This is a genomic window from Aliiroseovarius zhejiangensis (assembly GCF_014656375.1).
In the GTDB taxonomy this organism is placed as follows: Bacteria; Pseudomonadota; Alphaproteobacteria; order Rhodobacterales; family Rhodobacteraceae; genus Aliiroseovarius; species Aliiroseovarius zhejiangensis.
The window spans coordinates 57672-115342 of record NZ_BNCH01000006.1; the positions used below are offsets into that span (position 1 = coordinate 57672).

A 57671-nucleotide genomic window follows, 5' to 3' on the forward strand; every position below is an offset into this window, starting at 1 on the left:
AGGGAAGTCGTCGTATGAATATGGATCGGTAATATCTTAAGTTCGTTGCTGTCATTTATTTCGTTCCTTGCCTCAACACTATCACGTTTGGACATATGAACGCGTTATGTGATTGAGGTTCGTAGTATGTTTTTTTACTTCTATCGAAGCTAACCCGTTTTCTTGCTCTGAGTGTCGACCCGCCGCCCCGCGCGCAAGAACAACGGGCGGGTCAGGTCATCTTGTCGTTCGTTCACATCCCTCTCCCCGCCTGCTTCGTCGTCCATCACATTGCTGGCAAAGAACACGCCGTCCTCCAGCACGCTTCGTACGGATTTCACCGATACACGCTTGTGGTTGCTGCTCCAGGCATACAGCAAGGACAGTTCGCACAGCTGATTGACCAGACGCGGGATGCCCTTGGTGGCGGTAAAGACCTCGGCGCACGCCAGTGGCGTGATTTCGCGCCCTGACCCACCGGCCACCTTCAGACGGTGTTTGATATAGGCCCGCACGGTCGGCTCATCCATCCCCTCAAGGTGAAAACTGGCCGCCACCCGCTGTGCCAACTGGCGCATACCGGGGCTGAGCACGATGCCTTTGAGTTCTGGCTGACCGACCAGAATCAGCTGGATCAGTTCATCCTTGTTGGCGTTGATGTTGGTCAACATCCGCATCTCTTCCAGCCCTTCGCTGGACAGGTTCTGCGCCTCGTCGATGATCAGGACGACCCGGCGGCCTTCGGCATATTCCTTGACGATGCTTTCCTGAAATCGCTGAAACAGCGTCACATAGCTTTCCGACGGTTCAAACGGAATGGACAGCGCGTTCATCACCCATTGCAACAACTCGCCCCGGTCGCCCTGCACATTCGACAACAAGCCAACGCGCACGCTGTCGTCCATCTGGCTCAGCAGTTTCTGCACAAGAGTCGTCTTGCCCGATCCGATTTCGCCGGTAATCAGTGTGATCGGTGCACGCGACAGCACGCCAAACTCCAGCACGGCATACGCACGCTTGTGCTGCTTGGACCAGAACAGAAAGCTCGGGTCGGGCACCAGTGTAAAGGGCCGTTCGGTCAACCCGAAATGCCCAGTATAGAGTTCGTTGGAATCCATATTCCTATCTGACTTTCCGGTCCAATATCATAAAGGCTAATGCGAAGTTGTGGCTAAAAAATGTCAGTGCTTGATGGCTTTCTTGCATATCCTGGGTCGCACTACAAACTTCAAGCGGCACAATGTCTGCTTTTGGCGTGTTTCGACCTCAGATGCCCGCCAGGGTTCGGGAAAAAGAGAATCAAAGGCCCCGATCCAGCGCAGAGTCGGTGAAATGATGGAAGTGACAGATCAATAAAAAAGAAAAGCATTCGTCATTGGGCGCTCAGACGAAACAATATTCCGCCCAGCGAAAGGAAGAGAATGCTTGTAAAATTGTAAGTTACCAAATACTTAAAGGATGAATCCGCAAGGTAGGCGGAAATGTGCTACAAATTGGGCAACAATGTGTTAATGTTTCTGCGGGGTAAATTAAGCCGAAAGGCAATTTAAGCTAATCGGCGGATTCGCAAGCTGCTAGGCCTGCTAGACATAGAGAGTATTTCATCTCGTGGGTTTCCCGTGTCAGGCTGCTGCATTTTTTGAGGTGTAAGGAAAAATGACGACTCATTTTAAGGACTTTTCAAGTGCCGACACCAAGTTGGTGAAGCGCCAAACCTTCCACGTAGCTGATTCTTCCGTTCGTCCGTATCGTGATCGGTTCAAGCGCCTGTTTGACATTGCCTTTGTCATTGCTGCGGCACCGATTGCCATTCCGCTTATCGGGATCATGCTGCTTCTGGCGGCGCTTGATGGCGGCAAACCGTTTTATCGCCAGCGCCGCGTCGGCAAGAATGGTCGCATCTACAAGATGGTCAAGATCCGCACCATGGTCATGAATGCAGACCAGAGGCTTGAGGCTTATCTGGAAAGCAATCCCGAGGCCCGCGCCGAATGGGACAGCACCCAGAAACTGAAAAACGACCCGCGGATCACAAACATCGGTCGGTTCCTGCGCAAATCGTCGATGGACGAACTGCCGCAACTTTGGAATGTGCTGATGGGTGAAATGTCGATCGTCGGCCCGCGCCCGATGATGGAAGACCAGAAAAGCCTGTATCCGGGTGCTGCCTACTATGCGATGCGTCCCGGCATCACAGGACCCTGGCAGGTGTCGGATCGCAACGAGACAACCTTCGCCCAACGCGCAACCTTCGACACCAAGTATTACTATGATCTGACGTTTAAGAAAGACATCGAAATCCTGGGGAAGACCGTGGGTGTCGTACTGCGTTGCACGGGATACTGAAGCTCTCTGCTGATTCGCACAGACAGCGCCGGACCTTTCGAGTCTGGCGCTTTTTCTTTGTTTTCCTGATCCGTCCGGCTATCCGATGCAGCCCCGAAACGGCTCGATTTTGTTGCTTTGACCGCAAGTGCCACAATTGGGGTGCATATTCGCGACATATCCGTCTGAAGGCAGGACAATCGGTTTTTACCGTTTGATTACAAACCGGACCGGGTTATTCTTTAATTCGCCTTTTCGTCGCTAGGGGATTTACGATGCTAAAACAAATTTTGACGCTTCTTGCTGCTGTATGCGCGTTCGGCCTTGTCACGGCGAACGGTGCATTGGCTCAGAATGGGTATAAAATCCGCTCAGGCGATACTCTGAACATTGAGGTGGTCGAGGATGCAAATCTGAACCGCTCGGTCCTGGTGCTGCCTGATGGCTCGATCAGCTTTCCGTTCGCCGATGGAGTGCGCGCCGCTGGTCGGACAACCGGGCAAGTTGCCAGCGCTCTGGCCAATGCGATGGCATCCAACTTCGCCTCCACGCCTAATGTTTATGTTTCCGTCGGCCAATTGGCGGAACGCACGATCGCCGCTCCAGCCGCTATTGCAACATATGATATCTATGTCGCGGGTGAAGTTAACAATCCGGGCAAGCTGGATGGCACCCGCGGCATGACGGTGCTGCAAGCCATTGCACAAGGGGGTGGTCTGACCCGCTTTGCCGCCGCGAAACGTATACAGGTGCGTCGTGGCAGCGCGATTTATGGCTATAACTATCACACCAACGCAGGCAACATCCGCCTGCAAGAAGGCGACGTGATCATCGTGCCGCAGCGCAAACTTTTCGAGTAAGCGCGCCGGCCTAAAACGAGCAGAGGAAAACAGGTGGGACACAAAAAAAAGATAGCCACCCTCCTGGCTGGAACCAGCCTTGTTGCAACCGGGTTGGTTCCCGCCACAGGTCAGGATGCTGGCGCCGACGCGGCGGCCCAAGGCTTTGCATTGACCCTTGGGATCGAATCCACTCTTCGGGTCAATGACAATCTCAGTTTCAGCGATCCATCCCCGGGCACGTCAACCCTATGGGACAACACCGTGAGGTTCGGGCTGCTGAGCGAGACGGGTGTTGCGCGGTTCAGTGCTGATCTGGCTGGAACCATCCGGACCGCTGCATTTCCCGGACAATCGACCGACACAACCTTTGACGATCCGTCCATCGTACTTGGGTATCAGTTGGAAAGCGCCGACAGCCTGCTTGAAGCCGAACTGAGCTACCGACAGGTGTCGCTGCAATTCGAAGATCCGTTGGCAGGTATTGATGAACTGATTGAAGACGGGCTTGAGCCTGACGATCTCGTTCCCTCAGACGGTGTGCGCGGTAACTACGGCGCGTTGGTTTCTTTCGAAACGGGGCGCACTGCTCCTTTCGGATTCGGTACAGTTCTGGAATACGACAAAACCGAATACTGGGATACGACGGATCCGGGCAACTATGACGATGAAACCACGGCGGCTGAAATCTTCGCCCGTTTGCAGTTTTCGCCCGTGATGGAGGGCCGCATTGCGCTGGACTGGGAACAGTATGACGCAATGAACGCGGTCCGCACCTCGCGCCGTACTGTTGGGGCCACCGCCAGCTTGACTTACGAGATCGACCCGATCACTCGTGTGACCGCAAGTCTGGGCTATTCCGAGATCGAGGAAACGAACCTAATTGGAACGACACTGCAAGACGGCGTGACCGGCGGTCTTTCCGTGACACGCGATTTTCCTCGTGGAAACATCACCGCAGAATACACAACTGACATCAGCACCACCGGTCGTCGTGACACAATCGAAGTGCAGGGTGAACTTGAAACACCAGGCGGATCAATCACCGCAGGTGTCGGAGCGACACGGTCGAATGCCGGCGATGTAAACTGGATCGGAAGTCTGGGTTATAACAACGAACTGGCTTTCGGTATAGTCAATGCCTCGCTCGAACGCAGCTATGACACCTCGGACGGCGGGGTCGAAAACCGCTCGACCACCGCGTCGCTCGGTTTTGACACAGATGTCTCGCCCAATGCCTCTTTGGGGTTTGAATTGGACTATGCAGAAGTGACAAATGTCGCAACCGGTGCCACCACATCCGTATCTGGTTTCCGCGCCACCTATAATCGTGACCTGACGGCAAATTGGGATATGATCGCAGGCTACGAGTATCGCAAGCGTCGGCAACCGGGTGACACTGACCGTGAAAGCAACGAGTTGTTCGTCACGTTGGAACGCGAATTTAGCATTCGCTGATCCGCCCCTGTCGCGCAATTCCCGCTTGGTGACATATTCACAAAGGAGAACCCACCCGGGCGCCATCGCCGGGTGGGTTTTTTGAACACGCGCCCGATGGGCGCGGACGCTGTCAGTTGGTCACTGAGCTGGCTGACTTCACCTCGACCACGGTCTCTTCCTCAACCTCACCGACCTGGCTTCCCGCCCCCAAAGCGATGTTCAGGCGCACATAGTTGCGGGCCAGAAGGCGCAGGTTGTCGGCAAGGGCGGTGTCGGCATCAGCGATCCGTTCCTCGGCGCTGATCAGGTCGCGGATGGTGGCGCCTTCGCGTGTCAGAAGCTCTTGCGTCAGGTCGCGGGCTTCGCGGTTCAGACGCACGCGGCGTTGTGATTCCACAACGGCGTTTCGGCTGCCCTGATAGGCGGCAAGGGCGCTCTCGACCTCGCTCACCGAGCGCAGGACGGCGGATTGCCAACCAGCATAGGCCTGACGGGCGACGGATTGTCGAGCAGCGACACGCGATTTGTCCGCTTTCATCGGCAAGGACGGCAGATTCAAGGTAGGCCCGATGGAATATTCCAGCCCATCCGCCCCGCTGGTCGCGCCATAGCCAATCATGCCGCTCAGCGACAGCGACGGGTACATATCGGCCCGCGCAATGCCGACATTCGTGACGGCTTCGTAATAACTGCGTTCGGCGATTTTCATATCAGGCCGATTGCGCAGAATGTCCGCGGGAACGCCGGTTTTCAGGGTTTTCGACGGGCGGGGCTGACTGGCATTGCCATCCAGACTGACACCCAGCCGACCGGGGGCGACACCGGTCAGAACCGCGATCTCGGCCTTGCCCGCGCGGATGGCGGCAATCAGGGCCGGGATCTGCGTCTGGGTTTCGGCGACCAGGGCTTCGGTCTGGACCACATCAAGCTTGGTGGCTGCACGCTGGTCGAACAACTGCTTGGTCTGCGTGACAGCATTGCGGCGCGAGGCAAGCTGCTGGCGCCGCAAATTCAGCAATCGCTGATTATAGCGCAGGTCCACATAGGCATTGGCCAGGTTCAGCAACACGGTCAGACGGGCGGCGTCCTCTTCGGCATCCGCAATGTCAATCCGCGCACCGGCGGCCTGAACCTGCTGACGGCGCAACCCATAGGGGTCAAGCAGCCAGTCCAGGTTCAGTCGTGCGTTGCTGCTGTGGCGCGCCGTGCCGCCGGGAGGTTGCGCATAACGATGCGTCGCCGTGGGTGTTGCGGTCAGCAAACCGGGGATCGTGTCGCGGTTTGCGCGTGCCTCGACCACTTTTTCGCGGGCGATCTCAAGGTCGTAATTCCCGGCCAGCGCCCGTTCGACCAATGTGTTCAGGACCGGATCCTTGAACCCCATCCACCAAGTGTCATCCGCCAAAGGCACCGGAACCGCCTGCGACGAAACACTGGAATAGGATTTGGCGAACTTGAAGAAGGGGAGTTTGTACGGTTCATCGGTCGCACACCCGGACAGCCCCATCGTGGCCACCAGAACGCACCCCAGGACCGGCGCTTTACGCCTGCTCATTTGTTTCATTTTGCTACCCGTCTGCCTCGTCAGTCGTCTGTGCGACTGTTGTATTTACGGTTGTTATTGGAGGCAGACTGGCACAGAACCCTGTTTTCACCAAGAAATACTGCGTTTTTCGCCAAACTGCGAGTGAGACATGACCAAAAAACCACAACCAGCGAGGCGGCGCTTTCGCCTATCCTTCCCGGAAAGCGCGTCTTAACTGCTGTAGCAGCGGCTCGGCCAGATAGGTCAGAACCGACCGTTCGCCGGTTTGCAGGAACGCCTCGACCGGCATGCCGGGGATCAGTTCGACATCGCCCAGGCGGGTGATTTCCTCGGCGGGCAGGGTCAGGTCGATGCGGAAATAGGATTGCCCGGTCTGCGGATCTTCGACCGATGTGGGCGATATCCCCGCCACCGTCCCGAAGAGTTCAGGCGTGGTGCGCTGGTTGAACGCCGGAAAAATCACCTTTGCGACCTGCCCGACAAACACCTGATCAATCGAGCGCGGATCGACCTGCAGTTTGAACTCGACCCCGTCAGACAGCGGCACGATCTGGGTGATCGTCGCCTCGGGCGCCACCACGCCCCCTTCGGTCGTGGCCTGCAATTCATGCACGATCCCGTCGGTCGGGGCCAGAATGTCGATCCGCTCCAACTGCTTCTGGACGGTTACGATCTGCAGGGTCAGCTCTTCCCGTTCGGCGGTCGTGTCGCGCAATTCGGTCACCACCTGTTCCTTGAACTCGCGATCGGCTTGCAGGATCTCAAGTTCGGTATCGCGGATCGAGTTGTGTATCCGCGCCAGTTCCGACTGGTGTTCGGCAATCTGCCCCAAAAGCGAGGATTCGCGCCCCTGCAATTCCAGCAATTCACTTTCGCGCACCAGCCCCTGTTCGCTCAGCCCCTGTTTGGTTTCGCGTTCCTGACTGACATAGGCCAACTGTTCCTGCTTGGCACTGATCAGCGCCTCGACACCCGAGATCTGGTTGCCGAACTGCTTGATCCGCTCGGCCAGTTGCTCCTTGCGGCCGCTCAGCACTTCGCGCCGGGCCACGAAAATCTCGCGCTGGCCTTTGAAATGCTGGGTCAGGTCGATGCCATCCAGATAGGGGCTGTCGATATTGAAGACGGGGGCGTCAAGTTCCTGATACTCGGCATCCAGACGCGCCTCGCGGGTGATGACCTCGGACAGGCGGTTGCGATAGATTTCAAGGTTGATCTGTAACAGGCTGGGGTCCAGCCTGAGCAGCACATCGCCCTTGCGCACCACATCACCATCCCGGACCAGAATTTCCTGCACCACGCCGCCATCCAGGCTTTGCACCTTCTTGGGCAGCCCCCGCACAACCACCTTGCCCGGCGCAATCACCGCCCCGGTGATCAGCGTCGTGGACATCCAGACAAAGACTGACACCAGCAGCGCCAGCGAGGCCAGCGCACCCAGATAGGCGGGGGCGGCCAGCCCGGTCTTGATCGGGCTTTGGAGATCGGATGCAGGTTTCGCCATCGCTTATACCTCGAACACGGAACTGGGGGCGGCGGTTGGACGGGGGGGTGCTGCATGTTGCAACACTTCTTCCTTCATTCCGAAACGGCCCACCCGGCCTTCGTGCAGGATCAGGATCTTGTTCACCGCCTGAATGACGCTGGGGCGATGCGCCATCACCAGAACGGTGCACCCCTTCCGGCGCATCCCGATCACCGCATTGGCCAGTGCCTCGTCGCCCTTGGCATCAAGGTTCGAGTTCGGCTCGTCCAGAACCAACAGGCGTGGGCTGCCATAAAGGGCGCGCGCCAGACCCAACCGCTGTGTCTGCCCGCCGGACAGGGGCTGTTCCGTGGTGCCCACATAGGTCGCATAGCCCTGCGGCATTTTCAGGATCATGTCATGAACGCCCGCAATCTGCGCGGCTTCGATCACATCTTCGTCGCGGGCGGCAGGGTCGAAGCGGGCGATGTTTTCGGCAATCGTGCCTGGCAGCATCTCGACCCGTTGCGGCAGGTATCCGATATGGCGCCCCAGATCCTTGTTCTGCCACTGGTTTAGGGTCGCGCCGTCCAGACGCACCTCGCCATGGTCCGGTTGCCACAGCCCCACAAGCAGGCGGGCCAGGCTGGACTTGCCCGCCGCGCTGCTGCCGACCACACCCAGCCCGTCGCCCGGCTCCAGCTCGAAACTGACGCGTTCCAGAATGCGGGGCCGGTCGCTGACCAGAGAGTTCTTGGGCGTCAGCTTGGTGACATTCTTCACCACCAGATGCCCCTTGGGGTCAGGCAGGTCAAATCCGGCTTGCGGATCGGGAATGTAATCCATCGCCTCTTTCAACCGCCGATGCGCGTCACCTGCCCGCCCGATGCTGCGCCAATGACCGATCACCTGATCAACGGGCGCCAACGCGCGCCCCGCCACGATCGAGGTCGCAATGATCATCCCCGGCGAGATTTCCTGACGAAGCGCTAGAAAAGCCCCGACGGTCAGCAATGTGGACTGCAACAGCAGGCGAAAGGATTTCGAGAAGGCCGCGACCACCTCGGACCGGTCGCCGCCGGTTTGGGAATGACCCAGACTTGTTTGATGCAGCCCGCGCCAACGATCCGTGACCTTGTCCAACATACCAAGTGCCATCACCGCTTCGGCGTTGCGGCGCGCGCGTTCCACAAAGGACCGTTCGACCCCTTCGCTTGTGCCCGCATTCTTGATCGGCCCCCGCGAGGCGAAACGGTTGATCACCGCCGCGATGATCACGATCAGCGCCCCGCCCACCGTCAGCCACCCCAACCAGGGATGGATGAAGAACACCACCGCCAGGAAAATCGGGATCCACGGCAGATCGAACAGGCCCAGAATCGCCGGGCTGGCCAGAAACGCACGGATCACACCCAGATCCTGCACCGGGTTGTAATGTTCCTTGTTGTCGACGAAGCCCGAGCGCAGCCAGAAGCCGAACGTATCCGCGCCCACCGCCTGATCCATCCGGTAACTGGCCCGCGACAACAGGCGCGCGCGCAGAAACTCATAGACGCCCAGAAAGGCGTAAAGGATTACGACAATCACAAACAGGCCCTGCAACGTGGCCACCGACCCGCTGGACAAGACGCGGTCATAGACTTGCAGCATGTAAAGCGGCCCGGTCAGCATCAACAGGTTGATTGCGGCGCTGAACAGACCGACCGTCAGAAACGCCCGACGCAGGCGCGAAAGCTCTTTCTTATAGGGGTTTTTCTTGGGTTTCGCAGAAAACTGTTCTGACAATCACTTATCCCCATGGGTGCCTGCATCGAATATGCGCTTAGTTTGTGCAGATGTGGATGCTGATGCAAGGACCGAAGGCGCATCGGGCCAATTTAGTCCGCGCGCGACGCAAAACCGCGCCACGATGCATCCGGGCGCGGGTCAGCAGGTCAGAGAGGTTTCGATCAGGTGCTTCCGGTCAGCCTTGCGGCTCCTCCGGGTCGGTCAGGATGTGATCGCGGATCAGGCGCAACATGGCGATGCTGACAAGGGCCGAGAATGTGCCAACCGAGCTATAAAACCAAAGCGCCATCCAGATCGAATAGCCGTTCAGCAGCGCGACGATCGCCGTGCCAAGCCCGACAAGCATTCCAAGACCAAGAACACCGATTACCATTTCCATCTCCCGTCCGTGCGATCACGCAGGGTTTCAGTTCTACGGCTCCGCCACCACCACCCTGTGGTAGATTCGTGGCACAAGTAAGGCGCGAGCGCGCCATTATTCAGGGTTGTAAAACACGTCTCGCGATCGTTGGGGCAACGATGCGCGAGACGACGTTCCGGCCTGAGTGGTGGGGCCAATATACACAAAATCAACCTGCGCGGGAGTCCCGCAAAGCATAAATGTTTAAGCAGGCAAGACATTGCCAAGGCGGCGGCGCATGAAACTACCCCAAAGAATAGGCAGCTCTACGCCTTGTGATTGTTTCCGCAGCCCTTTTTGAGACCGTGCATCGGCGGCGCCCGGATGGGGGAAACCTGCCGTTTTGCGGGTTTTCGTTGCTCTTCGGCCACAAGCCGGATCGGCGGTCCGCGATCCCTGCCAATCGGACCCAAGATTAAGACCGAATCAGTCTGGACGGCCAACGCCGGCGCCGGACCCTGCCAAAACAGGCGCTTTCACCAGACAAATCCAACATTCACGCCGGGTTCACGCTGTGATTACGGGCGCGGCCTAGTGTGGCTTCAGGGTGAACATCCTGGGGGAACGGACTATTGTTGTCAGAGCATTTTTTGCAAGAAATGCCGAGTTTGGGTAGTATTTCGAAACAATCTTTTGCGCTGGCCGCACAGGTTTCCGAAGGAACGCCAATGGACGCTGATCATTCCCGTCAACACGACCTGGATATCTTCCTGTTCGGCCCACTGGCCGTGCAGGACAGTGCGGGCAACCAGTTCACACCCAAGAACCAGAAATCCAAGGCGGTTCTGGCGATGCTGGCCCTTGCCCCGCGCGGGTCGCGGTCACGTGTCTGGCTGCGCGACAAATTGTGGAGCGACCGCGGCGAGGATCAGGCCTCTGCCAGTCTGCGGCAGGCGCTTCTGGACATTCGAAAATGCTTCGGTGCCGATCTGAAAGACATCCTCAGCGCCGACAAATACTCGGTCTCGCTGGACCTGTCGCGCATCCATGTCGACGCGATCGAACTGATGGGCAAGGTCGAACGCGGCGAGGTTTCGCCCCCTGCCGGGCTGGACACGGTGTCCGAGCATTTTCTGGAAGGGTTCGACATTTGCGACCCTGAATTTGAAAGCTGGCTGACCCTGGAACGCCAGATCTGGGAACAGCGGCTGGTGGATCATGGCACCGAGGACGCCGCAGATGCCCCGCCTGAAATGTCCCCGGATGCCCTGGGGCTATCGCGCGGGCCCACGAATCCCGACCCCCTCATCAGTGCGCAAATGAATGTATCAGAGCCTGTCCGGCCAGTACGGGCCGCCACATGGGCCATCGGGATGCAAAGCGGCATGTCGGGGGATACCCATGCCGGGCTTCTGATCGACAAGCTGACCCGAAACCTGCGCGAAATGGGCCGGGTGCCCAGCGTACGCACCTTTGAAAACCAACCGCTGTCGCAGATGCGCAGCGAATTTGGCCGGGTCGAAATACCGCTTGTGCTCAGGGTGACAGAACTCACCCAAGGTCCGTCTGTGCGCCTGTCGGTCGAGCTTCTGACCGGCAAGGATGGTGTGACCGTCTGGTCGTCAAGCCAGGCATTCACCCCTGATGATTTCGCCCAACCCGCCTGCCCCGCCCTGAACGGTCTGGTGTCGCACGCGGTGATCCAGATCGGGCGCCACCTGCAGATACACGCCACCAGCCCGCAGATGGCCGGGGCCGGGCAGTTGATCGAATGCATCTATCAGATGTTCGGCCTGTCGGTGAACGAACTGACCAGCGCCGAGGACAAGCTCATGCATCTTCTGAAGGTCCAGCCCAACGCGCAAACCTATGCGTGGATGGCCTTTGCCAAGTCGTTCCAGGTCGGCCAACGGTTCACGCCCGATGCCGCCGCGCAGATTTCAGAGGCGCAATATTACGCGACCCGCGCGCTGGAGGAAGACGAATTCGACCCGCTGGTCCTGTCCTTGGCGGCACATATTCACTCCTATCTGTTCAGCGAATTCGACATGGCCGCGTCCCTGTTCGAACGGGCGTTGAAAATAGACCCCGAACAAGCGATCGGTTGGGATCTTTACGCCACGATGAACGCCTATGCCGGCGATACGAAGAAATCGCTGGCGATGGCGTCCTGGGCGCAGCATTTGGGCTCTAACACGCCGATCAGTTACTATTTTGACACCACGAAATGCATTGCCGCCGCACTGGCCGGCGATCACGCCGCAGCCATCGAAGCCGGGGAAAAGGCCTTGGTGCAGCGGCCGAAATTCAACTCGATCCTGCGCTATCTGATCTCAAGCCACGCCCATCTGGGCAATGTGCAGATGGTGGAAAGCCTGTCCCGCAAACTGGCCGAGATCGAGCCGGATTTCTCGACCGAGGTGCTGCGCGGGTCCGGCTATCCAGGTCTTGCGACCGAGGGCGGGCGGCAATTCCTGCTGGGGCTGCGCAAGGCCGGGTTCGACCATACTTAACAATGATTAATGGGGGGGTGAGATGATGAAGGAACGGGACGGATCAGTCCATCACTGCGAGACCATCGCCGGATTTCTGGGACATGCCCGGATCACCGTTGGCCGCACCGGACTGCAATTCGATGATGCCACCGATGGCACCACGGAACTGACGATGGAACGCCGGACAGGTGCCCAAGGCGCAGGAGGCGTCAGCGCGGTCAGAATGGTTCTGAACAAATCCGCGTTCAACAAATCGGTGCTGAACAAAAACAAGAACAAGAACAAGAATAAAAACAAGAACAAGAATAAACTTCAGGCCCCCAGCGCCCAGGGCAGCAGCGGCGCCTTGATGCCAACCGAGGCGATGTTGCGCCTGCACCGTGCAGGGGCGGCCAATCTGGGCGCGCGTCTGCCCGAAGAATGGACAAACATCGTGCTGCCCCCTCCGCCCGGACCCGATCACAGCCGGTTAGAGACACAGCTTCTGATGGCCATGCAGCGCAATATCGACGAGCGTAAGCTGCGTATTCCCGACATCCTGCAAGAGGCGTCGCTGGACCTGACCGCCTTCACCCGCCCCCTTGGCATTGACGGGCTGGCCGGTTTTGAAAACACCGAGGCCCTGTTTCTGGAGCTTCTGACCGTCACCGAATATATTGGCCTCTATTACAAGGGCCTGTTTGGGCGGCTCAGACCCAACCAGGTCGAACCACGCCTGCGCCCCGTCCTGCCCAACCCGGCGCACGAGGCCTATCCCAGCAACCATTCCTTCCAGTGTCACACTATGGCATATGCGTTCAACACGATTCTGCCCGAACATCCAGCGACACAGGTCTTGTCGACTTCGGCGCTGAACGTGGCGCAGAACCGGGAATGGGCGGGGCTGCATTATCCCAGCGACACCGCGGCGGGTCAGCTTTTGGCGAAACGATTTGCACCCTTGTTCGCGGAAGCCTTTGCCGCGCGCTACCAGGCCGTGCAGCAGGAATGGATCTAGGGGGCACAAGATGAACGAAGCAACCGCAAAATGCATCGAACCCGATCAGGTGGACGAGGCGAATTACTACTACCTGTGGCACCTTGTGTCACTGGGAATACTGACTCCCGACAAGGCGCAGACGGGGTTTTCCGACACGTTATGGGACGTGCTGGACACCAAACCCAAAGCGACGGCCTCGACCGTTGTCCTGATCGACGTGGGGTGCAGCTTTGCCCATCCGAACCTGAAAGGCCGGGTCGATGTCGCCCGATCGCTGGACTTTACCAGCACCGCCTATGGGGCGCGACTGGCAACCGGGTCGGACGGCACGCAGAAGAACTTTGACGGACTGTCGGTCGAGGGTCTGCATCTGGATGGGCTGGACGCCGATGAACGGACCATGTTTGACGAGGTCGCCCAGCATCTGGCCGAAAGCACCGGCGAGTTGCGCCGCTACGGCGACCCCGAGGCCCGGTTCGCCTCGCACGGGACCGCCGTCAGCGGGCTGATTGTCGGGGGGCCGGAAGACTGCTGCCAGCAACACGCCCCCTCCCCCGGTGTGATCCCCTATTTCGGAGCCGATCCGTTTTCGAACCTGATCTCTCTGCGTACGGGGTTCGACAATGACCCGCTGCAATTCATCGCCGCCCTGCTTTATGCCTGGCACCAGAAGGCGGATGTAATCGTCATGCCGCGCGGGCTACCCGACCCGGATGCCTCGGTCGTGACGCCAAAGAACGACCACATGGCCGAGTTGCAAAGCTGGGCCAACCACGAGGCCGCCGACCTTCTGCACCGGATCAAGGTGCTGAACGACAGCGCATCACCCCTTGATCCGACCGCGCCGCAGGTGTCGGAAACCGGGCGTCACCTGTGGCGCGTGGTGCGGGCGCTGTTCATCGCGATCAGCAAGCATATTCCCATCGTCTGCGCCGCCGGAAATGAAGGTGAAAGCCAGCTTCTTTTCCCTGCCAGCCTGGCCAATCGTGAAAACGGCATCATCGCCGTGGGTGCGGTGTCGGGCCAGGGCTATCGCTCGGGCTATTCCAATTATGGCGAAGGGCTGACGCTTGTTGCCCCGTCTGACGACATGCAGGTGTTCAATCGCCACCAAATGCGCCAAACGCCCAAGCAGTTGCCAAAGATCGAATACCTGAAACCCGACACGGCGATGGCGGTGCCGTACAGCCGCAAAGCGTTGCTGAGCACCGACATCCCTGGCCATTTCGGATATGACGGAGACACGGACGATCCCGACCAAGACCTGACGGCAGGCAAGGCGACAAACGGGTTCTACACACAGTTCGGGGGCACATCCGGCGCAAGCGCGCTGGTCGGCGGAGTGATCGCCCTTGTGCGCCGGGCGGAACGCGCATCGGCCAGCGGCAAACCCCTGCGCGACGGGTGCGACCTGAAGGCGCTGCTGGTCGCCACCGCCCGCCGCGACATGCCAATGATGGGCGACCCCCTGAAGCTGAAAACCGACTGTATGAATGTGCCAAACGAAGATGCCGACGCGCGTCAGACATTTTTCGGCGCAGGTTTGATCGACGCCAAGGCCGCGGTGGCCGCCGCGCTCGAATGAAGCGAGGCACATGACAGATGCCGTCGGGTCTGATCCGGCGGCGTTTTGTTGCGCGCCTAAGGCGATTTTCACGCAGTTCCATCGAAAACACCGCGTTAATGACGATAAATTCACGCAGCCTTTTCGCAGCGTTTATGCCCTTGCGTCATAGTGTAAGGGCGTTCTGAGGAACCGATCTGGTGCAAGACATTTCATCACCAGTTCCTTTCCAGGCCCAGGCCGGTTTCTCGGTTCGCACCAGAGACATGAACCCAAGACCCAAGATGACGACCCGTCACCCAACCTGCTGACAAAAGGTGCGACCATGGAAAAACTCGACCCGAAACTGAAAGACCGGATGGACAGCATGGTCCTGCACTCGCATCCGGTGCAGATTGCCTTTAACGATGACGGGGTGCACCTGATGGATCACCTGAACAAGCACGGCGTCATGGTTGATGACAACATGGCTGAAATCCAGCTTCTGTTCGCCGACCTGACATCGCGCCAGATCGAGGATCTGCTTCGCCATGAAACAGTCTCCAAGATCGCGCTGGACGACGATGCAAGCGTGATTCAGTAACCTGTGTGGCGGGGGCGTCTCCGGCAGGGCCGGTGCCGGTGGGCCGCCAGACGCAGGATGCTGAACACAAGAAACGGGTCGGTTTCTCCCACCGACCCGTTTTCATGTCTGGTCACGGCGTTTCCGCGTTGAAGGATGCCGAAACCCTTGTCAAGAAACGCCTCTTCTGCCGTGCGGGAATGGACCGGAATGGCGTCCACATCCCCGCCATCAGGGCGGCAACCATGACCAGCAAAAAACGTTTCATTCGACAATTTCTCCAATCAGAAAGGCCAGGCCAGCCTTTGCCGCACGCCCCCCGACAGGAACGGCGCGGGGCGGTCGAGCATATCAGCAAGCCCAACCTGTGCGGCACCGCGCCCGAAACCTCGCCTTGAGGTTTAAAAAAACGACACGAGGGTGATTTTCTGTATGTTTTCCGTGGGCTTACTCGGCCAGCCCAAGACGCGGCTTCAGCGCCTCCAGGCCGTCGGTCAACGCATCTATCGCCCCCGCTTTGCGCATATGGGCGCGCAGGGTGGCGTTCAAACCGCCTTCGGTCGCCAGACTGTCCAGCAGGTCGGTGAAGGATGTTTCCGGGTTCTCGGTCATGCTGCGCAGAAAGCCCGCAAAGACCGTGGCGACATACTGTTCGGAGGCGGTTTCATCCCCTGTCTGCGCCGCCAGCCACGCCGCCCCCGCGCGCATCTGATCCAGGATCGGTGAGGCCAGCGCCGTGGCCGCAAAATGCGCGTTCAAAGCCGCTTCGGCACCTGTGGGGAGGATCAGATCGGTGTCACCAAACAGGGTCCGCAGCGCCGCACTGTCGGGAAACACCGGAAGGGCCGAGCCGCCCACGGCAATCGAAGGCAAGGGAATGATAATCGAAATCTCGGTGGCCGGGGCGCACAGCAGCTTCAGATCGGCCAGTGGCACATCGACCATCACCGAAATCACCCGCTGATCGGCGCGAAAGGCCAGATCGGGCAGCACATCACGCGCCACATCCGCCAAAAGGCACAGGAAGATGATGTCGCTGTCGGCGACCACCTGTTCATTCGGCGCGATGGCCACATCGGTGAACTGTGCGGCCAAGGCCGCCGCGATGGCCGCGTTGCGGTCGGACACGGTGATCTGATGGCCCCGCCCGGTCAGCCCTGTGACCATGGCGGCCGCAATCTCGCCCGTGCCGATGAACCCGATGCGCTCCATGACGTGATCCTTCAAGCCTGTCTAAGCCTGCGCGATCATGCGCGCCACGTCCAGCATTCGATGCGAAAAGCCCCATTCATTGTCATACCATCCAAAAACCCTGAGCAACCCGCCCTGCGACACCGAGGTTTCCGGCCCCGACAGCACAAGGCTTTCCGGTCGCATCCGCAGGTCGCTGGACACTAGCGGCTCTTCCGTCCAGCCCAGCACATGCCCATTTGCGGCGTCTTTCAGGATCGCGCGCGCCTCGTCCACCGACACGTCGCGCCCGGTGCGTACCGTCAGGTCGATGGCCGAGACACTGGCGGTCGGCACCCGGATTGCGCGGGCTTCGATCCGGCGGGCCATTTGGGGCAGGACCTCGCCCACCAACTCATGCGCGCTGGTGGTGGTGGGCACCATCGACAAGGCAGCAGCACGCGACCGGGCCGGGTTGGCGCGCGGTTTGTCCACGGTCGGCTGGCTGCCGGTGTAACAATGAACGGTGGTCATATGACCGCCGATCACGCCCAGCTCCCGGTCCAGCACCTTCAAAAGCGGCGCCAGGGCGTTGGTTGTGCAAGACGCGTTCGACACGATCTTCTGCCCCGACAGCTTTTCTTCGTTCGCACCCAGCACGATGGTCACGTCCGCCTCGTTCGACGGGCCAGAAATCAGCACGTTGCGCGCGCCCGCTTGCAGACCCCGCTCGGCTACAGCACGCTTGCCCGCCATGCCGGTGCATTCCAGCACCACATCCACATCCGACAAATCCATTGTGCTGATGTCATGAAGCCCATGAAACGGGATCACCGTGCCGTTGATCGACAAACCGTTTTCCACCGCCTCGACCTGGCCTGCAAACGGGCCAAACACGCTGTCGTATTTGAACAGATAGGCGCAGGTGTCCAGGGACTCGATATCATTGATAAACGCCACTTCGAAATCTGAAGGCGCGGCAGACAGGATGCGCAGGATCGACCGTCCGATGCGGCCAAAACCATTCAAACCAATGCGCGTCTTGTGCGGGGAAGAGCGGGACATCTGAACCTCGTCGTCTGGGTGATAGGTCCACAGAACGCGAAAGCCGGGTCGGGTGCAAGGGGGCGCGTGACATCCGCAACCACTGACAATCGCTCACGTTTTCGTTTGCCCGATGGACGAAGGCCGCACATCCGGGCCAAATGGCGCAAAACATGAGTGCACACGGAACGGGATAACGAAGGGGCCGTCAATGCTGGACGCTTACGCACGCAAACTGATTGACCCGCCGCTGAACGTGGCCGGGCGCGGTTTGGCGCGCCATGGCATTGGCGCAAACGCGGTGACGCTGGCGGGGCTGGGCCTTGGTCTGGCAGCGGCGGGCGCGGTGGCGATGGGCGCTTTTGCGGTGGGTTTGTGCCTTGTTCTGGCCTCGCGCCTTGCAGATGGGCTGGACGGCGCGGTGGCGCGGGCGACACAGCGCACCGACTTTGGCGGCTATCTGGATATCGCATCCGATTTCCTGTTCTACGGCGCCGTGCCCTTCGGGTTCGTCCTGTTTGACCCAACGGCAAATGCCGTCGCCGGGGCCTTCCTGCTGCTGTCCTTCTATGTCAACGGCGCCAGTTTTCTGGGCTATGCAATCCTGGCCGAAAAGCACCGCCTGACAACCCGTGCTCAAGGCGTCAAATCGCTTTATTACTCCAACGGACTGCTGGAAGGGACCGAGACCATCGCCTTCTTCGTCCTGTTCTGCCTTCTGCCCACATATTTCGCGCCGCTCGCTTATCTGTTCGGCGCGCTTTGCTTTGCCACCGCCACCCTGCGCGTCTGGGGCGCGTATCAGGCGTTTGGCCATATCTCATTCGACCGACAGGAGACCCCATGAAACACCTCGCCCTTGCCGCCGCTCTGCTGTTCGGCGCGCTGGCTTACCCGGCCCTATCAGACCCTAATCCAGCCGAATGGGAGGCAGTCGAGGCCGAAGCCCACGGCCAGACCGTCTTTTGGCACGCATGGGGCGGGTCGCCCACCACAAACGCGTTTATCGAGTGGGTCGGCGATCAGGTCAGCGGGCGGTTCGGGGTAACGCTTGAGCATGTGAAGCTGACCGACACCGCCGACGCCGTCACCCGCGTCTTGTCGGAAAAGCAGGCGGGCAAGGACACGGATGGCGCGGTCGACCTGATCTGGATCAACGGCGCCAATTTCGCGTCCATGAAAGAAAACAGCCTGCTGTTCGGCCCCTTCGCGGAGGACCTGCCCAACTGGCAATATGTCGATGTCGAGGGCAAAACCGTGCGCACCGACTTCACCGTCCCGGTGGAAGGGTATGAGGCCCCATGGGCGATGGCGCAGGTCGTGTTCATGTATGATACGGCGGATATTCCGACCCCCCTGCCCTCGGCCGCTGAAATCCTTGACTGGTCCAAAGCCAATCCCGGTCGCTTCACCTATCCCCAGCCGCCCGATTTTCTGGGCACCACGTTTTTGAAGCAAATGCTGGTCGAACTGGTGGACGACCCCGAGGTACTCTCGCGCCCCGTGTCCGACACCAATTATGCCGACGTGACCGCGCCGCTGTGGGATTTCCTCGAAGACATCACACCCACGCTGTGGCGCCAGGGCCGCGCCTATCCCGCCAACGGCCCGCGCCAGATTCAGCTGATGAATGATGATGAGATCGACCTGGCGATCAGCTTCTCACCGTCCGAGGCGTCGACCGCCATCGCGAACTACGAACTGCCCGCCACCGTGCGCACCTTCGTGCTGGACAAGGGCACCATCGGCAACGCGTCTTTCGTGGCGATCCCGTATAATTCCAGCGCCAAGGCCGGCGCGATGGTGGTGGCCAATTTCTTGATGTCGCCCAAAGCACAGGCCCACGCGCAAGACCCCGAGGTGCTGGGCTATGGCACTGTGCTGCATGTCGAATCCCTGCCGCCCGAAGATCGCGCACGGTTTGACGCGCTGGACCTTGGCATCGCGACACTTAGCCCGCAGATGCTGGGCGATGTGCAGGACGAACCGCATCCCAGTTGGATGACCCGCATTGCCGAGGATTGGCAGGTCCGATACGGCGTGCAATAGACCCTGTTATGGCCCAATCCCGCAGATTTTACCGACTGGCGCTATTTCCGGCGCTCACCGTTCTGGTGCTGTTGGGGCCTGTTGCGGCGGGGCTGTGGGGCACCGTTCTGCCCGCCTTCGGGCATTTTCCGGCGGCAGGGGTGTCGGGCCCGTCACTTGATGCGTTCCGCGATCTGTTCAACTGGCCAGGGTTCGGCCCCGCGATGCGGCTGTCCGTGACAACAGGGCTGGCCGCCGCAATCCTGTCGCTGACGATCACAGCTCTGATCCTTGCGGGTTGGTCCGGCACGCGCGGCTTTCGCATCCTTGAACGCCTGCTCTCGCCCTTCCTGTCCGTCCCGCACGCCGCCGCGGCCTTCGGGCTGGCCTTTCTGATCGCGCCGTCAGGCTGGATTGCGCGCCTGTTTTCCCCGTGGCTCACCGGCTGGGACCGCCCCCCCGACCTTCTGATCCTGAACGACCCGTGGGGCATTGTCCTGACCCTTGGCATGGTGATGAAAGAGATGCCGTTCCTGCTGCTCATGTCCATCGCCGCTTTGGGCCAGATCGACGGACGCCGCCGTATGGCGTTAAGCCAAAGCATGGGCTACGGGCGCATGTCCGCATGGATGTTCGCGGTGTTTCCGGCCGTCTATGCCCGCATCCGCCTGCCCGTCCTGGTGGTGCTGACATGGTCCATGTCGGTGGTGGATGTGGCAGTGATCCTTGGCCCGTCCACGCCCCCCACCCTGTCGGTGCAGATCGTGCGCTGGATGTCGGACCCCGACCTTGCCTTCCGCCTGCAAGCCGCCGCTGCCGCGCTGGTGCAACTGGCGCTGGTCATCGGTGCCGTGGGCCTGTGGTTTCTGGGCGAAAAGCTGGTCGCGCGCCTTGCCTGTCTGCGGATCGAAGCGGGTCATCGCGGCCACCACGACCGCCCCTTGCGGCTTGCAGGCTTCGCCACCGGCACCGCGATCTCGCTCGCGCTTCTTCTCGGGCTGCTGAGCCTCGCCATCTGGTCCGTCGCGGGGTTTTGGAGCTTCCCGGACTTGGTCCCCGACCAACTCACCGCGCGCAACTGGGTGCGTCACTATTCCAGCAGTCAGGATGCTTTTTTCGAGACCATGCTGATCGCCATCACCGCCGTTGCTATCGGCCTGATCCTGACAATCGGCTGTCTGGAAACCGAGCATCGCCGCAATCTGCGCCTGACCCAACGCGGCATGTGGCTGATCTATCTGCCGCTGATCGTGCCGCAAACCGCGTTTCTGCCGGGGCTTCAGACCCTGTTATTGGGCTTTGGGCTGGATATGGGCCGCGCGCCGGTGGTGACGGCGCATCTGGTCTTTGTGCTGCCCTATCTGCGCCTGTCTCTGGATGGGCCGTGGCAGGCATGGGACACGCGCCAAGCCACCGTCGCCGCAGCCCTCGGGGCAAGCCATGACCGCGTGTTGTGGCGCATCCGCCTGCCGATGCTGCTCGCGCCCCTTCTGACCGCCATCGCAGTGGGGCTTGCTGTGTCTGTCGGCCAATACCTGCCCACGCTTCTTGTCGGCGGCGGACGCATCGAGACCCTGACGACCGAGGCCATCGCGCTGGCTGCTGGCGGGGATCGCCGCGCCATTGGCGTCTTTGGGCTGATGCAAACCGCAGCCGCCTTGCTGCCCTTCGCGCTGGCGCTGCCTGCCTTGGTCTGGCGCAATCGAAAGGGGCTTTTGCATGGATAAGGGCTTGTACGTGAACAAGGTCAAAATCACCCATGCCGGCCGCCCCCTGCTGGCCATCGACACACATGTCACCCCCGGCGAGGTCGTGACCATTATGGGCCCGTCAGGCGTGGGAAAATCCACCCTGCTATCGGCCATAACAGGCACTCTTTCACCGGACTTCTCGCTTTCAGGCCAAATCCGGCTGAACGGGCGCGACCTGACCGGATTGCCGCCGGACAAACGCGGCATCGGCATCCTGTTTCAAGACGCGCTGTTGTTTCCGCACCTGTCTGTCGGCGCAAACCTTGCCTTCGGGCTGAAACGCGGTGGCACGAAAGCCGAACGCCGGGCACGGATAGAGGCGACCCTGGCCGAAGTGGGCCTGGGCGGGTTTGCCCCCCGCGACCCTGCCACCCTGTCCGGCGGGCAGCGCGCGCGGGTCGCCCTGATGCGGATGCTGCTGTCCGAACCGCATGCCTTGTTGCTGGATGAACCGTTTTCCGGTCTGGACGCCGAGCTGCGGGAACAGGTGCGAAAACTGGTCTTTGACCATGCAAAGGCGCGCGGCTTGCCGGTGCTGCTGGTCACCCATGACGAGGCCGATGCAATCGCGGCAGGTGGGCGTGTCGTTCGGCTGAAATAGAGTCTAAACCCGCGTCAGTACCCGGTTTTCCAGCCGATACCCGCCCGGTGCGATCGCGGCCCGGAACTCAGGGTCGTGGCTGACCAGCAGGATCGCCTGCTCCAACCCTTTCAGGATCGCCACCAACCGCGCGTAATTGTCCGGGTCCAGCGCGTTTGTCGGTTCGTCCAGAATCAGGACCTCGGGTTCCATCGCCAGCACCGTCGCCAGCGTCACCAGCCGCTTTTCACCCCCCGACAGCTTGTGGGTCACGCGGTCGCGCAGATGCGTCAGACCCAGACGTGCAAGAATGTCATCGACAATTGCCACAGCCTCGTCCCGCGTCTTACCCAGGTTCAGCGGCCCGAAGGCGATGTCTTCGGCCACGGTGGGGCAGAACAACTGATCATCGGCATCCTGAAAGACGAAGCCGATCCGGCGGCGTACCTCGTGGAAGTCAACCTCGTCCTTTCGGGGTTTGTCGAAGGCGGTGATCGTTCCCTGCGCGGGAGGCAGAAGCCCCATGACGATCTTCAGAAGCGTGGTTTTTCCTGCCCCGTTCGGCCCGATCAGCGACAGCCGTTCGCCCGGATCCAACCGCATCGAGGCGCCCTCCAGCACCGGATCAAGGCCGGGATAGGCAAAGTGGATGCCGGACAGCTCAAGCAGCGGCATAGACAACCTCGGCCCAGACAAGGGCAGCCATAGCAAGACACAGCGCCGCCGCGAAGGCCAGGTCGGTGCGGGTCAGGCGAAATTCGTCCAGCAGCACGATCCGGCCGGAAAAGCCCCGGCATTTCATCGCCGCCAGAATACGTTCCGACCGTTCAATTGCACGCACCAGCATCATCCCCACCAGATAGCCATAGCTGCGATAGGTGTGCCAGTTGGTACCGGGCCGAAACGCGCGCAGTTTCATCGAGGTGCGCAGGCGCTGATATTCCTCGCGCAAGACGTCGATATAGCGGATCGTGAACATCATCAGATGCACCAGACGTTCGGGGGTTTTCAGGGCAAACAGGGCATGGCCCATGGTGACAGGCTCCATCGAGCCGACCATGGTCATCACCGCCAGAATGACCGCGTTGGCGGTCAGGCCTATCTCGACCGCGCGCCACAGACCTTCCCAGCTGGCCGAAACTCCCCAAACCGTGAAGATCGGCGTGCCGGGCATGGTGAAGGGCAACAGAACCAGCATGAAGATGATGAACGTGTCCATCATCGCCATCCGCTTCAGGGTCTTTTGGAACGGCAGCCCGGAAATGGCCAGCAGCCACATGGACAGCACCATCGCGCCCGACAGCACCCGCAGATCGGACAGACCCACCACGGTGATGGCATACAGCACCGTGACCACCACCCGCATCCGCGGATCCAGCGAAGTGATCGCAGACCGAAACCCGCCAAACCCGGAAATTGCCTTGTCGTCGCCCGTCAGAACATAGGTCATGTCTTGCCCCCCAGCTTGCGTCGCGCCGCAATATAGAAGCCCAGCCCGAACAGGCCGAAAATATAGCCTATTCCACCCAAAACGGACTGAAAGTCCGACTTGTTCTTGTAAGCTGACAGCTCCTGCCGGATCGGGCGCAGCTCATCGCGCAGCATCTTGGCAAGCTCGGCGCGGGTGTCATCGGACAGGCCCGGCATTTGGGGCGCCATCGACCCTATCGTCCCCGCCAGAACCGATGCGCCCGCGCTGTCAGCGGCGGCGGTTTCACCCAGAATGCCTGCGACTTCGGCGGCGGGCATGATGGCTTCGGCCACATGGCCTGCGCCAAGATTGCCGCGAAAGATATGGGTAATCGGTTGGCTGGGCGTGAACAGGAAAAACCCGTCTGCATCGGTGCGTGTTTCGCCCAGCTTGTTGCCATTGTTGTCAAACACCTCGATGACCAGATCAGCGGCCATATCACCGCTGGAAAAACCAACCTCGCCCTCGATCGCATCGCCGGACGGAAAAACCGAAGCAATCACGTTGTGGGCCAAGGCAGGCAATGGGGCCAGAACAGTGACCAACAGAAGCAATATCCGGATCATGCCCAGCCCCCCTTGGCGTCCAGAAACAATTCGGGCTTTACCCGACGCGCCAGGTATATGGCCGCGCCGGTCAACAACGCCTCGACCGCCATCACGGGAATATGCGCCACGAACACCAGCTTGGCGGCGGCGGCAAATTCGTCGCCGGACAGCATCAGTGAAAACGCCACGGCAAGCGTGGTGACAGCGATGGCGACCCCGCCACCAATCCCGCCCCAGATCGCACCATGCAAGGGCGAGCCGCGCGACACCATGGGGCGGAACAGCAGCCCGGCCAACACCGCGGGCAGCGCGATGTTCACCGCGTTCACGCCCAGCACGGTCAACCCGCCGAAACCGAAGAACACTGCTTGCAGCAGAAGCCCGACAAACAGCGCCGGAAACGCCGCCCAGCCCAGCACCAGCCCCGCCAGCCCGTTCAGGATCAAATGGACCGAGCTTGGGCCGATCGGCACGTGGATCAGCGAGGCGACGAAGAAGCTGGCCGACAGCACCCCTGCCGCCGGAATGCGTTCCAGTGGCAGGTGTTTCAAACCCATCGCGATGCCACCGACGGCGACAACCGCACCGCCGATGACCACCGGGTTGGACAGCGCGCCGTCTACGATATGCATGAGCGCGCCCTCACTTCATGTCCTCGGCACGGATCCAGATGACGGCGTCTTGCGACAGGTCTTTGCCCTCGTGTTCTGTCACGGGACCAGAGCCTAGTGCAGCGAAACCCCAGTATCCCGCCTTGGGAATGCCGAAGGTGAACACGCCGTTCTGGTCGGCGATCACCACCACCGACCCGCCCGGCATGGGCTGTGCGGTTGGTTTGGTGGTCGCGAATGCCTCAAGATCCGGCTCGGCGGCCATGTATTCGACCTCGATCTCGGCCCCCGGCACCGGCTCACCCTCGGCCAGCACCTGGCCCGAAAAGGTGGACCCCACGATCACGTTATATGGCTTGTTCAGCGGCAGGATTTCCGTCGGCAACCCGACCGGCTGGTCCCAATCCGTGGGCAGCGTGTTGCGGTTCAGCACGACTTTGGTGATCTGCTGGATGAACAGATCTTCACTTTCCTCGTAATAAGGCGCGGGGACGGTGACGACGACATAATCGCCCGACCGTTTCACCGGAACGGTGGCGCGATAGGCGGCGGCCTCGTTCGCAGCGCCTGTGAAGGATGCAGGCTCCAACCGATCCGACAGATCAACCTTTTCGCCATTATGCACCATGAAGAATTCCTGCGGCACGCCCATATCCATCACATGGCCGTTTTCAAACGGGTGCCAGAAGATCAGGCCCATCGGCACATCGCCGGGGCGGTCGATCATCGCGTCTTCGGTGTAGTTCAGCTGGAAATGCGCCACAGCGGTGGCGGGAAGCAAAGCGGCCAAAGCGGTGGCCAGTAGACAAGTTTTCATGTCGTCCTCTCAAAAAAGTGCAGACGGGTGCCTGCGTTCAAGAAGGATCAACGGGGATAGTGGCTCGGGATGGTCCTGTGACCGCCGGGCCAGACGCTCACCCCGGCGTCCGGTGGAAATGGGCAGATGCCCAGCGTCCGGCAGGTCTCCTGACTCGCGGGTCTTGGCTTGGCTGGCCTTCCCGGGACGTGTCCCAGTGGCATTGTCAGCTTCGCTCGCCGCTCACAGTTGCGGGGGCAGTTACGGGTTTGGCGCCTGTTGGCTCCTCCTCACCGTATTCCCTATTACTACCGTGGTGCCTCTGCACGCACGGAACCGATCGCCTGACTTCCATGTCAGACGCGAAGGGGAGGTGTCAAGCAAATGCATGTCGGCGTTGACGTCTCTGATACGCAAAACTGAGTCGTGGATACGCGTAAGCCATTGATAATTTATTCATTTTTCTAAGCAACTTTTTGACGGCGTGACCCGATGTCACGAGCGGATTGATCTTCCGACCCAATCGCCGCACTGTGCGAAACAAAATGACGTCGAACTCGCGCGGGCCACAAATGTCACATCAAGATCACCACAGCCACGACCATCACGACCACATCCCCAAGAACGAACGCAAGATCGCCATCGCTGCGATCCTGACCGGCGGGTTCATGCTGGCCGAACTGGTGGGTGGGCTTCTGTCCGGGTCACTGGCGCTGATCGCCGACGCCGGGCATATGCTGACCGACTTCGCATCGCTGATGCTGGCGTGGTTTGCATTTCGGCTGGCGCGGCGACCGGCAGATTGGAAGCGCACTTACGGGTTTGACCGCTTCTCGGTGCTGGCAGCCTTTGTGAACGGCCTTTCGCTGTTCCTGATCGCAGCATGGATCACGTGGGAGGCGATCGAGCGTCTGACAGCTCCGGTCGAGGTTCTGGGCGGCACGATGCTGGTCATCGCGGTGCTGGGCCTGTTGGTGAACATCGTGGCGTTTCTGGTTCTGACCCGTGGCGAAGGCGATAATCTGAACGTCCGCGCTGCTGCCCTGCATGTGGCGGGGGATTTGTTGGGGTCGATTGCCGCCATTGTCGCTGCCGTGGTCATTCTGGTCACAGGCTGGACGCCGATTGACCCGATCCTGTCGGTGCTCGTCGCGCTGATCATCCTGCGCTCGGCGTGGAGGGTGGTGCGCGAAAGCGCCCATATTTTGCTGGAGGCCACACCGCAAGGCTTCGACCGGCGCGAGGTTGCCACCCAGCTTGAAGCCTTGGCCGGTGTGCACACCGTCGCCCATATCCATGCCTGGTCGGTCACGCAGGAACGCCCGATGGTCACGATGGAGGTCACGCCCAGCAAGGGCGCCGATCCGCAAGCGGTCAAAGCGCGCGTCAAGAAACACCTGCGCGACAGCTTTCACATCGACCACGCCACGGTCGAAATGAATGGCAACGACAGGTCGACAGAAAAAACAGGCTCTAACAGCGGAAATAGTCTCTGAATGCAAAACCCGCCCGGAAACCATCATGCCTGATACGCCTGCGCCGACGATCCTGTCTGCCCGCAATGCGGTGATCGCCATGTTCGTGTTGAACGGCGCATTGTTTGGCCTGTGGGCGTCGCGCATCCCGACGGTGTCAGCCAAACTGTCCTTGGACCCCGGCACATTGGGGCTGCTGCTATTGCTGATGGGCGGCGGTGCGATCGCCGCCTTTCCGTTGGCAGGGCGCTGGGTGGATCGCCACGGGGCGGCGGTCACGACGGTTTGGATCGCCACCATTCACGCCTTGTCGATCCTTGGCATCGGGCTGGCGCCGACGGTCCTGACCCTCGCCGCGGCGCTGTTCTTTTTCGGTGCGACCCATGGCGCGATGGATGTGGCGATGAATGCATGGGCCGGCGCGGTCGAACGCCACCTGCCCCGCCCGATGATGTCGCGCTTCCATGCCTCGTGGTCGGTGGGCGCGGGGATCGGCGCAGCATCCGGGTTCGGCGCGATCAAGCTGGCCCTGCCGCTTCTGGCCCATAGCCTGCTGGTGATCGGCCCAGTCGCCGCGCTGTGCCTCTGGCTGGCCCTTGCGCCGTCCCGCGCGCCGCACTGGGCGCCTGCACCGCAAGGCGGGGCCAAACCCGCACCTCTGTTTACACTGCCCAAGGGCCCGCTTGTGCTGGTTGGACTGATCGCGATGTGCGCGTCACTGGGCGAAGGCGCGATGGCCGATTGGGGTGCGATTTTCCTGATGACCACAACCGGCGTGACCGAGGCGTCCGCCGCCATCGGCTATGCGGTCTTTTCGGTCGCAATGGTCATCATGCGATTGGGCGGAGATAGGGTCACATTTCGTTATGGTCCCGCCCGCACCGCGCGGCTGGCAGGGATCATCGCCGCCTTCGGGGCCGGGCTGGCGGTGGGCATCGCCACCTATCCGGTGGCTCTGGTCGGGTTTGCCCTGATGGGGGTGGGCTATGCCGTCATCATGCCGCTGGCCTTCAGCCGTGCCACCAACGACCCCATCCTGTCGCCCGGCAAGGCGGTCGCCAGCCTGGCCACGCTGGGCTATGGCGGGCTGTTGATGGGGCCGCCGGTGATCGGTTTCATTGCCGAAGCAACCTCGATCCGCGTGGGCTTTGCGGTGCTTATGGCACTGGCCGTGTTGATGGCGACACTGGCCCCGGCCCTCAGACCGCCCGCGCCTTAGTCTTCGGTCGCGACCGCTGGCCGATAGGGCACATCCGCGTTCTTGAACAACACATAGATCGCCGGGATCACCAGCACCGTCAGCAAAGTGGACGAGGCCAGCCCGAACAGAAGCGAGATCGCCAGCCCCTGAAAAATCGGGTCGGTCAGGATCACCGCCGCACCGATCATCGCCGCAATCGCGGTCAGCAGGATCGGTTTGAACCGGATCGCACCCGCGCGCAGCAGGGTTTCGCGCAACGGTTCATCCCCTTCTGTCCCATGCCGGATGAAATCCACCAGCAGGATCGAGTTGCGCACGATGATCCCCGCCAGCGCGATGAACCCGATCATCGACGTCGCGGTGAACGCCGCATCGAACAGCCAATGCCCAAACACGATCCCGATGAAAGTCAGCGGGATGGGCGTCAGGATGATCAGAGGCACCCTGAACGACCCGAACTGCGCCACAACCAGCACATAGATCGCCAGGATCGCCACCCCGAAGGCCGCGCCCATGTCGCGGAAGGTGACATATGTGACCTCCCATTCCCCGTCCCACAAAAGCGTGGGGGTGGCGTCGCTGTCGGGTTGGCCATGCAGACTGATCTCGGGCTGTGGCACCTCGGCGGACCAGGGCCGGTCGTCCAGCGCGTCCTGCACGGCAAGAATGCCATAGATCGGCGCTTCGAAATCGCCCGCCATTTCGGCCATCACCATTTCGGCAAAGCGGCCATTGTGGCGAAAGATCGGATAGCTTCCGGGCTCTTCAGTGACCGTCACCAGATCGCCCAGTTCGACCACACCCCGGTCGCCCGGCAACAGGTTTGCCGGAACAGGGGTCGAGGCCAGACGCGCCGACCAGTTCAACTCGCCCCGCGGCAGGGCCACGCGGATTTCGGTCGGGTCGCGCCCTTCGCCGCGATGGGAATAGCCCACGGGCATCCCGTCAAACAGCACCCGGATCGTGTCATAGACATCGCTTTGCCGGACGCGGAAAAACTCCAGACTGTCCTGATCAATCGCCAGCCGCAGACGCGGGCGGGGCTGGCCGAAACTGTCCTCGATATCCACCACATAGGGCACGGAGGCGAAGGCTTCGCGCACCTCGTGCGCCACGGCACGGCGGGTGTCGGCGTCGGGGCCATAAATCTCGGCCAGAAGCGTCGCCAACACCGGAGGACCCGGCGGGATTTCCGCAATCTGGATCGAGCCACCGTCGGGAATATCTATATCCGCCAGCATCTCGCGCGCCGCCAGCGCAATGTCGTGGGACGAGCGGTCGCGGTGGTGCTTGGGTTCAAGATTGACCTGCAAATCCCCCAGTTCAGGCCGCTTGCGCAGATAGTAATGCCGCACAAGCCCGTTGAAATTGAACGGCGCCGCCGTGCCTGCATGAAGCTGGATCGAGGTTGCTTCGGGCAGTGCCGCCAGCCGTTCTGCGGCTTCGGTCAGCACGCGTTCGGTGCGTTCCAGGCTGGTGCCTTCGGGCATGTCAACGATCACCTGAAACTCGGATTTGTTGTCAAAAGGCAGAAGCTTCACGACCACCGTGCGGTCAAAGAAAAAGGTCATCGACCCGCCGGTCAGCACCAGCACAACGATCAGAAACACACCTGCCCGCCAGCGGCTGGCGATCACCGGCGCAGCGACGCGGCGGAACATCCGGCCCAGCACGCCTTCGCTTTCATGATCATGCCCATTCGTCTCTGATCCACCGCGACCCGCGATTTTCAACATCAGCCACGGGGTCAGGATCACGGCCACGAAGAAGGAGAAGATCATCGCAGCCGACGCATTGACCGGAATCGGTCCCATATAGGGGCCCATCAGGCCGGACACGAACAGCATGGGCAAAAGGGCGGCCACCACGGTCAGGGTCGCAACGATGGTGGGGTTGCCCACCTCGGCCACCGCCTCGATCGCGGCGGTCACCCGGCTTCGCCCGTCGCGCATCGCCCAGTGGCGGGCGATGTTTTCAATCACCACAATGGCGTCATCGACCAGAATACCGATGGAAAAGATCAGCGCGAACAGCGACACGCGGTTGATCGTGTAGCCCATCATGTTCGAGGCAAACAGCGTCAGCAGAATGGTGGTTGGAATGACGATGGCGACCACGATCCCCTCGCGCCAGCCAATCACGAACGTGACCAGAAGCACGATGGATACGGTAGCAAGACCAAGGTGGAACAGCAGCTCATCCGCCTTCTCATCAGCGGATTCACCATAGTTCCGGGTGACTTCGACACTGATATCGTCAGGGATCAGCTCGCCGCGCAGAAGCTCCAACCGCTCCAGCACATGCTCGGCCACCAGAACGGCGTTCGCCCCCTCGCGCTTGGCAATCGCCAGCGTGACGGCAGGCAGGCGGGTCCAGTCGGCGTGGTGATCGTCACGGGTCATGGTCCAGGTGCGCGCGTCCACTGGCGCGCCGCCCACGACAATATCCGCCACATCGCGCACATAGACAGGGCGCCCGTCGCGGGTGGTAAGCTGCAAAAGGCCAATGTCCGACGGGCTGTGCAGGGTCTGCCCCGCCGTCACCACCAGGCTGCGGTCCAGCGTGTTAACACGGCCCGCCGGGAAGGTCTGGTTCGCCTCGCCCACGCGGGCGGCGAGTTGTTGCAGGGTGACGCCGTACAGGGCCAGCCGTTCGGGGTCGGGTTCAATGCGGATCTGGTCGGTGCGCCCGCCAACGATATAGGTCAGACCCACATCCTGAACCGACATGAGCGACGCGCGCAACTCCTCGACCAGAGAATAGAGCGCACGGTCATCCCAATGGTCCGCGACCTCGGGCGTGGGCGACAGGGTCAGCGCCACGATGGCCACATCATTGATGCCACGCCCCACGATCAGGGGCTGCGGAATGCCCTGCGGGATGCGGTCCATGTTTGCCATGATCCGTTCATTCACGCGCAAGATCGCAGCGTCGGGGTCTGTGCCCACGTCAAACCGGGCGGTGACCATCACCTGATCATCCTCGGTCTGCGAATAGATATGTTCGACCGCGTTGATCGAGCCCAGAATGGCCTCAAGCGGTTCTGTCACCAGTTCGACCGCATCGGGCGCGCGCAAACCATCGGTGCGCAGCATCACATCGACCATGGGGACCGAGATTTGCGGCTCTTCCTCGCGCGGGATGACAGCCAGTGCGATCAGGCCCATGGCAAGCGACGCCAAGAGCAAAAGCGGCGTCAGGGGCGAACGGATGAACCCCTTGGTCAGATGCCCGGAAATACCCAGTTTCATGGCTGCACCAGCTTGTCGCCAGCCGACAATCCTGCAAGAATTTCTACACCACCGGGGGTTTCCTCGCCCAACAGAACCACAACGTCGCGGGTGCCGTCCGACGTCTGCAAGGTCACGAAATCATTGCCAAACCGCGTGGTGACAAGCGCGCGCGGAATGACGATAACTTGCCGCGTGTCGACGGTGACATAGACCCGCACCCGCTCGCCCACAAAGAACTTGCCCAGCCCGTCCACCTCGGCATCCGCCGTGATGCGGCCGTTCTGAATCTGGGGATAGACCTGACGGATCACGCCGGTCCGGGCCACGTCACCCCCAAGCGCGGCGCCCGCGATCTCAACCGGGTTGCCTTCGGCGATGGATCGGGCGTGGCGTTCGGGCACATTGAGGCGCAATAGATAATGATCGGATGCGATGATCGCGACCGGCTCACCCGGCAGCATCACACTGCCGCGCGGGGCTAGCACGTCCAGCACGCGCCCCGCAGCCGGGGCCAGGACCTCGCCTTCGCGTTCCTGCTGCACCAGCACGTCGCGCGATTGCCGGGCCGACGCCAGCCGCCCTTCAAGAACCGCCACGGCGGTTTGGGCCTGATCGACGCGGGTTTGCGCGATGATGCCACGGGCCAGCAAATCCTCGGCCCGTTTCAGGTCATCACGCGCCTGCGCCAGTTCAGCCTCAAGCGATGCGGCTTGCGACGTGGCGGCGGCAATCTGCGGGGCCATCTGTTCATTGACCACCCGCGCCACGACATCGCCCGCCGCGACCATATCACCTTCGTCCACCATCAGATCGACGATGGTGCCGCCGATCCGCGTGCGTGCGGTCAACGTGTCAACGCTTTCAACCGTGGCAAACACCGCCTTGCGGTCTGACAGATCGCTGACAGTCACCTCATGTGTCTGGGCCATGGCCGGCCCGGCAAGAAGAACGGAAAGAAGCAGAGCTTTGTACATATCGGCGCCTTTGATTTGGGCGGGGTTCAGCGTTTTTCAGCGCGTTTCAGCCGAAACGGCGGATGCGCTTGACTTTCATATTAGCAATTTCTAATTTAGTAAACACTAAAATATAGTTAAGCGTGAATATGTCCATGAACACCGCCCCACACGACACCGATCCGATGGCAGACCTTCAGGCCCGCGCGGACGAGGTCGCAACATTGCTCAAGCAGCTTGCCAACACACGCAGGCTGATGATCCTGTGCCGCCTTGCCGCTGGCCCCGCCACGGTGTCCGAGCTGTGCACGGTCGCCGACCTGTCACAATCGGCGATCTCGCAGCATCTTGCGAAGATGCGCGCCGAAGGTCTGGTGCAGGGGGAAAAAGAGGGGTTGCAGATCCACTACTCGATCTCGGACCCGCGCTGCATGGATGTGCTGAACCACCTGAAAGCCAGCTTCTGCGACTGAACGCGGAGCGCCGCTTGTGGTGCAGTCAGTTGTCCAATGCCGCCAGAAGATCGCGGCGATTGTGCAGGATTCGCAGGATTGTGACGCCCCCCTCGTCGGCCTGATAGATGACTAGGTGGGATCCGGTGGGAAAGATGTGGACGGGCGGCGAGAACTCGGCCCGAAGGCGGCAGATTCCCGGCTGATCGGCGACAAGTTCAAAAGCGGTGATCAGCGCATCAAGATACCGGTCCGCCTGTAATGCGGACCACGTTCGTGCGCCATAGCGCCAGATTTCTGTAAGGTCGTTTTCGGCTGCCGGTGTTAGGCCATACGGCGCCCTATCGCGCATCTTTGCGCATCCGGGCCTTGAACGCTACCGCGTCGAATGGCGTGGCCGGGCCCGAGGCAAGGGCTGCATCGACGGCCGCCTGCACCTCGGCAATCGCGGCGGCGCGTTCCTGGTCCCGACGGATCAGATCGCGCACATAGTCGCTGGAGTTGGCAAACCGGCCGGAACGGGACTGCGACTCGACCCAACTTTTCATCTGTTCGGGCAGGGAAATGTTCATCGTGGTCATGGCGGGCCTCCTGCATCCAAAGATATGGCAAACTTTGCCAACTTTCAAGATACCCCGATGGTCACCGCACCAAGCTCACTCATGGTTGTATTAACCTTGACGCAGCGTTACCCTGAACCAACGGATTTTCAAATCCAACCGGGATGGACGACCAAAAACCGAAACCCGAAGGTGAGAAACAGCCGGAAAAGCCGTCTTTCTGGAAGACCTTTCCTGGTATCCTCACGGGCATCGCGGCCGTTGTGACCGCCGTTGCGACGCTTCTGGCGGCGGCTGACAAGGCCGGTCTGTTTTCCGCGCCCCCTGCGCCCCCTTCGCAAGCTGACAACACCCCACCTGATCCGTCCGACAGCGGGGCGTCCACCTCTGGCGACAACAGCCCGATTGTGCAGGACACGGACGGCAACGTCACCATCACGGTCGGCGAATGACCCGGCGGCTCGCATATGCGCTGGCATTCCTTGCCCTGCCCGCCGCGGCCCCTGCGCAAGAGGTCACGACCTATGGCGATTGCAGCCCCATCGTGCAGAATGTGGGCGGCGATGTGACCGTCATCTGCTACAAGGATCAAAGCCGCAAACCCAAGTTCCGCGTGGTCTATTACCGGCTGGGCGGCGTCGGGCAAAGCTTTCTGCTGAACGGCATACTGTCCCCCGAATGGGAGAAATACCTAGGCGGGCAACAGGCCATCGTCAACAACGCCGTGCATAAGGAAATCCGGTTTCTGACCGACAAGTTCGGACAGCGCATCTGGGGCAGCAACCTGTTCGGTTCCGTCGCCTTCGAGGGTGGCGATTTTGGCGTCGGGCTGGCCGACTATGCCACCCGCGTCGATGCGGGAATTGACGTGATGGACAGCGATGCCGGGCGCCTTCCCAACCTGCAAGAAGCCGACGGGTGGCGGGTGTACGGTGAAGGCGAACTGTTCGTGCCCGACCTTGACGCCGCCGAAAGCCTGTTTCTGCGCGGGGCCGTCCCGGCGGCGTATCAGGCGTTCTGGGGCACCTCATCAGGCCCGGCACGTTGGGTCGTACCGGGTGCGACACTCACCGCGCCAACCTTGTGGCGATCTTTGACCCCTGATGACCTGAAAGGCTACGAGGATCGGTATCAGGCCTATCTGGGGCGCGCGCTGGACATCTCGCGCGATGCCGCCAACCAAAGCGAATTGCGACAACGCGCCGAACGCGGGCTGTTTGCCAATGCAGGCGCAGGCTACTTTTCAGATCGCCCCATCGAACACCGCCCGCTGGACGCCTTGCGCTATCTGTCCCGCAACGGATTGCCGGAAGGATACGCCATCGTCAAAGGTGAACCCGGTGTGCATTATGGCTGGGCTTTCACCGTCAGCACGCGCAGCGCGGATTTGCTGGTGGCGGTCTTGGAAAATGTGGGCGACCAACCGATGGAGGTGGGCGCGTTCAGCATCGCCGAGACCGAAGAAATGACCCTCAGACGGCATGACGACACACAGGCGCTGCTTTTGACCGCTGACCCGGTCGACAAACGGCTCTGGCCGCCCGGCGTTCTGGCACCCGGTGAAAAGCTGGTGATCCCGGTACGTATCGAGATGCCGCTGATGCCCGAGTTTCTGGACTGGGTGGTTGAGGGATATCGCGAGGCGTTTGCGCCGGGTGAGGCCATCCGTGCCGAGGCGCAAGCTCTGGGCGACCGACCCATCCTGTTTGTGCACCCCAGCGCCACCGACAACGCGCTGTTTTCCCTGCGCGCGCAGGATATGCCCAAGGGCCGCATCCCCGTCCTTGAGCCCCGGTTTGAATACGGCCCCGCATGGGCCATTCAAGCGGTCGAGGTCGATGGAACCCGATATGACTTCCGTCAGCACGATCCCAACAACTTCATCCTGTTTGCAGGCGGCGGCATCGGAAGCTGCCCTTACATCTACACCTATCATTCCGATGGCGATGTCTGGGTCGAGGAAAACCACGTCCTTCTGGGCGCCACCAGCCCCGACCTGAAACGCACAGACCGGCTGAAGCTTTCTCATTTCGAGGGGCGCTTGGAAATCCGCGAGAAAGAGCATGAACTGGCCCATCTTGATCAGATCTCGCTGATCCTGCGGAACGCGGACGGGCAGGAAACCGTCTATCCCGCCACATGGCCCAAGCCGCTGACCCACGAGGACGGGCAGAACCTTGTGCTGGGATACAACGAAGCCTCGGAAGTGCGTTTCGACCTGCCCGATGGCGCACTGAAGGGTAAGACGGTGTTCCTTTCGGCCACGGGCTATTACGTGCCCTTGTCCGACCCTGCCCTTTTCGCCAACCGCGCGCCCTGATCTGGCCTGTCAGTCGAACCGCTCGTCGCCGGTTGGCTCCACATGCTCGGCCCGGTTCATGTGCTGGCGAAACGCGGCCAGTTCCTGATACATCCGCCGCCGCGCGCGGCTTTGATTGCCCAGCGGGCGATGCTCTGGCATCGAATGCCACGGGTTGATCCGCGTGTTGCGCGCAAAGGCCATCTGCGCGGGCGTGTCAAAATCCTGCACGGGGATCGTAATACGCGCGACCGGGATCCACGGCGACACCTCTTCCGGCCACAGGACCGAGGCATCCTCGATCGGCATCAAGTGCGGGTCGGTCTGAATTTGCACGACCATATCAAACTCGACGTCCTGTGCGCGCAGAGTCCGGGCCATGTTGTCACGCAGATAATTGGGCGGCACCCGGCCAAAGGGCACGCCGGGAATGTCCATCGGCACATCACTGCGCGGCACATAGGAATAAAGCATCGCCTGACCTTCGCCCAGCAGATACGGCACGCAACTGTAATACCGATGCCCCAGCGGGTTATACTGCGTTTCGTTCCACAACCCTTGCATCAGGAAATCCAGCAGATGGCTGTCTTTGGGGTTCAGGAAATACCAAAGCGGCTCGTCGATGGTGCTCCAATATTGCAGCTTGGCGTTTTCGCGGGCATCCGGGGTGACGAATGTGGGCGTGACAACCGCGGGCCAGTCTTGCGTGAACTTTTCTTCGTCCATCAGCTTCGGGCCGGGCACGTCCATCAGCTTGACCGACATCGACCCAAACCCCACGTCGCGAATATCCTCGGGCACGTCCGGGCCGGGGCCAGCAAAGCGGATATAGGCCGGGTAGTCGCGTTCGGTCGCGAATACGCCGTGGCGCAGATGCTCGGGCAGGTCAGGCAAGACGGTGAAGGTGGCGCGGACCAGCCCGTGCGTCTTGGTGTTGCCGCCACGCTCATACGCACCCGGCTGGAAATGCAGGTTCATCTGCTCGCGCATTTCGTCGATGATGGTTTGCAGGGCGTCTTCTTCCCAATCAAAGATCTTTTCCTCGGCCAACGCCAAGCCAAGATCTTCGCGCTTGCGATTTTTCATCCGCTGTATCCAATTCGCCAAAGGTGCACGGACCAGATCGTTCAGGCGGCGGCGAAAGAACGGCTCCAACCGGCGTTCGATATGCAGACCGGCTTGGGTTGCGCGGTGGATCAGGCGGCGAAGAGGGATCAGGATTTGACGCATTCAGACCTCCTGTCTGGCGTGACGGGCAATAATGCGCAACGCGCTGAGGCCCGGCAGGAAGAAATAGCCGCCGCCCTTCACCGTCACGAACTGCGGCAGGGGGGCAAAGCGGTCCCCCGTCCCTGTCGGAGTTTGGATGGTGAACCCGTCGCTGGCCACGCCACAGAAGGGTTGACGATTGCCCAGAAGGGGATCGGCCTCGCCCGTCAGCCCGTTGAAGGTGGGCGCGGCGATCCAGGCGTTTTGCACGAACTCGAATTGCCGCACCAGATCGGCACAGAGGCAAATGAAGAACAGCCCGCGTGCATCCTTTGCAGCGTCCGGTCGCAATGCAGCTTCGGGCGTCAGCGCACTGCCATAGGCACGCCCGCGCCGCACCAGCCGGTGAAACCGGGTCGAGGCCACAAGGTCATGCCGCCCCGGCAGCTCGTCGCGCCGCCTGCGAAAGCCAAGCGTGCTTAAAAGCCAGCCAAGCCGCCCCTGACCGCGATGCGGCTGATCACCCGTGCGCGGGTTGGCGCGGCGGATATGCGCACCAAGCGGGCAGCGCAGCCCATCCACGTCGTCGTCATAGGTAAAGTCGTTCTTGCGCGGTGATCCCGCGACATCACGCCGCCCTTGGATCAGGGGCGTGCCATCCCGCCTGCGCCCGACCATCTGCGCCGCCAGCTCTTCCCGTCGCGCGCTGTCGCCATCGGCTTCTTTGTCCAGATAGGTCCAGAGCCCCGGCACGTCCTGCGCCAGTTGACGCATCACCAGATAGCTGCCGTTGCGCCGCAGATCAGCCTCGGACAAGTCTGCGCGTTCGTCATATTCGTTGCGATACCCCAACACGACCTCGCCGGGCGAGATCAGGTTGCTGAAATCCTCGCGCCCGTGTTTGGCGGGGGGGCGGGCATCCTGCCAGTCGATCTTGGGTTCCGAAATGCCGTCGCGGAAGCCGAACGGCTCAAACCCGTCGTTGGGGCGGGTCGGGAAGGTATGCATCGGAGTGAAGGCGGCGTGAAAGGTGGGGGTCAGGATTTTGTCCTGCCACGCCGCCAACCCGCCCTTGCGGGCATAAAGCAGGATCAGCACATGCGCCTCTGCTTCGTCCCAATCCCAGTTTTCCGGCGCGTTCGTCCCGGTGTCGCCCAAGCGACGCGACCGGCTGTCCTCGCCGGTCATGCCAAACAGGAAGGGTTGCGCGAAATACGCGAGAACGTCCGCCCCCAGCCCCATCGCGCGCAGGCCGGCCGCTGTGAACGCCACCTGCAAGGCCATATCGGGCGGCGCAGGCAGCGTTTCAGCAGAGGTGACGGGCGCTGTCTCCAGCCACGCCCCGGCCGCCTTCGGATCACGGATGCGGCACAGGATGAACGCGGCCTCGACCAACGCGCCGTGGCCGAAACGGATCAAGCCCTGCATGTCGTCAAACGCGACCGGCTGGTTGGGTATGCCCTGTGTGCGCGTCATATCTTGGCCAACCAATTGCGCAGGGCTTTGGCCCCGTCCGGGCGCTGCTCAAGCCCCTTCCGAATCTCGCCATGCCGCGCCAGATCGCGGGCGGTCAGACCGGGATAGGCTTTGTACCAGACCTGCGTCGGCAATTGCCGGTTGCGCAGGTATCGTTTGAACTTCGCCTCTTGCGCCGCGCCCCCTTTGATCAGAAACCGTGTGGACGGATAGCCCACGCCGTTCGAGAACACGAGATTCAGCCCCCACGCCACCTTGTTCACGAAATCATCCATATAGCTTTCCAGCGCCCCGTCGTAATTGCTGCAAAACATCACGCGGCGCTTGTCGTCGACAAAGACCCAGCGCGCGAAATGGATCGTCTGCACCCGGGTCAGATAGCCCCGGCCATAGATATGCCGCGCGGCGTAATTCAGCAGATACAACGCAACGGTGGTAACCACGCGCCGGAACGATCCGGGTTTCACATCTCCAAAGGCGGAAAACGGGTTGGTCACATCGTGATCCTCGTATCGGCCCAGATCGACGATCCGCGCGTCCTCGGGACGAGGCAGGATCTCGGGGTCTGACCGTTCGGCCATCCGCAAACGCAGAAGGAACAGCGGCAGCAGCAGGATCAGCAAGGGCGACAGAAGCAGAATGACAAGCGGCAGCGCGATCAGGTCGATCCATCCCGAAATCCGGTTGCGCCATGTGGGCCGCACAGGGTCGGTCAGCCGCAACTGCCCACTGGCCCTCTGACGTTCAACGAACTCAACCAGATGCTGGTGCAGCCCGAACGCATCCGCCGTGCCCTGCACACGTACAACCCGCCCAAGCTCTTCGCGCAAGGCGCGCGCCAGGGCAGCTTCTTCGTGAACCTGCACGACCGTACGGCCCCGCATGTTTACGTAATTCGCCGCCTCTTCGACGTGGTGATCTTCCATCCAGCGCAACAGATCGGTGCCTTCATGCACACCCTCGCAATGACCAAAGACCTCTGCCAGCCCATCGGCGCAATGGGTGACAAGCTCGCGCAGGAACACTTGCCGGGCGCCGTCCACATCGCCCAGAAACGCAAGCTGCAATGGGAAGGGGCGCGGGGGCTGTCCATAGGCTTCGACATCGCGCCAAGTGTTCGCCTCGACCAGAAAGAACCGCGCGACATGCAGTTGATCGAACCGGCCAAACGGCACCAGCGCGTTGTCGGGATCTGCAAGGCCGGGTTTCAACGTCATGCTTTCCAGCAGCGACACAAGGCTTTCCGCCCGGCCATCGGCGACCGGGGCAAGGATGAAGAATGTGTCCTGCTGCGTCATCGGCCTCAGGTCTCGGCGTTGAAATCAAGGGCAAAGTCGATCAGCCGCGTGTCGTCCCAATACACCTTTCCCAGATACATACCCGGCCCGATCTGGCGGATTTCATCGCGAATCCACTGCGCCACGATCGAGGTGTCCGAGTAATCCAGCACGATGCAGTCCTTGCCATCCATCCAGCTTTTTTCAACATAGACCTTGGCCAGAATGGCGTTCAGCCCGAACGGCAGGATGCGGTTCTTCAAGACCTGTTTTTCGCTGTCAAAGACCTTGCCCTGCCAGGCAAACCCGTTGATGAACCGCGAGATCAGCGGGGTGAACCGCGTGCCCGGTGCGATGATCGCGGTGCCTTCGGCTTCGCCGTCCGGGATGGGGCCGGGGACCACGCTTGAGAACAACTCGTCCAGCGCGTCCTGCTCCATATCCATCAATGTGTCGATATCATGTGCCATATTGCACCTTTTCGGTTTGTGTGTGGGATTGCGCCTCCGCCAGCAGCACCTCGGCGGCTTTCTCGCCGATCATGTAGGTGGCGGACGCTATGAAAAATCCGGGGATGCGCGGAAAGACCGACGCATCGGCCACGCGCAGACCTTTGGTGCCGTGGACCCGCAACCGGCTGTCCAGAACGCCACCCTGATCGGTTGGCCCGATGGGGCAGGAGCACGACGCATGATGCCCCCAGCAATTGTCACGGACGAACTGCGCAATCTCGGCATCTGTTTGAACGTCCGGGCCGGGGATTTCCTCGGCGGCGATGCGCCCGGCGTCATGCAGGGGCTGACAGAGCTTGCGCACGAACTTGACACCTTCGACGACCGCCGAAAGGTCCTCTTCACCGCCGTCTGCGAAATAGTTGAAGTCGATCACCGGCGGATCACGCGGATCGGCCGATGCGAGCGTCACCCGGCCCGCCCGGTTCTGCGTATGCGCCTTCAACACCGCCCAGCTCAGATGATTGTGGCTTTGGGACAGATCGGCGGCATAGCCGGGATAGTACCCGCTGAACCGCCCCAGAAGCGCCATGCAGAACAGGTCGGGCAGAATCTGCGCATCCGAGGATTTGCGAATGATCCCCAGGGCAGCCCCATTGGTGGCATACATGCCGTCACCTCGGGTCTGCCATTGCCGCCACAGCGCGTCGCCCTTGGCAAATCGGCAAGCTTTCATGCTGTCCCAGCAATCAAACGCCATTCGGTTCACCACCGCAACCTCGTAACGGTCCTGCAACGAGCGCCCGACGCCGGGCAGCGCCACGCGCGGCGTGATGCCGTGTGGGGCCAACGCAGTGGGATCGCCAATGCCCGACAGCATCAGCAGTTGCGGGGTGTTGAAGGCGCCCCCGGCCAGAATGACCTCGCGCTTGGCCAAGGCTTGCTTTGGTTCCCCCGGCGCGTTGCTCGGCGCGGCATGGGCGCGGTAAAGCCATTCGCCCTTCAGGTATTCGACCCCGATGGCGCGGTTGCCGTCATCCAGCAGCACACGTGTTGCCAGCGCGTCCAGTTCGACCGTCAGGCGGTCAGGATACCGCTTCGCCACATCTAACACCCGTTCACGCGCGCCGACGCGCACGCCGTTCTGCGTCGTCAGCGGCGTATAGACCATGCCCACCGCATCATCGCCAATGCGGTCGCGGTCATTGGGGTCGGCGGCGCTGTTGGCCAGCCAGCGCAGGCGCCGTATGAACTCCGGTGCCGATCCCCAGCTTTCGCGCAAGCTGTTGCGCAGCACGTCCATGATGTCGTCATCGCGCACGGCGGCGCGCGGGATCGCCTTTTCGGTGGTCAGCCAACCGTCGAATCCGTGGCCGGTGCGATCAATGCCAAGGCTGTGCAAGACGCGCTGTACCGGGCGGTGACGGCAGTTTTCCAGCCGCCGAAAGATCTTGTGCATGGCCTTGGGCGACCAGCCATCGTCGCCGGTCAGATCCGCAATCCCCTGCCAGTCGGCATTGTGGGGATACATGAATATCATCGCGTTATGCGCCGTGCAGCCGCCTAAGGTACCCGCGCGGGGATACAGAACGCCATCAGGTCCGGCCTTGGTGTCCCGCGCTTGTGTGTCCTTGTCGGCATAGTGATTGACCATGAAATCCCATCGGATTGCCGCATTCTCGGTCGCGAAAGGGTGAAAGGCGGGCACGTCATAATCGTCGGGCAGCCGGTTCGCGGCCTCGTCCATCCCGCGCACACCACCGTGCTGCGAACGGGGATCACCACCGGCTTCGAGCAACAGAACGCGCATCCCGCTTTCCGCCAACCGCGCGGCCAGTGTCCCGCCGCCAGCCCCCGAGCCGACGACGATGTAATCATGATCCGCAGACACCCGCCCGCCCTCAGAACCGCTTGAGAAAGGCGATCAGCGCGTGCTTGTCTGCGTCTTCCAGTTTGGTGCCAAAATAATGCCCGCGATTGACCACGAAATCCGGGCACTTGCTCAGTTCCAACAGCGGCTCGATCAGGTCGGCAAAGATCGCACGGGCCTGTTCGTCGCTGGCATCGTCGGGCAGTTCCTTCAGATTGCGCTTGATCTTGATGATCAGCTTGGCAAGCTCGAAATCATGGCCTAGTCGCTCCAGCAGGTCGGCCTGATCCAGCCGGACGTTCAGGTTCGCCAGCAGCCCGATGGGCGTGCCAGCCGGGATCGGGCCAAGCTCGATATTGCCATCGAGATCAAAGAGCCACGGCAAATCATCGCGCAAAGGCGTCAGCAGTTTCACAAGAAAATCGGGCTGAAATCCGCGCGGGACGATCAGGTAGCTTTGCTCTGTCGTGCGGTCGATCAGGCCCGGCACCTTGTCGCCCAGAACTGTATCGCGCAGGCGCTTTTCGGGCCACAGCATCTTGGTGATCCCGTCCTCGAACGCCGCCATGCGCCCTGCGACCGAGGGGTCGTGGTTGTAATACCCGACCGTGTTGTTCAGCAGATACGGCGCGGTGGACCACAGGCTGATCAGCGACGGCACGCGGGTGTAACCGCGCCCACCCGCCGGCATTTCATACTCATATTCCTCGCCCGTTTTCGGATGGTGCACCTTGATCGTGCCCACCGACGGCAGCGCCTTATAGGTCGAGGAGGAGAAGTTGTCCCAGATATTGCCTTCAATCGCGTTGGTCGCCAGCGGGCTGCACGCGTTGGTTTCCAGCAGCGTCACCGGAATGCGTAACTCGCTGGACAGGTAATTGCCGTCCAGAAAATCCTCGGCCTGCACGATCGCGCGCATCTGGGCCTTGAAATCCTCGGTCCGGGTTAGCGCGCCATAGCGGTTGAAACACTCCAAATAGCCGGGGCCGGAACAACCGCCGGGCATCGCCTCGTAGGCGCTTTCCGGCAGTTTCGACGAATGGCACCCGGCGCAGTTTTCCGCAAAGACGATCTTGCCGCGATCCACTTGTTCGGCATCTTCGGTCAGGAAATCCGCGCCGCCGGGTGCGTCCGCCAACCGGTCGGGGCGACCTGCTTTCAGGAAGTATAGCGCGGTCAGCGGGCTCTGATCCTCGGTCGCGCGCCAATAGGCCGAGTTCTTTTGCGCGGTCTCGATCTTGATCGGCGTGATGTCACGCCCGCCCACGATGGGGTTGAAATGGCGGGTCCATTCCTCGCTGAACAGCCCGATATTCAAATAGACACGATTGAGCGCCCCCAGTGCCCCCACCGAATCCGCCCCGTCCTTCAAAACGTGCGGGCTGAAGCTCAGATCAGGCTCTTCGAAAAACTCGGTCAGGGGGCCTTCGGGGACGTAATCCTGAAACTGCTTGTTGTCCAACTCGCCGCCCTCAAGCCGTTCCTCACCAAACCGGCGGGCGACCGCCAGACGTTCTTCCAGCAGATAGATCGCGTTCATGGTGCGCGGGTTGTTGATGTAGTCGGGCGAGACGAGCGAGGTATCCAGCGTACCGGGCCGCGCCGTGTGGATCAGTTGCACCATGTATTGCCGCTTGTCGGGCTTCCACGCAAAGATCCGGTCGAACCAGAAATATTGCGCGCCCACGGTGGCATTCAGATTGCGCATTTCCGGGTTTTCAGGGTCGGCAGGCGGGTCGATCGGGCTGGGTCCGACATGGCAGAAGGCACAGGACATGCCGACGCGATAGGGCCGCACCAGATCGTCGTCGTTGTAGTAATCAGGATCGTTATAAAAGCGTTCCGCGTCCCAGCGTTCTTCGGCGCGTTCGTCAAATTCGGGGTTTGGAAACAGGCGCAGGCCCAGCACGCCTGTCGGCTCTCCGTAATACGACCAGACGGGCATGTTGCGCCCGCGCGCGCCGATCTCGACGCCCGGATATTTCTCGGCATTGGCGAAGGGGTCAGGCGCGCAATCCTCGCGCCTTATGTCCAGCCACAGGCCATTACGATCTTCGACCGGGCCGGTCGCCTCGTCAAAGCAGGGTTCGTTGATCAGACCCAGATATTCGAAACGGTTTGACCGTTTTGCGGGCAGGCCGGGATGCGAGGACAGGGTTTTCAGCAGATCGAACTGCCCGAACGTGTCGACCGTCAGCGTGTCCCACAGCAAATCATTGCCGCCGGTCCAGACCATCCACATGTTGCGGCCCTTGACCTCGTCGGGCGTCAAGGCAATGCCGTTGTCCATCTCGGCGAAATAATCTTCGTCAGCCGGGGGGAAGGTAGTTTCATTCCGCCCGACCAAAAGCGCCTCGTCCAGGGGACCAGAGAACAGTTGCGCAAAAGCGGACACCGGGGCCAGAGCGAGAAGCACGGTATAAAGATATCGGCGGAGCATCGTGGCGAACTCCTTGATGCGGCTGACGAAAAAGAATCAACCAAAAGTATTAATCAATGGGATGAGTGTCTCTTTTATTGCCGTTTTTGGCAACAGTGACGGGTTTCTTGCCCTTTTGTGCGGGGTCACGGAACAGTTTTCACCCCCGAGTTATCCACAGACCATCAGATCATGGCGCACAATCGGGCCATGTCGCCAAGATACTGAACACGTTTACTTTTCAGACCCCACGCACCGACCCCGCTGCGCGCTATGGCAGAACATGGCAGTGGATCGTCCACAGGGACAAATCCAACCTTGCCACCCAATTACCTGTGGTTATCGCGGCAATCAGTATTCCAAATTTCTTCTTATCGCTGGAACGCGCTAGGATCATGACAACGCGCACAACCCACGCCAACGGAGGATACCATGAACAAGCAGCTCACCGGACAATGCCCCATCGCCCATGGCGCGACGAATGTCAGCATGCGGTCGAACCGGGACTGGTGGCCCAACCAATTGAACCTGAAGATCCTCCATCAGAAGGGCGAAAAGGCAAACCCGCTGGGGCCGGATTTCAACTATGCTGAAGAGTTCAAGAAACTCGACCTTGATGCGCTGAAGACGGACCTGTTTGACCTGATGACCGACAGCCAGGACTGGTGGCCAGCTGATTACGGTCACTACGGCGGGCTGTTCATCCGAATGGCATGGCACAGCGCCGGCACCTATCGCTCGGCCGACGGGCGCGGCGGTGGGGGCACTGGGCAGCAACGCTTCGCACCCCTGAACTCGTGGCCGGACAACGGCAACCTCGACAAGGCGCGGCGCCTTCTTTGGCCAATCAAACAAAAATACGGCAACCAGATTTCCTGGGCCGACCTGATGATCCTGGCCGGCAATTGCGCGATTGAAAGCATGGGCGGCAAGACCTTCGGCTTTGCAGGCGGGCGACCCGACACATGGGAGCCGGAAGAAGACATCTATTGGGGCGCCGAAGCCGAATGGTTGGCCACCAGTGACAGCGAAAACAGCCGCTATTCCGGTGATCGCGAGCTGGATAACCCGCTGGCCGCGGTGCAGATGGGCCTGATCTATGTGAACCCGGAAGGACCGGACGGGGTGCCGGATATTCTGGCGTCGGGCCGTGACATTCGCGAAACCTTCTCGCGCATGGCGATGAATGACGAAGAAACCGTGGCACTGGTTGCGGGGGGTCACACCTTCGGCAAGGCGCATGGCGCGGGCGACCCGTCGCTGGTGGGTGCGGAACCCGAAGGCTGCACCATCGAACAGATGGGGCTTGGCTGGAAGAACACCCACGGCACCGGCATCGGCGACGACACGACGACCAGCGGCATCGAAGGGCCGTGGACCGCCAACCCGACGCAATGGGACAACGGCTATTTCGACCTTCTGTTCGGCTATGACTGGAACGTCACCAAATCCCCGGCCGGGGCGTGGATCTGGGAACCCGTGAACGTCAGGGAAGAGGACATGGCCCCCAAGGCGCATGACCCGTCCAAGAAGGTCAAGACGATGATGACCACCGCCGACATGGCAATGCGGATGGACCCGATCTATGGCCCGATCTCGAAGCGGTTCCACGAAAACCCGGACGAGTTCGCCGACGCGTTTGCCCGCGCCTGGTTCAAGCTGACCCATCGCGACATGGGCCCCCGCTCGCGGTATCTGGGCAAAGAGGTGCCGGACGAGGAACTGATCTGGGAAGACCCGATCCCGCCCTCGGAAACCGACCTGAGCGACGCGGATGTGACCGCCCTGAAAGCGGCGATCCTTGATGCTGGTCTGTCGATCCCCGATCTGGTGAAAACGGCGTGGGCCTCGGCCTCGACCTTCCGCGGGTCGGACATGCGCGGCGGCGCCAACGGCGCGCGCATCCGGCTGGCACCGCAAAACGGCTGGCAGGCGAACGAGCCGGAGAACCTGTCGCGTGTGCTGGACACGCTGCAAGGTGTGCGTGAGGCGTTCGGCAAGCCCGTATCGATGGCAGATATGATCGTCCTTGGCGGCGCGGCCGCCATCGAAGCCGCCGCAAAGGCCGGGGGGCACGACGCAACCGTGCCCACCACTTTGGGCCGGGGTGACGCCACCGCCGAGCAGACCGATGTCGAGAGCATCGGCGTGCTGGAGCCACAGTCAGACGGGTTCCGCAACTTCCAGAAGCAGCAATACAGCATCCCGCCCGAGGAGCTTCTGATCGACAAGGCACAGCTTCTGACCCTGACCGCGCCGGAAATGACGGTGCTTCTGGGCGGGTTGCGGGTGCTGGGCGCCAATCATGGCGGATCGGAACACGGCGTGTTCACCGACCGGGTTGGCGTCTTGTCCAACGACTTCTTCGTCAACCTTCTGGACATGCAAACCGTCTGGTCGGATAGCGGTGACGGCACTTATGAGGGCAAAGACCTGTCCTCGGGCGATGCGAAATGGACCGCGACCCGCGTCGATCTCGTGTTCGGATCGAACGCGCAACTGCGCGCGCTGGCCGAGGTCTATGCCCAATCCGACAACCAGGGCAAATTCGTCTGCGACTTCATTTCCGCCTGGAACAAGGTGATGAACGCAGACCGGTTCGACCTGGCCTGATCCAGCAAGATACACGGAACACCGGGCGCGGCCAGCAATTCCGGCGGCGCCCGTTTGGTGCAAACGGCAAAATGTGTTTCTATTCCCCAAAGGAAACCTTCGATCTTTGGGGATGTCACATGCCGATGAAACTCGTCAAACCTGCCGCCGTTCTTGCCAGCATGCTGGCAACCACACCCGCATTGGCCGATGATAACGTCATGGTCGTGTTCGATGGCTCGAACTCGATGTGGGGTCAGATCGACGGCACCGCGAAGATCGAGATTGCCCGCGGCGTGATCGACAACCTGCTGGGCGACTGGGTCGAAACCCGCAGCGTCGGCCTGATGGCCTATGGCCACCGGCGACGTGGCGATTGCACGGATATCGAACTGCTGGTCGAACCCGGTCAGCAATCGCGCCAGTCGATCCTGACTCAGATCAACGCGATCACCCCCACCGGCAAGACACCCCTGACCGATGCGGTGGAACAGGCCGCGCGGGCGCTGTCCTATACCGATCAACCTGCGACGGTCGTGCTGATTTCGGACGGGTTGGAAAGCTGTGAACGTGACCCCTGTGCGCTGGCCGAGGCGCTGGAAAAAGGCGGGGTCGGCTTCACCGCGCATGTGGTGGGATTCGGGCTGGCCAGCGATGCGGACGCAAGTTCCCTGGCCTGCATCGCGGAAAACACCGGAGGTCAGTATATCTCGGCCACCAACGCAGAGGAGCTGGGCGCCGCGCTCAGCACCGTTGGCACCGCGGTGGCCGAAGTTGCGCCCCCGACCGAACCGGAACCCGAGCCGGAACCCGCCGCGCCACAGGTCGTCGTCGATGGACCGGACACGGCCGTCGGCGGATCGGAGATCAAGGTGACATGGGCGCCGACCGTATCGGACAAGGATTATCTCAACATCGTGCCCACCGGGTCTGATCCCGACCTGTTCGGCAGCTACAAACGCATTGGCAAGGCAACGGACCTGATGCTGACCGTTCCCGGCACCGAAGGCTTGTATGAAATCCGCTATCTCAGTAACCAAACGAAAGAAGTGCTGGGCCACGACACCATCGAGGTCACCAGACCCGAGGTCACATTGACCGCGACCGACACGGTCGAAACCGGGGCGACGTTCAAGGTCTCATGGGGTCCGACAATTAACAAACGCGACTATGTCGCAATCGTGCCAGTCGGTGCAGACCCCGGCACGTTCGGCAATTACCAGAAGGTCAACGACAAATCAGATGCCAAGCTGCGCGCGCCCGCCGATCCGGGCCTTTACGAGCTGCGTTATATCCTGAACGTCGACAAAAGCACCGTCGCCACGCACCCCATCGAAGTCACCGCCCCGCAGGTCACGCTTCAGGCTCCGGCCTCGGCGCTGACAGGCGCGGAGTTCAAGGTGGGCTGGTCGGGCACGGTGAACCCGCAGGATTACATCAACATCGTGCCGATGGGGGCGGATGAAGGCGTGTTCGGCAATTACATCACCGTGCGCGACCATTCCGAAGGCGTGTTGCGGGCGCCGTCGGACACCGGGATGTATGAGCTGCGTTATGTGTTGCGCGAAGGCACCAAGACCCTCGCCAGCACCCCCATCGAAATTACCGCGCCCGAGGTAACGGTATCGGGTCCCGCTACCGTCAGCACGGGGGCAGAGTTCGACGTCAGCTGGACAGGAACCGTGAACCGGCATGACTATGTCGCCATCGTTCCCGCCGGGTCTGATGAAGGCGAGTTTGGCAACTACCTCACCGTGCGTGACAAGGGCACGGGCACCCTGCCTGCACCGGCCCATCCCGGACTGTATGAGTTGCGCTATATCCTGCGTGAAGGGTCGAAAACACTCGCCACCGCCCCGATTGAGGTGACCACGCCCGAGGTGACGATCAACGCGCCGGACACGGCGATTGCAGGCAGCGCGATCAAATTGTCCTGGACTGGCACGGTCAGTCGCCACGACTATATCAACATCGTGCCGATGGGCACCGATGAAGGCGGTTTCGGCAACTACATCACCGTGCGCGACCACAGCGAAGGCGAGGTTCAGGCCCCGGCCCAGACCGGGCTTTACGAAATCCGCTATGTGCTGCGCGAAGGCAGCAAAACCATCGCCAGCACCCAGATCGAGATCACCGATCCCGAGGTGACGATCAGCGCGCCCGCCGAGATACGCGCGGGCGACAAGTTGCGCGTCACCTGGACCGGCACGGTCAGCCCGCATGACTATGTGAACCTTGTTCCGATGGGCAGCGAAGATGACCAGTTCGGCACCTATGCCACGGTGCGCACCAACAGCGAACACGACCTGACCGCGCCTGCGGAAACGGGGCTTTACGAATTGCGCTACGTCCTGCGCGAAGGCACCCGCGTCCTGGCGCGCCAGACGGTCGAGGTGCTGGCGGCCGATGCGGCCCTTGACACCGGCGCCAGCCTTGATGCCCCGGACACCGCCGCGGCCGGCGCGACAATCTCGGTCAGTTGGACGACGGACAGCGAAAGCGCGGATCAACGGATCACGCTGGCACAAGGATCGCAGGCCATCTTCACATGGATTTCGGCGCAGAAGATCACCGGGCCACCGCCCGTGTCGATCACTCTGCCGGATGACGCGGGCGTCTATGAGCTTCGGCTGCTCGACCTGACGAACAAGGCCGTGCTGTCGCGCCGGGTCATCAAGGTCGAATAACCCGCGCGGTCAGAAATCCAGCCCAAGATCGACGGTGCGCGCCGAATGGGTCAGCGCACCGGACGAGATGTAATCGACCCCCGTTGCCGCGATCGAGGCGATGCGGTCCAGCGTCACGTTGCCGCTGGCTTCGGTCTTCATCGCGCCATCCACCATCGCCACGGCCTGCCGCAGCGTGTCATTGTCCATGTTGTCCAACAGCACGACCGACGCGCCGCCGACCTCAAGCACCTCGGCCAGTTGATCCAGCCGGTCCACTTCGATCTCGACCGTCATCATGTGGCTGGCATGGGCCTTGGTGGCCTCTAGCACTTGCCGCACGCCACCCGCGGCGGCGATGTGGTTGTCCTTGATCAGGATCGCATCGGACAGGGAATAGCGGTGGTTGAAGCCACCCCCATGCAGAACGGCCAGCTTTTCGACCAGTCGCAGACCGGGCGTTGTCTTGCGGGTGCAGGTCACGCGGGCATGGGTGCCGCGCGTTTCGGCCACGAAACCTGCGGTCTTGGTGGCGATCCCCGTCAGGCGCCCGGCGAAGTTCAGCGCCACCCGTTCCCCCGAAAGGATCGACGCCGCCGCCCCTTTGATCGTCATCAGCGTGTCGCCCTTTTTGCAGGGCTGGCCGTCCGCGATATGGGTGATGACCTCAAGGGCAGGCTCGACCAACCGAAAGGCTATCGCCGCCACCTGCATCCCCGACACGACCGCATCTTCGCGCGCGTTCAGACGCGCGTCGTAGCTAGTGCCGGACGGGATCACGGCGCGGGTGGTGACATCACCATAACTGCCCAGATCCTCCATCAACGCGTGGCGGATCATCGGCTCCAGCACCAGATCGGGGACGGTTGCAAAACTCATGACAGCTCCTTCACGGCCTGCGCGCGCACGGCAAGCGCATCGGCCAGATACATCCGGGATCTCTCCCCCGGCCCTTCGGCAGTTTCCGGGAAATCTGACCGCTCATGCGCCCCCCGGCTTTCTTCGCGCAGCAAAGCGCCAGCCGCAATCAGCGTCGCTGTGGCGCACATGTTCAGAAAGGACGGGCTGTCGCCGTGGTCGGCTTCCAGCGCCGCGATGGTTGCCAGCGCCCGGGTCAGCCCGGTCCGGTCACGCACCACGCCCACATGCTGCGTCATGGTCTGGCGCAGGGTCTGAACCGCCTCGGGTGCGGGGGGCGTGCCGCCGTCGGGAAAGGCAATCTCCAGCGGTGCGGCGTCGGTCCCACCGGTCAATGTCGCGGTAATCCCTTCGGCGCAGATGCGAGCATAGACCAAAGCCTCCAACAACCCGTTCGAGGCCAGCCGGTTCGCGCCATGCAGCCCCGTGGACGAGGCTTCGCCACAGACCCAAAGCCCCTCCAGCGTGGCACAGCCCTGCGTGTCGGTTGCAATACCGCCCATGTGGTAATGCGCCGCCGGGGCGACCGGGATCGGATCAACCGCCGGGTCGATGCCGTTGCGCGCGCAGTATTCGGCAACGGCGGGAAACTGTTCCTTGATCGCCTCGCCCAACACCGCGCGGGTGTCCAGCATCGGGCGATTGCCCGCCTGCACCTCAGCATGGATCGCGCGGGCCACGATGTCGCGGGGGGCAAGCTCGGCATCCGGGTGGATCGCCTGCATGAACCGTTCGCCATGCTTGTTGATCAGGATTGCGCCCTCGCCACGCAGGGCCTCGGTCGCCAGGGGCGCCGGGTCTTCGCCCACATCCATGGCGGTGGGGTGGAACTGCACGAACTCGGCATCGGCAATCAAGGCGCCAGCGCGCGCCGCCATGCCAATCACCTGCCCACGAATGCGCGGCGGATTTGTGGTCAGGGCATAAAGCCCGCCCGAGCCACCCCCGGCCAGCAGCACCGCCGACCCGCTGAGCAGCACCGGACCCGATCGCCCCTCATCAGCCGCCTGAATGACCACGCCAGTCACGCGGCCATCCGTCATATGCAAATCACGCGCCATGGTGCCTTCCAGCACCTGAATAGACGGGGTGTCGCGCACCTGTGCGATCAGGGCGGCCATGATCTCGGCCCCCGCCTGATCACCCTTCACGCGCACCACCCGCGCGAAACTGTGCGCCGCTTCGCGCGACAGGACATAGCCGCCATCCTCGGTCCGGTCGAAAGGCGTGCCCATCGTGGTCAGGTCGAGGATGTAGTCGCGTGCCTCGCGCGTCACCAGATCGGCCACAGCCGGGTTCACGGTGCCTGCGCCTGCCTTCACCGTGTCGGCGGCATGGCTGTCCGGGCTGTCCGCCGCATCCATCGCAGCCGCGACGCCACCCTGTGCCCAGGCCGAACTGGCCCCTTCGCCCAGCACCTCGGGCGAGATCATCACCACCGGGTGCGGCGCCAGTTTCAGCGCCGCATACAGCGCCCCCAATCCGGCCCCGACGATAATGACGCGATCGGTGGCAAGCGTCTGCATCGCAGGATCACAGCCCCAGCTTGCGCGACATATCAATCATCGCCTGCACCGCATGGCGGGCCTTCTCGGCCACGACCGGGTCCACTTCGACCTGCCCTTCCATCGTGTGCAGGGCATACAGGATCTTCTCAAGCGTGATCTTCTTCATATAGGGGCACATGTTGCAGGGGCCGACGAACTCGACCTCGGGCAATTCATCCGCGATGTTCGACGCCATCGAACATTCGGTGATCAGCATCGCCTTTTCGGGCTTCGTCTCGGTGACGTATTTCAGAATGCCACTTGTGGACCCCGAGAAATCCGCCTCGGCCACCACGTCGGGGGTGCATTCGGGATGCGCGATCAGCTTGGTGCCGGGGTTCCATTCGCGGAAATTGCGCAGATCCTGCGCGGTGTATTGTTCATGCACGATGCAGGAACCGGGCCAGTAAACCACGGTCTTGTGGCTTTCATTGGCGACGTTCTGCGCCAGATACTGATCCGGCGTCATGATCACCGTCTCGGCGTCCAGCGCGTTCACGATCTGCACCGCGTTCGAGGAGGTGCAGCAGATATCCGACGCCGCTTTCACCTCGGCCGTTGTGTTCACATAGGACACGACCGGCGCGCCGGGATATTTGGCGCGCATTTCCTCGATCCCGTCCGCGGTGATGCTCTCGGCCAGCGAACAACCCGCCGCCATATCCGGCATCAGCACGATCTTTTCCGGGCTGAGAATTTTCGAGGTTTCGGCCATGAAATGCACGCCCGCCTGCACGATCACATCCGCCTCGACATCGCTGGCTTTCATGGCAAGTTGCAAGCTGTCGCCGACAAAATCGGACACGCCATGATAAATCTCGGGCGTCATGTAGTTGTGGCCCAGGATCACCGCGTTGCGCTCTTTCTTCAGGGCATTGATCGCCTTGATATAGGGCGCATGGATCGCGAAATCCGGCGGCGTCACCACCCGATCCATCCGGGCATAAATATCCTGCATCTCGTCCGCCAGCTCAGCCGAGGGTGTCAGGTCATACTGTTCTAACAGAACGGTGCGAATGTGAATAAGATCCAACAACAGGCAAGCCTCCATCTGCGTGGTCCGTGGGTATCACACCGTTACAGGCGCGAAAAGCCACATCAAGGTCGGTGTCAGCGATATCATTCAGACCGGGTTTGCCTTGGACAGCACAAGAAAGGTCATCATGCCCAATGGAGGCAACGACTTTCGCTGTTCAACTGACAGGTTGGGTTCCTGCAACACGGTCTCGATATGGAAGTCAGAATGCCAGCCGATCGTGTTGGCGAACGGGGCCGACAGGCGTTCCAGAACCGCCAGAACGCCCTCGGTGCGGACGAAATGGTTGGTGATGACCACCTTGCCGCCGGGTTTCAGAACGCGCGCGATCTCGGACATCACTTTCTCGGGTTCCGGCACCACGGACAGCACATGCATGGCGGCCACCGTGTCAAAGCTGTGATCGGGGAAATCCAGCGCCCGGGCGTCCATCTGCTTCAGGGCCACCACATGTTTCAGATCCTGTTCGCGCACCTTCGCCATGGCCTTCGCCAGCATCTGGTCGCTGAAATCAATTCCCGTAACCTTCAAGTCTGGGTTGTAATGCGACAGCGACAGTCCGGTGCCAACGCCGACCTCAAGCACCGATCCCGCGCGCGCGTTGATATACTCGACCGCGGCCCGGCGCCCCTGATGCGTCACCGCGCCGAATGTCTTGTCATAGATCGGCGCCCAGCGGGCATACGAGCTTTGGACCGCGTCGATATCCATCTCAGCCTTTCCCTGAATGCGACGCCCGATAGGCAATGCCGCACCAGATGATCATCACGATGTAGCTCAGCCCTAACATGACAAACGTAACCCAGGCAAAACTCAAGGCCGCCACGGCAACCACGGCAAACCCGACCAGAAAGAACTTCACATTCTGTCGCGATATGCGGGTGGCCTTGAACGACCAGATCGGCAGGCGGCTGATCATCGCCAGCCCGACCAGCACCATATAGGCGCAAATGGCAAAATCCGGCGGCATCGGGATGCTGTTAAAGGCAAAGGACACGGACATCGGCATCAGCACGAGCAAGGCCCCGGCCGGTGACGGAACGCCCGAGAAGAACGCATTTGGCGCGCCCTGGTCCGCCTCGGGTGCAGCATTCGCGCTGACATTGAACCGGGCCAGCCGAAGGACACAACACACCGCATAGACCAGCACGGCCAGCCAGCCGATGCCGCGCGTGTCCTGCAAGGCCCAGTAATAGATGATCAGGGGCGGCGCGACCCCGAAATTCAGAAAATCAGCCAGCGAATCCAGTTCCGCGCCCATCTTGCTGTCACTGTTCAGAAGCCGGGCAATCCGCCCGTCCAGCCCATCCAGCACACAGGCCACCAGGATCAGTTGCACCGCGAACCGGTAATCGCCATGTACCCCGGCGCGAATGGCTGACAGGCCCGCACAGATCGCCGCAATCGTCAGCATGTTGGGGATCAGCTGGGCCAGCGACAGCTCGGGTGGCGACTTGTCGGCAGGCTCGGTCACGATGCGGGCACCCGTTCGCTGCCGGTGACCATCTCGGGCAATTCGGCGATGACCGTTTCACCGGCGACCATGGTCTGTCCAATGCTGACCAGCGGATCAACCCCATCCGGCAGATAGACATCCAGCCGTGAACCGAAGCGGATCAGACCGAACCGTTCGCCCGTCTGCATCCGGGCGCCGGGCTTGACGAAACAGACAATCCGACGCGCCACCAGCCCGGCGATCTGCACCACGGCCAGATCGCGTCCATCCTCCATGCGAATGCACAGGCTGTTGCGTTCATTGTCGACGCTCGCCTTGTCCAGCGAGGCGTTCAGGAATTTGCCGGGTCGATAGGCGACCGCCGTCACCTCGCCCGCGATGGGGGTGCGGTTCACATGGCAGTTGAAGACGCTCATGAACACGCTGACGCGGGTCAGGGGCGCGTCAGCCATGCCCAGTTCCTCGGGCGGGACAGCAGGTTCGATCAGCGACACGATCCCGTCAGCGGGGCTGACGATCAGGCCGGGCCGCGTGGGCGTCACGCGTTCGGGGTCGCGAAAGAAATAATAGCACCAGATGGTCAACCCGACCCCGATCCAGCCCAGGAAGGGCCACACCAGAAACAGAAGCACAGTCACGACGGCAAAGATCGCGACAAAGCGGATGCCTTCCGGGTGCATCGGTTTGATGAAGGTGCCAAGCATCGTCATGTCGGGTGTCCTTGTGGAAAACTGTGCACCTCTCATAAGGCGGTTGGGACCAAGTGCAAGAACATTCCTGCCCCGCAAGGGCGCGCTACGCCTCCGATCCAGGTGCCCCGGCGGCCAGAGTCTCAAGCGCCAGCGACGTGGTGCCCGCGATCACGTCCTGGGCGAAGCCGGACGGGACCGGCACCAGCGGCCCGGCGTGATCCTGCAACCTCGATGTGTCTTCGGACAGGGCCGGCAGGCGATCCTGCCAGGGCTGCCCGCGCCGCAGGCCGAAAGCGTCGACCTGCTTGCCGGGGTGGCGTTCGAACTCGCCCCCGCCGCCCTTGATCACGCTCAGCGCCTGCCAACCCAGAAGATGCGCCGCATCCGCCTGCAACAGACGATACGAGGGGTGGAACACCCCCTGCACGCTGGCCTTTGCACGCCCCGGATTGAGCATCCGGCACACCGTGTTCACACAGGACCGCAGGCCCAGAACCTCGCGCAGTTGCAACAGGGCGAACAGGCTTGGATGCGCGTTTTCCAGCATCAAATAGGCGATCCGGTGCGTGTCCAGTGCCGCCCCCGCCTCGGTGATCGAGCCGCACAGGGGAATGCCAAGCGCACGAGCCCCGTCGCGCACGCTGTCATCCTTGCCGTTCCAGCCGTGCAACAGAACCCGCGCGCCACTGTCGGCCACCTGCCGGGCGGCATGCAGAAACCATGGGGCGCCACGGGTGCGCCCGGCGGCATAGCTGGGCCAGTCCAGATCGGCGATGACAGGGGCGGACAGATGCGCCTGCGCGGCTTCGGCAAAGCCCGCGATCTCGTCCGCGGTTTCGCCCTTCATCCGCATCAGCATCAGGATCGCACCCACCGCTTCCGGGTCCGCCGACCCCGACAGCATGATCTCCATCGCCGCCCGTGCCTCTGCCCGTGTCAGCGACCGCGACCGCCCCGGCCCGCGCCCCAGCAAGGCCACATAGGTATCAAGTTTCATTCAGCGGCCCCACAGGGAATGTGACAACATCCGCGCCCCATGCCCACCAGCGCGCACGGTCGCGGGTCTTGTCTTGGCACAGCCACCCAGCGGTTTCAATCCAGGGCAGGGGGACCCCGGCGCGACGGACGTTCAGTCGTTCAGAACCGCCATATTGTCCGCCTCCCACCCGATCCAGACCGGATCGTTGCCAACGGACTGGCCGGTTTCCGCATCCACATAGGCGCGAAGCAATGCATCGCCCCCGTCGCCCACCGCGATCTGCATCGCCATGCGCGAGCCCAGGAAGGTCTTGCCCACCACGCGCCCCTGCACCGCATTGCCGGTCTGTGGGCGTTCGGCATGGAAGCCCAGCTTCTCCAACCGGACCGAGGCGGTGATCGGCTGGCCCTCTCCCGGCAGTTTGTCGGGCGCCTTGCCCATCAGGATCGCCCCCTGCCAATCCATCACCACCTTGTCGCCCTCGGTGCCACGCATCTGGCCGGACAACAGGTTGGTTTCGCCAATGAACTCGGCCACGAAGCGGCTGGCGGGGCGGAAATACAGCTCTTCCGGCGTGCCATCCTGTTCCACCCGGCCCTTGTTCATCACGACGATCCGGTCGGACATGGTCAGTGCCTCTTCCTGATCATGGGTCACGAAGAAAAACGTCTTATGGGTGCGCCGCTGGATCGATTTCAGTTCCTGCTGAACCTGACCGCGCAGCTTTGCGTCCAGCGCGCCCAGCGGTTCGTCCAGCAGCAAAAGCGCCGGGTCGGGCGCCAGTGCCCGGGCCAGTGCCACGCGCTGCCGCTGACCGCCCGACAGTTGCACCGGATACCGGTCGCCAAAGGCGTCAAGCTCAAGAAACGACAGGATTTCGTCCAGACGGCGCTTGATCGCGGCCTTGCCCATGCCCTTCAGCTCCAGCCCGAAGGCCACATTCTGCGCCACGGTCATATGCGGAAACAGCGCATAATCCTGAAACACCATGTTCACATGGCGCTTTTCAGGCGGCTGGTTGGTCACGTCTTCACCATCAAGGATCACGCGGCCCGTGGTCGGGCGCTCAAACCCGCCAAGAATACGCAGAGTCGTCGACTTTCCACAGCCCGACGGGCCAAGGAAGGTCACGAACTCGCCCTGTGCGATATCAAGCGTCAGGTCGTCCAGCGCGACGGTGGGGCCGAAATGCTTCGACAGCCCTTCGATGCGGACGAGTGGTGTCTGATCAGTCATGGGTCAGCTTTCCTTGTTCATGCGGCGGGTGAAACGCTCGGCCCAGATGCCGATGGCGGCGGTCAGGATCAGCGCAACAGTTGCGATGGCATTGATCTCGGGGCTCATGCCCGAACGAAGTTTTGCAAAGATCAGCACCGGCAATGTTGGCTCGTATCCACCCAGGAAGAACGAGCGGACGAAATCGTCGAAAGACAATAGCAGGCAGAAGATCGACGCGCCCAGAATGGCGGGCACCAGATAAGGCAAGGTGATCCGGATGAACGACACCAGCGGATCGGCGCCAAGATCTCGGGCGGCTTCGATCTGGCTTTTCGGCAGGGTCGACAGACGCGCCATCACCACCAGCACC

At 61.5% G+C, this 57671-nt stretch carries 51 protein-coding genes and 1 riboswitch (2 of these 52 cut by a window edge); of the genes, 19 read left to right on the forward strand and 32 right to left on the reverse strand.

Going from position 1 to position 57671, the window contains the following annotated elements:
* On the reverse strand, positions 1 to 55 hold the 5' end (the start) of the coding sequence (locus IE188_RS13110) for a GumC family protein (RefSeq protein WP_191286967.1). It extends 1487 nt beyond the left edge of the window; the window shows 55 of its 1542 coding nt (coding positions 1-55); its start codon is at positions 53 to 55; its stop codon lies beyond the left edge, outside the window.
* A 94-nt stretch (positions 56 to 149) separates the two neighbouring features.
* A complete protein-coding gene (locus tag IE188_RS13115) occupies positions 150 to 1097 on the reverse strand; it encodes an ExeA family protein (RefSeq protein ID WP_191286968.1) in 948 nt (315 codons plus the stop codon).
* Positions 1098 to 1635: 538 nt separating this feature from the next.
* Between IE188_RS13115 and IE188_RS13120 the strand changes: the two genes are divergently transcribed.
* The 3 genes from IE188_RS13120 (at position 1636) to IE188_RS13130 (ending at position 4601) form a co-directional block, all read left to right on the forward strand.
* Positions 1636 to 2325, forward strand: a complete 690-nt coding sequence (locus tag IE188_RS13120; RefSeq protein ID WP_191286969.1) for a sugar transferase — start codon at positions 1636 to 1638, stop codon at positions 2323 to 2325.
* Positions 2326 to 2579: 254 nt separating this feature from the next.
* A complete protein-coding gene (locus tag IE188_RS13125) occupies positions 2580 to 3164 on the forward strand; it encodes a polysaccharide biosynthesis/export family protein (protein ID WP_191286970.1) in 585 nt (194 codons plus the stop codon).
* A gap of 33 nt (positions 3165 to 3197) precedes the next feature.
* Positions 3198 to 4601 (forward strand): porin family protein, encoded by a 1404-nt coding sequence (locus IE188_RS13130; RefSeq protein WP_191286971.1) that lies wholly within the window; start codon positions 3198 to 3200, stop codon positions 4599 to 4601.
* A 112-nt stretch (positions 4602 to 4713) separates the two neighbouring features.
* Here IE188_RS13130 and IE188_RS13135 read toward each other — a convergent pair whose 3' ends face one another.
* From IE188_RS13135 to IE188_RS13150, 4 genes are all read right to left on the reverse strand, one after another.
* The gene (locus IE188_RS13135) at positions 4714 to 6138 is read right to left on the reverse strand and encodes an efflux transporter outer membrane subunit (RefSeq protein ID WP_191286972.1); all 1425 of its coding nucleotides are present in this window, start codon (positions 6136 to 6138) and stop codon (positions 4714 to 4716) included.
* Between the two features lie 178 nt (positions 6139 to 6316).
* Complete coding sequence (locus tag IE188_RS13140; RefSeq protein ID WP_191286973.1) at positions 6317 to 7633, reverse strand: HlyD family type I secretion periplasmic adaptor subunit; 1317 nt, start codon at positions 7631 to 7633, stop codon at positions 6317 to 6319.
* A 3-nt stretch (positions 7634 to 7636) separates the two neighbouring features.
* Positions 7637 to 9379: a type I secretion system permease/ATPase gene (locus IE188_RS13145; protein ID WP_191286974.1), complete on the reverse strand. Its 1743-nt coding sequence runs from the start codon at positions 9377 to 9379 to the stop codon at positions 7637 to 7639.
* 178 nt (positions 9380 to 9557) lie between these two features.
* Positions 9558 to 9755 (reverse strand): hypothetical protein, encoded by a 198-nt coding sequence (locus IE188_RS13150; protein WP_191286975.1) that lies wholly within the window; start codon positions 9753 to 9755, stop codon positions 9558 to 9560.
* 695 nt (positions 9756 to 10450) lie between these two features.
* Between IE188_RS13150 and IE188_RS13155 the strand changes: the two genes are divergently transcribed.
* The 5 genes from IE188_RS13155 (at position 10451) to IE188_RS13175 (ending at position 15720) form a co-directional block, all read left to right on the forward strand.
* Complete coding sequence (locus tag IE188_RS13155; protein ID WP_191286976.1) at positions 10451 to 12235, forward strand: SARP family transcriptional regulator; 1785 nt, start codon at positions 10451 to 10453, stop codon at positions 12233 to 12235.
* Positions 12236 to 12257: 22 nt separating this feature from the next.
* A complete protein-coding gene (locus IE188_RS13160; RefSeq protein ID WP_229836816.1) occupies positions 12258 to 13214 on the forward strand; it encodes a phosphatase PAP2 family protein in 957 nt (318 codons plus the stop codon).
* Positions 13215 to 13224: 10 nt separating this feature from the next.
* The gene (locus tag IE188_RS13165; protein ID WP_191286977.1) at positions 13225 to 14781 is read left to right on the forward strand and encodes a S8/S53 family peptidase; all 1557 of its coding nucleotides are present in this window, start codon (positions 13225 to 13227) and stop codon (positions 14779 to 14781) included.
* Between the two features lie 304 nt (positions 14782 to 15085).
* Positions 15086 to 15343, forward strand: coding sequence for a hypothetical protein (locus tag IE188_RS13170; protein ID WP_191286978.1), 258 nt, complete (start codon positions 15086 to 15088; stop codon positions 15341 to 15343).
* A gap of 38 nt (positions 15344 to 15381) precedes the next feature.
* Complete coding sequence (locus IE188_RS13175) at positions 15382 to 15720, forward strand: hypothetical protein (RefSeq protein WP_191286979.1); 339 nt, start codon at positions 15382 to 15384, stop codon at positions 15718 to 15720.
* 49 nt (positions 15721 to 15769) lie between these two features.
* On the opposite strand, the gene IE188_RS13180 is transcribed toward IE188_RS13175, so the two are convergent.
* Together IE188_RS13180 and IE188_RS13185 are read right to left on the reverse strand one after the other, a co-directional pair.
* Complete coding sequence (locus IE188_RS13180) at positions 15770 to 16534, reverse strand: NAD(P)-binding domain-containing protein (protein ID WP_191286980.1); 765 nt, start codon at positions 16532 to 16534, stop codon at positions 15770 to 15772.
* Between the two features lie 21 nt (positions 16535 to 16555).
* Complete coding sequence (locus IE188_RS13185) at positions 16556 to 17557, reverse strand: type I glyceraldehyde-3-phosphate dehydrogenase (RefSeq protein WP_191286981.1); 1002 nt, start codon at positions 17555 to 17557, stop codon at positions 16556 to 16558.
* 190 nt (positions 17558 to 17747) lie between these two features.
* On the opposite strand from IE188_RS13185, the gene IE188_RS13190 reads away from it, so the two are divergent.
* Genes IE188_RS13190 through IE188_RS13205 form a run of 4 tightly spaced genes read left to right on the forward strand, consistent with a single transcriptional unit; the run spans position 17748 to position 21916 of the window.
* Complete coding sequence (locus IE188_RS13190; RefSeq protein WP_191286982.1) at positions 17748 to 18383, forward strand: CDP-alcohol phosphatidyltransferase family protein; 636 nt, start codon at positions 17748 to 17750, stop codon at positions 18381 to 18383.
* On the forward strand, positions 18380 to 19585 hold the full coding sequence (locus tag IE188_RS13195) for an ABC transporter substrate-binding protein (protein ID WP_191286983.1): 1206 nt from the start codon (positions 18380 to 18382) through the stop codon (positions 19583 to 19585). Before IE188_RS13190 ends, IE188_RS13195 begins: the two co-directional genes overlap by 4 nt.
* An 8-nt stretch (positions 19586 to 19593) precedes the next feature.
* Positions 19594 to 21291, forward strand: coding sequence for an ABC transporter permease (locus IE188_RS13200; RefSeq protein WP_191286984.1), 1698 nt, complete (start codon positions 19594 to 19596; stop codon positions 21289 to 21291).
* Entirely contained in the window at positions 21284 to 21916 is a 633-nt protein-coding gene (locus IE188_RS13205; protein WP_191286985.1) for an ATP-binding cassette domain-containing protein, read from the forward strand. The genes IE188_RS13200 and IE188_RS13205 overlap by 8 nt, the downstream gene beginning before the upstream one ends.
* Positions 21917 to 21919: 3 nt before the next feature.
* On the opposite strand, the gene IE188_RS13210 is transcribed toward IE188_RS13205, so the two are convergent.
* Genes IE188_RS13210 through IE188_RS13230 form a run of 5 tightly spaced genes read right to left on the reverse strand, consistent with a single transcriptional unit; the run spans position 21920 to position 25342 of the window.
* A complete protein-coding gene (locus IE188_RS13210; RefSeq protein WP_191286986.1) occupies positions 21920 to 22570 on the reverse strand; it encodes an energy-coupling factor ABC transporter ATP-binding protein in 651 nt (216 codons plus the stop codon).
* A complete protein-coding gene (cbiQ, locus tag IE188_RS13215; RefSeq protein WP_191286987.1) occupies positions 22557 to 23345 on the reverse strand; it encodes a cobalt ECF transporter T component CbiQ in 789 nt (262 codons plus the stop codon). The genes IE188_RS13210 and cbiQ overlap by 14 nt, the downstream gene beginning before the upstream one ends.
* Complete coding sequence (locus IE188_RS13220; protein WP_191286988.1) at positions 23342 to 23932, reverse strand: cobalt ABC transporter permease; 591 nt, start codon at positions 23930 to 23932, stop codon at positions 23342 to 23344. The genes cbiQ and IE188_RS13220 overlap by 4 nt, the downstream gene beginning before the upstream one ends.
* Positions 23929 to 24546, reverse strand: coding sequence for a cobalt transporter CbiM (gene cbiM, locus IE188_RS13225; protein ID WP_191286989.1), 618 nt, complete (start codon positions 24544 to 24546; stop codon positions 23929 to 23931). Before cbiM ends, IE188_RS13220 begins: the two co-directional genes overlap by 4 nt.
* A gap of 10 nt (positions 24547 to 24556) precedes the next feature.
* Positions 24557 to 25342: a DUF4198 domain-containing protein gene (locus IE188_RS13230; protein WP_191286990.1), complete on the reverse strand. Its 786-nt coding sequence runs from the start codon at positions 25340 to 25342 to the stop codon at positions 24557 to 24559.
* A gap of 122 nt (positions 25343 to 25464) precedes the next feature.
* Positions 25465 to 25677, reverse strand: a riboswitch (cobalamin riboswitch).
* 216 nt (positions 25678 to 25893) lie between these two features.
* Here IE188_RS13230 and IE188_RS13235 point away from each other — a divergent pair.
* A complete protein-coding gene (locus IE188_RS13235) occupies positions 25894 to 26817 on the forward strand; it encodes a cation diffusion facilitator family transporter (protein WP_191286991.1) in 924 nt (307 codons plus the stop codon).
* A gap of 25 nt (positions 26818 to 26842) precedes the next feature.
* Positions 26843 to 28015 carry an MFS transporter gene (locus IE188_RS13240; RefSeq protein ID WP_229836821.1) on the forward strand — a complete coding sequence of 391 codons (1173 nt, stop codon included), beginning with the start codon at positions 26843 to 26845 and terminating at the stop codon, positions 28013 to 28015.
* On the opposite strand, the gene IE188_RS13245 is transcribed toward IE188_RS13240, so the two are convergent.
* Both IE188_RS13245 and IE188_RS13250 read right to left on the reverse strand, forming a co-directional pair.
* Positions 28012 to 31248 carry an efflux RND transporter permease subunit gene (locus tag IE188_RS13245; RefSeq protein WP_191286992.1) on the reverse strand — a complete coding sequence of 1079 codons (3237 nt, stop codon included), beginning with the start codon at positions 31246 to 31248 and terminating at the stop codon, positions 28012 to 28014. The two genes, IE188_RS13240 and IE188_RS13245, sit on opposite strands and share 4 nt — an antisense overlap.
* The gene (locus tag IE188_RS13250; protein ID WP_229836824.1) at positions 31245 to 32159 is read right to left on the reverse strand and encodes an efflux RND transporter periplasmic adaptor subunit; all 915 of its coding nucleotides are present in this window, start codon (positions 32157 to 32159) and stop codon (positions 31245 to 31247) included. Before IE188_RS13250 ends, IE188_RS13245 begins: the two co-directional genes overlap by 4 nt.
* A gap of 179 nt (positions 32160 to 32338) precedes the next feature.
* Between IE188_RS13250 and IE188_RS13255 the strand changes: the two genes are divergently transcribed.
* Positions 32339 to 32656, forward strand: a complete 318-nt coding sequence (locus IE188_RS13255; protein WP_229836825.1) for an ArsR/SmtB family transcription factor — start codon at positions 32339 to 32341, stop codon at positions 32654 to 32656.
* 25 nt (positions 32657 to 32681) lie between these two features.
* Here IE188_RS13255 and IE188_RS13260 read toward each other — a convergent pair whose 3' ends face one another.
* On the reverse strand, positions 32682 to 32987 hold the full coding sequence (locus tag IE188_RS13260) for a type II toxin-antitoxin system RelE/ParE family toxin (protein WP_191286995.1): 306 nt from the start codon (positions 32985 to 32987) through the stop codon (positions 32682 to 32684).
* Complete coding sequence (locus IE188_RS13265) at positions 32977 to 33216, reverse strand: type II toxin-antitoxin system ParD family antitoxin (protein WP_191286996.1); 240 nt, start codon at positions 33214 to 33216, stop codon at positions 32977 to 32979. The genes IE188_RS13260 and IE188_RS13265 overlap by 11 nt, the downstream gene beginning before the upstream one ends.
* 143 nt (positions 33217 to 33359) lie before the next feature.
* Here IE188_RS13265 and IE188_RS13270 point away from each other — a divergent pair, with 143 nt between their 5' ends.
* Positions 33360 to 33647 carry a hypothetical protein gene (locus IE188_RS13270; RefSeq protein ID WP_191286997.1) on the forward strand — a complete coding sequence of 96 codons (288 nt, stop codon included), beginning with the start codon at positions 33360 to 33362 and terminating at the stop codon, positions 33645 to 33647.
* Positions 33644 to 35515 carry a hypothetical protein gene (locus tag IE188_RS13275; RefSeq protein ID WP_191286998.1) on the forward strand — a complete coding sequence of 624 codons (1872 nt, stop codon included), beginning with the start codon at positions 33644 to 33646 and terminating at the stop codon, positions 35513 to 35515. The genes IE188_RS13270 and IE188_RS13275 overlap by 4 nt, the downstream gene beginning before the upstream one ends.
* Positions 35516 to 35524: 9 nt before the next feature.
* On the opposite strand, the gene IE188_RS13280 is transcribed toward IE188_RS13275, so the two are convergent.
* Genes IE188_RS13280 through IE188_RS13305 form a run of 6 tightly spaced genes read right to left on the reverse strand, consistent with a single transcriptional unit; the run spans position 35525 to position 44218 of the window.
* Positions 35525 to 36724: a catalase family protein gene (locus IE188_RS13280; protein WP_191286999.1), complete on the reverse strand. Its 1200-nt coding sequence runs from the start codon at positions 36722 to 36724 to the stop codon at positions 35525 to 35527.
* Positions 36725 to 38179: a Dyp-type peroxidase gene (locus tag IE188_RS13285; protein ID WP_191287000.1), complete on the reverse strand. Its 1455-nt coding sequence runs from the start codon at positions 38177 to 38179 to the stop codon at positions 36725 to 36727. It abuts the gene before it with no gap.
* Positions 38176 to 39477 (reverse strand): hypothetical protein, encoded by a 1302-nt coding sequence (locus tag IE188_RS13290; protein ID WP_191287001.1) that lies wholly within the window; start codon positions 39475 to 39477, stop codon positions 38176 to 38178. The genes IE188_RS13285 and IE188_RS13290 overlap by 4 nt, the downstream gene beginning before the upstream one ends.
* A gap of 5 nt (positions 39478 to 39482) precedes the next feature.
* Complete coding sequence (locus tag IE188_RS13295; RefSeq protein ID WP_191287002.1) at positions 39483 to 39926, reverse strand: hypothetical protein; 444 nt, start codon at positions 39924 to 39926, stop codon at positions 39483 to 39485.
* On the reverse strand, positions 39916 to 41799 hold the full coding sequence (locus IE188_RS13300; protein ID WP_191287003.1) for a GMC family oxidoreductase: 1884 nt from the start codon (positions 41797 to 41799) through the stop codon (positions 39916 to 39918). Before IE188_RS13300 ends, IE188_RS13295 begins: the two co-directional genes overlap by 11 nt.
* A 10-nt stretch (positions 41800 to 41809) precedes the next feature.
* A complete protein-coding gene (locus IE188_RS13305; RefSeq protein WP_191287004.1) occupies positions 41810 to 44218 on the reverse strand; it encodes a c-type cytochrome in 2409 nt (802 codons plus the stop codon).
* Positions 44219 to 44629: 411 nt separating this feature from the next.
* Between IE188_RS13305 and katG the strand changes: the two genes are divergently transcribed.
* Positions 44630 to 46810: a catalase/peroxidase HPI gene (katG, locus tag IE188_RS13310; protein WP_191287005.1), complete on the forward strand. Its 2181-nt coding sequence runs from the start codon at positions 44630 to 44632 to the stop codon at positions 46808 to 46810.
* A 119-nt stretch (positions 46811 to 46929) separates the two neighbouring features.
* Positions 46930 to 49476: a vWA domain-containing protein gene (locus tag IE188_RS13315; RefSeq protein WP_191287006.1), complete on the forward strand. Its 2547-nt coding sequence runs from the start codon at positions 46930 to 46932 to the stop codon at positions 49474 to 49476.
* Between the two features lie 9 nt (positions 49477 to 49485).
* Here IE188_RS13315 and nadC read toward each other — a convergent pair whose 3' ends face one another.
* From nadC to IE188_RS13360, 9 genes are all read right to left on the reverse strand, one after another.
* Positions 49486 to 50334 (reverse strand): carboxylating nicotinate-nucleotide diphosphorylase, encoded by an 849-nt coding sequence (nadC, locus tag IE188_RS13320; RefSeq protein WP_191287007.1) that lies wholly within the window; start codon positions 50332 to 50334, stop codon positions 49486 to 49488.
* Positions 50331 to 51899 carry an L-aspartate oxidase gene (locus tag IE188_RS13325; RefSeq protein ID WP_191287008.1) on the reverse strand — a complete coding sequence of 523 codons (1569 nt, stop codon included), beginning with the start codon at positions 51897 to 51899 and terminating at the stop codon, positions 50331 to 50333. The genes nadC and IE188_RS13325 overlap by 4 nt, the downstream gene beginning before the upstream one ends.
* Positions 51900 to 51906: 7 nt before the next feature.
* Positions 51907 to 52956: a quinolinate synthase NadA gene (gene nadA / locus IE188_RS13330; protein ID WP_407648246.1), complete on the reverse strand. Its 1050-nt coding sequence runs from the start codon at positions 52954 to 52956 to the stop codon at positions 51907 to 51909.
* A gap of 87 nt (positions 52957 to 53043) precedes the next feature.
* Positions 53044 to 53667 (reverse strand): class I SAM-dependent methyltransferase, encoded by a 624-nt coding sequence (locus IE188_RS13335; protein WP_191287010.1) that lies wholly within the window; start codon positions 53665 to 53667, stop codon positions 53044 to 53046.
* 1 nt (position 53668) lies between these two features.
* Positions 53669 to 54430: a CDP-diacylglycerol--serine O-phosphatidyltransferase gene (gene pssA / locus IE188_RS13340; protein ID WP_229836828.1), complete on the reverse strand. Its 762-nt coding sequence runs from the start codon at positions 54428 to 54430 to the stop codon at positions 53669 to 53671.
* Positions 54427 to 55122 carry a phosphatidylserine decarboxylase gene (locus tag IE188_RS13345; RefSeq protein WP_191287011.1) on the reverse strand — a complete coding sequence of 232 codons (696 nt, stop codon included), beginning with the start codon at positions 55120 to 55122 and terminating at the stop codon, positions 54427 to 54429. The genes pssA and IE188_RS13345 overlap by 4 nt, the downstream gene beginning before the upstream one ends.
* 85 nt (positions 55123 to 55207) lie before the next feature.
* Positions 55208 to 56101, reverse strand: coding sequence for a glycosyl transferase family protein (locus tag IE188_RS13350; RefSeq protein ID WP_191287012.1), 894 nt, complete (start codon positions 56099 to 56101; stop codon positions 55208 to 55210).
* A 132-nt stretch (positions 56102 to 56233) separates the two neighbouring features.
* Positions 56234 to 57319: an ABC transporter ATP-binding protein gene (locus IE188_RS13355; protein ID WP_191287013.1), complete on the reverse strand. Its 1086-nt coding sequence runs from the start codon at positions 57317 to 57319 to the stop codon at positions 56234 to 56236.
* 3 nt (positions 57320 to 57322) lie between these two features.
* A protein-coding gene (locus IE188_RS13360) for an ABC transporter permease (protein ID WP_191287068.1) crosses the window boundary here: on the reverse strand, positions 57323 to 57671 show its 3' portion. The gene runs 437 nt beyond the window's last position; only the last 349 of its 786 coding nucleotides appear in the window; its start codon lies off the right edge, out of view — the gene reads right to left on this strand; it ends in the stop codon at positions 57323 to 57325.

Coding starts and splice junctions, on each gene's coding strand:
- IE188_RS13115 (WP_191286968.1), bottom strand. CDS start 1,097: ATGGATTCCAACGAACTCTATACTGGGCATTTCGGGTTGACCGAACGG.
- IE188_RS13120 (WP_191286969.1), top strand. CDS start 1,636: ATGACGACTCATTTTAAGGACTTTTCAAGTGCCGACACCAAGTTGGTG.
- IE188_RS13125 (WP_191286970.1), top strand. CDS start 2,580: ATGCTAAAACAAATTTTGACGCTTCTTGCTGCTGTATGCGCGTTCGGC.
- IE188_RS13135 (WP_191286972.1), bottom strand. CDS start 6,138: ATGAGCAGGCGTAAAGCGCCGGTCCTGGGGTGCGTTCTGGTGGCCACG.
- IE188_RS13140 (WP_191286973.1), bottom strand. CDS start 7,633: ATGGCGAAACCTGCATCCGATCTCCAAAGCCCGATCAAGACCGGGCTG.
- IE188_RS13150 (WP_191286975.1), bottom strand. CDS start 9,755: ATGGTAATCGGTGTTCTTGGTCTTGGAATGCTTGTCGGGCTTGGCACG.
- IE188_RS13155 (WP_191286976.1), top strand. CDS start 10,451: ATGGACGCTGATCATTCCCGTCAACACGACCTGGATATCTTCCTGTTC.
- IE188_RS13160 (WP_229836816.1), top strand. CDS start 12,258: ATGATGAAGGAACGGGACGGATCAGTCCATCACTGCGAGACCATCGCC.
- IE188_RS13165 (WP_191286977.1), top strand. CDS start 13,225: ATGAACGAAGCAACCGCAAAATGCATCGAACCCGATCAGGTGGACGAG.
- IE188_RS13170 (WP_191286978.1), top strand. CDS start 15,086: ATGGAAAAACTCGACCCGAAACTGAAAGACCGGATGGACAGCATGGTC.
- IE188_RS13180 (WP_191286980.1), bottom strand. CDS start 16,534: ATGGAGCGCATCGGGTTCATCGGCACGGGCGAGATTGCGGCCGCCATG.
- IE188_RS13185 (WP_191286981.1), bottom strand. CDS start 17,557: ATGTCCCGCTCTTCCCCGCACAAGACGCGCATTGGTTTGAATGGTTTT.
- IE188_RS13190 (WP_191286982.1), top strand. CDS start 17,748: ATGCTGGACGCTTACGCACGCAAACTGATTGACCCGCCGCTGAACGTG.
- IE188_RS13195 (WP_191286983.1), top strand. CDS start 18,380: ATGAAACACCTCGCCCTTGCCGCCGCTCTGCTGTTCGGCGCGCTGGCT.
- IE188_RS13200 (WP_191286984.1), top strand. CDS start 19,594: ATGGCCCAATCCCGCAGATTTTACCGACTGGCGCTATTTCCGGCGCTC.
- IE188_RS13205 (WP_191286985.1), top strand. CDS start 21,284: ATGGATAAGGGCTTGTACGTGAACAAGGTCAAAATCACCCATGCCGGC.
- IE188_RS13210 (WP_191286986.1), bottom strand. CDS start 22,570: ATGCCGCTGCTTGAGCTGTCCGGCATCCACTTTGCCTATCCCGGCCTT.
- cbiQ (WP_191286987.1), bottom strand. CDS start 23,345: ATGACCTATGTTCTGACGGGCGACGACAAGGCAATTTCCGGGTTTGGC.
- IE188_RS13220 (WP_191286988.1), bottom strand. CDS start 23,932: ATGATCCGGATATTGCTTCTGTTGGTCACTGTTCTGGCCCCATTGCCT.
- cbiM (WP_191286989.1), bottom strand. CDS start 24,546: ATGCATATCGTAGACGGCGCGCTGTCCAACCCGGTGGTCATCGGCGGT.
- IE188_RS13230 (WP_191286990.1), bottom strand. CDS start 25,342: ATGAAAACTTGTCTACTGGCCACCGCTTTGGCCGCTTTGCTTCCCGCC.
- IE188_RS13235 (WP_191286991.1), top strand. CDS start 25,894: ATGTCACATCAAGATCACCACAGCCACGACCATCACGACCACATCCCC.
- IE188_RS13240 (WP_229836821.1), top strand. CDS start 26,843: ATGCCTGATACGCCTGCGCCGACGATCCTGTCTGCCCGCAATGCGGTG.
- IE188_RS13245 (WP_191286992.1), bottom strand. CDS start 31,248: ATGAAACTGGGTATTTCCGGGCATCTGACCAAGGGGTTCATCCGTTCG.
- IE188_RS13250 (WP_229836824.1), bottom strand. CDS start 32,159: ATGGCCCAGACACATGAGGTGACTGTCAGCGATCTGTCAGACCGCAAG.
- IE188_RS13255 (WP_229836825.1), top strand. CDS start 32,339: ATGAACACCGCCCCACACGACACCGATCCGATGGCAGACCTTCAGGCC.
- IE188_RS13260 (WP_191286995.1), bottom strand. CDS start 32,987: ATGCGCGATAGGGCGCCGTATGGCCTAACACCGGCAGCCGAAAACGAC.
- IE188_RS13265 (WP_191286996.1), bottom strand. CDS start 33,216: ATGACCACGATGAACATTTCCCTGCCCGAACAGATGAAAAGTTGGGTC.
- IE188_RS13270 (WP_191286997.1), top strand. CDS start 33,360: ATGGACGACCAAAAACCGAAACCCGAAGGTGAGAAACAGCCGGAAAAG.
- IE188_RS13275 (WP_191286998.1), top strand. CDS start 33,644: ATGACCCGGCGGCTCGCATATGCGCTGGCATTCCTTGCCCTGCCCGCC.
- IE188_RS13280 (WP_191286999.1), bottom strand. CDS start 36,724: ATGCGTCAAATCCTGATCCCTCTTCGCCGCCTGATCCACCGCGCAACC.
- IE188_RS13285 (WP_191287000.1), bottom strand. CDS start 38,179: ATGACGCGCACACAGGGCATACCCAACCAGCCGGTCGCGTTTGACGAC.
- IE188_RS13290 (WP_191287001.1), bottom strand. CDS start 39,477: ATGACGCAGCAGGACACATTCTTCATCCTTGCCCCGGTCGCCGATGGC.
- IE188_RS13295 (WP_191287002.1), bottom strand. CDS start 39,926: ATGGCACATGATATCGACACATTGATGGATATGGAGCAGGACGCGCTG.
- IE188_RS13305 (WP_191287004.1), bottom strand. CDS start 44,218: ATGCTCCGCCGATATCTTTATACCGTGCTTCTCGCTCTGGCCCCGGTG.
- katG (WP_191287005.1), top strand. CDS start 44,630: ATGAACAAGCAGCTCACCGGACAATGCCCCATCGCCCATGGCGCGACG.
- IE188_RS13315 (WP_191287006.1), top strand. CDS start 46,930: ATGCCGATGAAACTCGTCAAACCTGCCGCCGTTCTTGCCAGCATGCTG.
- nadC (WP_191287007.1), bottom strand. CDS start 50,334: ATGAGTTTTGCAACCGTCCCCGATCTGGTGCTGGAGCCGATGATCCGC.
- IE188_RS13325 (WP_191287008.1), bottom strand. CDS start 51,899: ATGCAGACGCTTGCCACCGATCGCGTCATTATCGTCGGGGCCGGATTG.
- IE188_RS13335 (WP_191287010.1), bottom strand. CDS start 53,667: ATGGATATCGACGCGGTCCAAAGCTCGTATGCCCGCTGGGCGCCGATC.
- IE188_RS13345 (WP_191287011.1), bottom strand. CDS start 55,122: ATGACGATGCTTGGCACCTTCATCAAACCGATGCACCCGGAAGGCATC.
- IE188_RS13350 (WP_191287012.1), bottom strand. CDS start 56,101: ATGAAACTTGATACCTATGTGGCCTTGCTGGGGCGCGGGCCGGGGCGG.
- IE188_RS13355 (WP_191287013.1), bottom strand. CDS start 57,319: ATGACTGATCAGACACCACTCGTCCGCATCGAAGGGCTGTCGAAGCAT.